The organism is Bacteroides sp. AM37-9, from assembly GCF_003603455.1.
GTDB classification, from domain to species: domain Bacteria; phylum Bacteroidota; class Bacteroidia; order Bacteroidales; family Bacteroidaceae; genus Bacteroides; species Bacteroides xylanisolvens.
In genome coordinates this window covers 1-51,348 of sequence record NZ_QTNF01000039.1, presented here as the reverse complement: position 1 = coordinate 51,348, position 51,348 = coordinate 1, and the positions used below count along the sequence as shown (strand labels likewise).

At 39.0% G+C, this 51,348-nt stretch carries 63 protein-coding genes; 39 read left to right on the top strand and 24 right to left on the bottom strand.

Annotated elements, in window-relative coordinates:
* The first annotated feature begins 71 nt into the window (after nucleotides 1-71).
* The gene (locus DW862_RS21680) at nucleotides 72-581 is read left to right on the top strand and encodes an HXXEE domain-containing protein (RefSeq protein ID WP_118195222.1); all 510 of its coding nucleotides are present in this window, start codon (nucleotides 72-74) and stop codon (nucleotides 579-581) included.
* A gap of 65 nt (nucleotides 582-646) precedes the next feature.
* Here DW862_RS21680 and uxaC read toward each other — a convergent pair whose 3' ends face one another.
* Nucleotides 647-2,053 (bottom strand): glucuronate isomerase, encoded by a 1,407-nt coding sequence (uxaC, locus tag DW862_RS21675; protein ID WP_120070374.1) that lies wholly within the window; start codon nucleotides 2,051-2,053, stop codon nucleotides 647-649.
* Between the two features lie 198 nt (nucleotides 2,054-2,251).
* Between uxaC and DW862_RS21670 the strand changes: the two genes are divergently transcribed.
* From DW862_RS21670 to DW862_RS21635, 8 genes are all read left to right on the top strand, one after another.
* Complete coding sequence (locus DW862_RS21670; RefSeq protein ID WP_004316195.1) at nucleotides 2,252-3,319, top strand: substrate-binding domain-containing protein; 1,068 nt, start codon at nucleotides 2,252-2,254, stop codon at nucleotides 3,317-3,319.
* 26 nt (nucleotides 3,320-3,345) lie between these two features.
* Nucleotides 3,346-4,785, top strand: a complete 1,440-nt coding sequence (locus DW862_RS21665) for a tagaturonate reductase (protein WP_118219888.1) — start codon at nucleotides 3,346-3,348, stop codon at nucleotides 4,783-4,785.
* Nucleotides 4,786-5,238: 453 nt separating this feature from the next.
* On the top strand, nucleotides 5,239-5,724 hold the full coding sequence (locus tag DW862_RS21660; RefSeq protein ID WP_004316197.1) for an HU family DNA-binding protein: 486 nt from the start codon (nucleotides 5,239-5,241) through the stop codon (nucleotides 5,722-5,724).
* Nucleotides 5,725-6,512: 788 nt separating this feature from the next.
* The gene (locus DW862_RS21655; protein ID WP_243636519.1) at nucleotides 6,513-9,467 is read left to right on the top strand and encodes a PL29 family lyase N-terminal domain-containing protein; all 2,955 of its coding nucleotides are present in this window, start codon (nucleotides 6,513-6,515) and stop codon (nucleotides 9,465-9,467) included.
* A gap of 11 nt (nucleotides 9,468-9,478) precedes the next feature.
* Entirely contained in the window at nucleotides 9,479-10,165 is a 687-nt protein-coding gene (locus DW862_RS21650; RefSeq protein ID WP_120070370.1) for a hypothetical protein, read from the top strand.
* Nucleotides 10,166-10,388: 223 nt separating this feature from the next.
* Nucleotides 10,389-10,628, top strand: coding sequence for a DUF3791 domain-containing protein (locus DW862_RS21645; protein WP_117809808.1), 240 nt, complete (start codon nucleotides 10,389-10,391; stop codon nucleotides 10,626-10,628).
* Nucleotides 10,598-11,116 carry a DUF3990 domain-containing protein gene (locus DW862_RS21640; protein ID WP_120070367.1) on the top strand — a complete coding sequence of 173 codons (519 nt, stop codon included), beginning with the start codon at nucleotides 10,598-10,600 and terminating at the stop codon, nucleotides 11,114-11,116. Before DW862_RS21645 ends, DW862_RS21640 begins: the two co-directional genes overlap by 31 nt.
* Entirely contained in the window at nucleotides 11,091-11,342 is a 252-nt protein-coding gene (locus DW862_RS21635) for a hypothetical protein (protein WP_118219891.1), read from the top strand. Before DW862_RS21640 ends, DW862_RS21635 begins: the two co-directional genes overlap by 26 nt.
* A 2-nt stretch (nucleotides 11,343-11,344) precedes the next feature.
* Here DW862_RS21635 and DW862_RS21630 read toward each other — a convergent pair whose 3' ends face one another.
* Together DW862_RS21630 and DW862_RS21625 are read right to left on the bottom strand one after the other, a co-directional pair.
* Nucleotides 11,345-11,872, bottom strand: coding sequence for an FHA domain-containing protein (locus tag DW862_RS21630; RefSeq protein ID WP_120070364.1), 528 nt, complete (start codon nucleotides 11,870-11,872; stop codon nucleotides 11,345-11,347).
* A gap of 18 nt (nucleotides 11,873-11,890) precedes the next feature.
* Entirely contained in the window at nucleotides 11,891-12,979 is a 1,089-nt protein-coding gene (locus tag DW862_RS21625; protein WP_074704625.1) for an SPOR domain-containing protein, read from the bottom strand.
* 90 nt (nucleotides 12,980-13,069) lie between these two features.
* On the opposite strand from DW862_RS21625, the gene rfbC reads away from it, so the two are divergent.
* From rfbC to DW862_RS21610, 3 genes are read left to right on the top strand one after another with little or no spacing between them, the layout of a single operon-like run.
* On the top strand, nucleotides 13,070-13,618 hold the full coding sequence (rfbC, locus tag DW862_RS21620; RefSeq protein WP_004315343.1) for a dTDP-4-dehydrorhamnose 3,5-epimerase: 549 nt from the start codon (nucleotides 13,070-13,072) through the stop codon (nucleotides 13,616-13,618).
* A gap of 26 nt (nucleotides 13,619-13,644) precedes the next feature.
* Nucleotides 13,645-14,958, top strand: a complete 1,314-nt coding sequence (locus tag DW862_RS21615) for a UDP-glucose/GDP-mannose dehydrogenase family protein (protein ID WP_004315344.1) — start codon at nucleotides 13,645-13,647, stop codon at nucleotides 14,956-14,958.
* Between the two features lie 35 nt (nucleotides 14,959-14,993).
* Nucleotides 14,994-15,791, top strand: coding sequence for a DUF4738 domain-containing protein (locus tag DW862_RS21610; protein WP_009041063.1), 798 nt, complete (start codon nucleotides 14,994-14,996; stop codon nucleotides 15,789-15,791).
* A gap of 82 nt (nucleotides 15,792-15,873) precedes the next feature.
* Here DW862_RS21610 and DW862_RS21605 read toward each other — a convergent pair whose 3' ends face one another.
* Together DW862_RS21605 and serB are read right to left on the bottom strand one after the other, a co-directional pair.
* Complete coding sequence (locus DW862_RS21605; protein WP_008022427.1) at nucleotides 15,874-17,136, bottom strand: DEAD/DEAH box helicase; 1,263 nt, start codon at nucleotides 17,134-17,136, stop codon at nucleotides 15,874-15,876.
* Between the two features lie 46 nt (nucleotides 17,137-17,182).
* A complete protein-coding gene (gene serB / locus DW862_RS21600) occupies nucleotides 17,183-18,412 on the bottom strand; it encodes a phosphoserine phosphatase SerB (protein WP_008017556.1) in 1,230 nt (409 codons plus the stop codon).
* A gap of 266 nt (nucleotides 18,413-18,678) precedes the next feature.
* Between serB and DW862_RS21590 the strand changes: the two genes are divergently transcribed.
* On the top strand, nucleotides 18,679-19,182 hold the full coding sequence (locus DW862_RS21590) for a thioredoxin family protein (protein ID WP_004315348.1): 504 nt from the start codon (nucleotides 18,679-18,681) through the stop codon (nucleotides 19,180-19,182).
* A gap of 250 nt (nucleotides 19,183-19,432) precedes the next feature.
* On the opposite strand, the gene DW862_RS21585 is transcribed toward DW862_RS21590, so the two are convergent.
* Genes DW862_RS21585 through lon form a run of 3 tightly spaced genes read right to left on the bottom strand, consistent with a single transcriptional unit; the run spans nucleotide 19,433 to nucleotide 24,126 of the window.
* Nucleotides 19,433-20,530 (bottom strand): LptF/LptG family permease, encoded by a 1,098-nt coding sequence (locus DW862_RS21585; protein WP_004315349.1) that lies wholly within the window; start codon nucleotides 20,528-20,530, stop codon nucleotides 19,433-19,435.
* A 3-nt stretch (nucleotides 20,531-20,533) separates the two neighbouring features.
* Nucleotides 20,534-21,664 carry a tRNA guanosine(34) transglycosylase Tgt gene (gene tgt, locus DW862_RS21580; RefSeq protein WP_004315350.1) on the bottom strand — a complete coding sequence of 377 codons (1,131 nt, stop codon included), beginning with the start codon at nucleotides 21,662-21,664 and terminating at the stop codon, nucleotides 20,534-20,536.
* Nucleotides 21,661-24,126, bottom strand: coding sequence for an endopeptidase La (lon, locus tag DW862_RS21575; RefSeq protein WP_008640181.1), 2,466 nt, complete (start codon nucleotides 24,124-24,126; stop codon nucleotides 21,661-21,663). Before lon ends, tgt begins: the two co-directional genes overlap by 4 nt.
* A 215-nt stretch (nucleotides 24,127-24,341) precedes the next feature.
* Here lon and DW862_RS21570 point away from each other — a divergent pair, with 215 nt between their 5' ends.
* The gene (locus tag DW862_RS21570) at nucleotides 24,342-25,052 is read left to right on the top strand and encodes a tRNA1(Val) (adenine(37)-N6)-methyltransferase (RefSeq protein WP_008640182.1); all 711 of its coding nucleotides are present in this window, start codon (nucleotides 24,342-24,344) and stop codon (nucleotides 25,050-25,052) included.
* 65 nt (nucleotides 25,053-25,117) lie between these two features.
* On the opposite strand, the gene DW862_RS21565 is transcribed toward DW862_RS21570, so the two are convergent.
* The 8 genes from DW862_RS21565 to DW862_RS21520 form a co-directional block, all read right to left on the bottom strand.
* The gene (locus tag DW862_RS21565) at nucleotides 25,118-25,486 is read right to left on the bottom strand and encodes a hypothetical protein (RefSeq protein WP_008640183.1); all 369 of its coding nucleotides are present in this window, start codon (nucleotides 25,484-25,486) and stop codon (nucleotides 25,118-25,120) included.
* A gap of 259 nt (nucleotides 25,487-25,745) precedes the next feature.
* The gene (locus DW862_RS21555) at nucleotides 25,746-26,108 is read right to left on the bottom strand and encodes a membrane lipoprotein lipid attachment site-containing protein (protein WP_008022411.1); all 363 of its coding nucleotides are present in this window, start codon (nucleotides 26,106-26,108) and stop codon (nucleotides 25,746-25,748) included.
* 258 nt (nucleotides 26,109-26,366) lie between these two features.
* Complete coding sequence (locus DW862_RS26070; protein WP_165861958.1) at nucleotides 26,367-26,504, bottom strand: hypothetical protein; 138 nt, start codon at nucleotides 26,502-26,504, stop codon at nucleotides 26,367-26,369.
* Nucleotides 26,505-26,520: 16 nt separating this feature from the next.
* Complete coding sequence (locus DW862_RS21550) at nucleotides 26,521-26,931, bottom strand: hypothetical protein (protein ID WP_049702751.1); 411 nt, start codon at nucleotides 26,929-26,931, stop codon at nucleotides 26,521-26,523.
* Between the two features lie 267 nt (nucleotides 26,932-27,198).
* Nucleotides 27,199-27,501: a nucleotidyltransferase domain-containing protein gene (locus tag DW862_RS21540; RefSeq protein ID WP_117980188.1), complete on the bottom strand. Its 303-nt coding sequence runs from the start codon at nucleotides 27,499-27,501 to the stop codon at nucleotides 27,199-27,201.
* Between the two features lies 1 nt (nucleotide 27,502).
* On the bottom strand, nucleotides 27,503-27,937 hold the full coding sequence (locus DW862_RS21535; RefSeq protein ID WP_117980195.1) for a nucleotidyltransferase substrate binding protein: 435 nt from the start codon (nucleotides 27,935-27,937) through the stop codon (nucleotides 27,503-27,505).
* Between the two features lie 10 nt (nucleotides 27,938-27,947).
* Nucleotides 27,948-28,403, bottom strand: coding sequence for a hypothetical protein (locus tag DW862_RS21530; protein WP_117980187.1), 456 nt, complete (start codon nucleotides 28,401-28,403; stop codon nucleotides 27,948-27,950).
* Nucleotides 28,404-28,828: 425 nt separating this feature from the next.
* Nucleotides 28,829-29,500, bottom strand: coding sequence for a LexA family transcriptional regulator (locus DW862_RS21520; protein ID WP_120070361.1), 672 nt, complete (start codon nucleotides 29,498-29,500; stop codon nucleotides 28,829-28,831).
* Nucleotides 29,501-29,672: 172 nt separating this feature from the next.
* Here DW862_RS21520 and DW862_RS21515 point away from each other — a divergent pair, with 172 nt between their 5' ends.
* The 23 genes from DW862_RS21515 (at nucleotide 29,673) to DW862_RS21410 (ending at nucleotide 43,204) form a co-directional block, all read left to right on the top strand.
* The gene (locus tag DW862_RS21515) at nucleotides 29,673-29,927 is read left to right on the top strand and encodes a hypothetical protein (RefSeq protein WP_008998702.1); all 255 of its coding nucleotides are present in this window, start codon (nucleotides 29,673-29,675) and stop codon (nucleotides 29,925-29,927) included.
* Between the two features lie 9 nt (nucleotides 29,928-29,936).
* Entirely contained in the window at nucleotides 29,937-30,185 is a 249-nt protein-coding gene (locus DW862_RS21510) for a hypothetical protein (RefSeq protein WP_008998701.1), read from the top strand.
* 67 nt (nucleotides 30,186-30,252) lie between these two features.
* Nucleotides 30,253-30,507 (top strand): hypothetical protein, encoded by a 255-nt coding sequence (locus DW862_RS21505; protein ID WP_005681107.1) that lies wholly within the window; start codon nucleotides 30,253-30,255, stop codon nucleotides 30,505-30,507.
* Nucleotides 30,491-30,856 (top strand): helix-turn-helix transcriptional regulator, encoded by a 366-nt coding sequence (locus tag DW862_RS21500; protein WP_008998700.1) that lies wholly within the window; start codon nucleotides 30,491-30,493, stop codon nucleotides 30,854-30,856. Before DW862_RS21505 ends, DW862_RS21500 begins: the two co-directional genes overlap by 17 nt.
* 103 nt (nucleotides 30,857-30,959) lie before the next feature.
* Nucleotides 30,960-31,262 carry a hypothetical protein gene (locus DW862_RS21495; RefSeq protein WP_005681105.1) on the top strand — a complete coding sequence of 101 codons (303 nt, stop codon included), beginning with the start codon at nucleotides 30,960-30,962 and terminating at the stop codon, nucleotides 31,260-31,262.
* Entirely contained in the window at nucleotides 31,259-31,468 is a 210-nt protein-coding gene (locus DW862_RS21490) for a hypothetical protein (protein ID WP_117980185.1), read from the top strand. The genes DW862_RS21495 and DW862_RS21490 overlap by 4 nt, the downstream gene beginning before the upstream one ends.
* 24 nt (nucleotides 31,469-31,492) lie before the next feature.
* Nucleotides 31,493-32,467 (top strand): recombinase RecT, encoded by a 975-nt coding sequence (locus DW862_RS21485; protein WP_117980184.1) that lies wholly within the window; start codon nucleotides 31,493-31,495, stop codon nucleotides 32,465-32,467.
* Nucleotides 32,468-32,495: 28 nt separating this feature from the next.
* Nucleotides 32,496-33,695 (top strand): hypothetical protein, encoded by a 1,200-nt coding sequence (locus DW862_RS21480; RefSeq protein ID WP_120070358.1) that lies wholly within the window; start codon nucleotides 32,496-32,498, stop codon nucleotides 33,693-33,695.
* Between the two features lie 2 nt (nucleotides 33,696-33,697).
* Nucleotides 33,698-34,357 carry a PD-(D/E)XK nuclease-like domain-containing protein gene (locus DW862_RS21475; RefSeq protein ID WP_120070355.1) on the top strand — a complete coding sequence of 220 codons (660 nt, stop codon included), beginning with the start codon at nucleotides 33,698-33,700 and terminating at the stop codon, nucleotides 34,355-34,357.
* Between the two features lie 22 nt (nucleotides 34,358-34,379).
* Entirely contained in the window at nucleotides 34,380-34,793 is a 414-nt protein-coding gene (locus DW862_RS21470; protein ID WP_008998696.1) for a hypothetical protein, read from the top strand.
* Nucleotides 34,794-34,798: 5 nt separating this feature from the next.
* Entirely contained in the window at nucleotides 34,799-34,984 is a 186-nt protein-coding gene (locus DW862_RS21465) for a hypothetical protein (protein ID WP_005681099.1), read from the top strand.
* The gene (locus DW862_RS21460) at nucleotides 34,965-35,564 is read left to right on the top strand and encodes a hypothetical protein (protein WP_117980182.1); all 600 of its coding nucleotides are present in this window, start codon (nucleotides 34,965-34,967) and stop codon (nucleotides 35,562-35,564) included. The genes DW862_RS21465 and DW862_RS21460 overlap by 20 nt, the downstream gene beginning before the upstream one ends.
* A gap of 48 nt (nucleotides 35,565-35,612) precedes the next feature.
* The gene (locus DW862_RS21455) at nucleotides 35,613-37,286 is read left to right on the top strand and encodes a DEAD/DEAH box helicase (protein WP_118029609.1); all 1,674 of its coding nucleotides are present in this window, start codon (nucleotides 35,613-35,615) and stop codon (nucleotides 37,284-37,286) included.
* 156 nt (nucleotides 37,287-37,442) lie between these two features.
* Entirely contained in the window at nucleotides 37,443-38,090 is a 648-nt protein-coding gene (locus tag DW862_RS21450) for a DUF3560 domain-containing protein (protein WP_117980180.1), read from the top strand.
* A 190-nt stretch (nucleotides 38,091-38,280) separates the two neighbouring features.
* Entirely contained in the window at nucleotides 38,281-38,703 is a 423-nt protein-coding gene (locus DW862_RS21445) for a hypothetical protein (protein ID WP_120070351.1), read from the top strand.
* Between the two features lie 21 nt (nucleotides 38,704-38,724).
* Entirely contained in the window at nucleotides 38,725-39,207 is a 483-nt protein-coding gene (locus DW862_RS21440; protein ID WP_120070348.1) for a DNA N-6-adenine-methyltransferase, read from the top strand.
* Between the two features lie 18 nt (nucleotides 39,208-39,225).
* Complete coding sequence (locus DW862_RS25720; RefSeq protein WP_133304337.1) at nucleotides 39,226-39,417, top strand: hypothetical protein; 192 nt, start codon at nucleotides 39,226-39,228, stop codon at nucleotides 39,415-39,417.
* Nucleotides 39,418-39,434: 17 nt separating this feature from the next.
* Nucleotides 39,435-39,869, top strand: a complete 435-nt coding sequence (locus DW862_RS21435) for a zinc-finger-containing protein (protein ID WP_120070345.1) — start codon at nucleotides 39,435-39,437, stop codon at nucleotides 39,867-39,869.
* A gap of 61 nt (nucleotides 39,870-39,930) precedes the next feature.
* Nucleotides 39,931-40,335, top strand: coding sequence for a VRR-NUC domain-containing protein (locus tag DW862_RS21430; RefSeq protein WP_117980194.1), 405 nt, complete (start codon nucleotides 39,931-39,933; stop codon nucleotides 40,333-40,335).
* Between the two features lie 127 nt (nucleotides 40,336-40,462).
* Complete coding sequence (locus DW862_RS21425; protein ID WP_120070342.1) at nucleotides 40,463-40,750, top strand: hypothetical protein; 288 nt, start codon at nucleotides 40,463-40,465, stop codon at nucleotides 40,748-40,750.
* A 63-nt stretch (nucleotides 40,751-40,813) separates the two neighbouring features.
* A complete protein-coding gene (locus tag DW862_RS21420) occupies nucleotides 40,814-41,254 on the top strand; it encodes a LexA family transcriptional regulator (RefSeq protein WP_165861957.1) in 441 nt (146 codons plus the stop codon).
* A gap of 11 nt (nucleotides 41,255-41,265) precedes the next feature.
* The gene (locus DW862_RS21415) at nucleotides 41,266-42,504 is read left to right on the top strand and encodes a Y-family DNA polymerase (protein ID WP_207895180.1); all 1,239 of its coding nucleotides are present in this window, start codon (nucleotides 41,266-41,268) and stop codon (nucleotides 42,502-42,504) included.
* A gap of 1 nt (nucleotide 42,505) precedes the next feature.
* A complete protein-coding gene (locus DW862_RS21410) occupies nucleotides 42,506-43,204 on the top strand; it encodes an SOS response-associated peptidase (RefSeq protein ID WP_120070331.1) in 699 nt (232 codons plus the stop codon).
* 25 nt (nucleotides 43,205-43,229) lie between these two features.
* Here DW862_RS21410 and DW862_RS21405 read toward each other — a convergent pair whose 3' ends face one another.
* The 8 genes from DW862_RS21405 to DW862_RS21370 all read right to left on the bottom strand — a co-directional run bounded on the left by DW862_RS21405 (nucleotide 43,230) and on the right by DW862_RS21370 (nucleotide 50,315).
* Nucleotides 43,230-43,847 (bottom strand): hypothetical protein, encoded by a 618-nt coding sequence (locus tag DW862_RS21405; RefSeq protein ID WP_120070328.1) that lies wholly within the window; start codon nucleotides 43,845-43,847, stop codon nucleotides 43,230-43,232.
* A 31-nt stretch (nucleotides 43,848-43,878) separates the two neighbouring features.
* On the bottom strand, nucleotides 43,879-44,127 hold the full coding sequence (locus DW862_RS21400) for a hypothetical protein (RefSeq protein WP_120070325.1): 249 nt from the start codon (nucleotides 44,125-44,127) through the stop codon (nucleotides 43,879-43,881).
* A gap of 120 nt (nucleotides 44,128-44,247) precedes the next feature.
* Complete coding sequence (locus DW862_RS21395) at nucleotides 44,248-44,757, bottom strand: histidine kinase (protein ID WP_120070322.1); 510 nt, start codon at nucleotides 44,755-44,757, stop codon at nucleotides 44,248-44,250.
* A complete protein-coding gene (locus DW862_RS21390; protein WP_120070319.1) occupies nucleotides 44,754-45,248 on the bottom strand; it encodes an N-acetylmuramoyl-L-alanine amidase in 495 nt (164 codons plus the stop codon). The genes DW862_RS21395 and DW862_RS21390 overlap by 4 nt, the downstream gene beginning before the upstream one ends.
* Entirely contained in the window at nucleotides 45,245-45,703 is a 459-nt protein-coding gene (locus DW862_RS21385) for a phage holin family protein (protein WP_120070315.1), read from the bottom strand. The genes DW862_RS21390 and DW862_RS21385 overlap by 4 nt, the downstream gene beginning before the upstream one ends.
* 27 nt (nucleotides 45,704-45,730) lie before the next feature.
* Nucleotides 45,731-45,928 carry a hypothetical protein gene (locus DW862_RS21380; protein WP_229120485.1) on the bottom strand — a complete coding sequence of 66 codons (198 nt, stop codon included), beginning with the start codon at nucleotides 45,926-45,928 and terminating at the stop codon, nucleotides 45,731-45,733.
* Between the two features lie 65 nt (nucleotides 45,929-45,993).
* On the bottom strand, nucleotides 45,994-46,317 hold the full coding sequence (locus DW862_RS21375) for a hypothetical protein (RefSeq protein ID WP_117611185.1): 324 nt from the start codon (nucleotides 46,315-46,317) through the stop codon (nucleotides 45,994-45,996).
* A gap of 5 nt (nucleotides 46,318-46,322) precedes the next feature.
* Complete coding sequence (locus DW862_RS21370; RefSeq protein WP_120070377.1) at nucleotides 46,323-50,315, bottom strand: hypothetical protein; 3,993 nt, start codon at nucleotides 50,313-50,315, stop codon at nucleotides 46,323-46,325.
* A 152-nt stretch (nucleotides 50,316-50,467) separates the two neighbouring features.
* Between DW862_RS21370 and DW862_RS26795 the strand changes: the two genes are divergently transcribed.
* Entirely contained in the window at nucleotides 50,468-50,854 is a 387-nt protein-coding gene (locus tag DW862_RS26795; RefSeq protein ID WP_371414136.1) for a hypothetical protein, read from the top strand.
* An 11-nt stretch (nucleotides 50,855-50,865) separates the two neighbouring features.
* On the top strand, nucleotides 50,866-51,258 hold the full coding sequence (locus DW862_RS21365) for a hypothetical protein (RefSeq protein ID WP_120070311.1): 393 nt from the start codon (nucleotides 50,866-50,868) through the stop codon (nucleotides 51,256-51,258).
* Nucleotides 51,259-51,348 lie beyond the last annotated feature (90 nt).

The following is a 51,348-nucleotide window of genomic DNA, read 5'->3' as shown; positions in this document are numbered from 1 at the left end:
ATGCATGAAGGGAATTGACTAAACTTAATCCCCCAAGAATTACAACTGAGCCATAATAAGGAATAAAAACGATGGAATACCTATATTTATTGCCCATAGTATTCATGATTCATGAATTTGAAGAGATAATAATGCTTCCGACATGGTTGGATAAGAACAAGGCTATGTTGTACATGCGCTTCCCTTTTATGAAAGATAAAGTAGATTCTTTGAGTAATGCGCCGGTTTTTGCCTTGACGGTATTGGAAGAGTTTATAATTATATCAGCCTGTACGGTTATGTCAATCTGCATGAATGATTTGACGGCTTGGTATTGTTGTTTGATTGCCTTTGGTTTGCACCTGATAGTGCATATCATTCAGTTTTTGGTGATAAGAAAGTATATACCTGTTATTGTTACGTCGGTATTATGTTTACCGTATTGTATTTGGGTGTTTATTCAGGTTAAAGACTATTATACGCTGAATGAAACATTGCTTTGGGGATTTGTCGGCGTTGTGGTTTGTGTTGTGAATCTACTGTTAATGCATAAGATAAGCCCTAAGTTGTGGAGTTGGATGAATGGTAATAATAGAACATAAAAATACCGCTACTCAAAGCATATTCGATTTGGTAGCGGCTTTTTTATAGTGTAACTACTAATCCGTTAGAACTTGAAGAAGTTCTTAGCATTGTTGTAGCTGATATCTTCAATCATTTGGTTTACGCGTTCCATTTCAGATGCAGGGATTTCTCCGTTCTCTACGTCGCGTCCTACCAAGTTACATAATGTACGGCGGAAATATTCATGACGCGGGTAGGACAGGAAAGAACGAGAGTCTGTCAACATACCTACAAAGCGGCTTAGGAGACCAAGCACAGACAAGGCGTTCATTTGTTTTTCCATACCATCCTTTTGATCGAGGAACCACCATCCCGAACCAAACTGAATTTTTCCCGGGATAGAACCATCTTGGAAGTTGCCCAACATAGTTGCAATCACTTCATTTGCGCATGGGTTCAGGTTATAAAGGATTGTTTTAGTCAATTTGCCATTGGTATTCAGGCGGTCAAGGAATTTAGCCATTGCTTTGGCTGTGGTGAATTCACCGATAGAGTCGAAACCGGTGTCAGCGCCCAGTAATTTGAACATCTTGGTGTTGTTATTGCGGATAGCGCCGTAGTGGAACTGTTGAGTCCATCCTTTTTCCCAGTCCATTTCACCGAAGATAACAAGCATGGCTGATTTGAATTTCAGAATTTCTTCTTTGGTCAATTCTGTACCGCCATATACCTTATTAAATATAGCCTTGATTTCAGCATCGGTATAATCTTCTGCGTAGAATTCTTCAATACCGTGGTCAGACAAACGGCAACCTTGTTCTGCGAAGAAGTTGTGACGTTTGCGTAAAGCAGCGATCATATCATCAAAATTGGAGATAGTAACACCGCTAACTTCTGCCAGCTTTTCTACATAACTACGGAAATCAGCAGGGACTTCTACAGCCATAGCTTTATCAGGACGCCAAGTTGGCAACATCTTGATTTCAAATCCGCTTTCACGTGTTTTGATGTGATATTCCAGTGAATCGATAGGATCATCCGTAGTACAAACTACCGCTACGTGATAGCGACGCATCATTCCACGAGCTGAATATTCAGGTTGAGACAGCTTTTCGTTACATTCATCGTAAATTTCGCGTGCTGTTTGTGGGTTCAATATTTTATTGATACCAAATGCAGTTTTCAATTCGAGGTGAGTCCAGTGGTACAGTGGATTACGGAAAGTATAAGGAACTGTTTCCGCCCATTTTTCGAATTTTTCCCAGTCTGTGGTATCTTTTCCTGTGCAGAAACGTTCATCTACGCCGTTTGTACGCATTGCACGCCATTTGTAGTGGTCACCGCCCAACCAGATTTCAGTCAGTGATTTAAACTTGTAGTCGTCAGCTACCATTTGGGGGATGAGATGACAGTGATAGTCGATGATCGGCATTTTAGCCGCATGCTCGTGATACAACTTTTGCGCGGTTTCTGTTTGCAGCAAGAAGTTTTCGTCCATGAAGTTCTTCATTATTACTGTGTTTTAAGTATATAAAATTATTACTTTCTGTATTTATACCTATATCGTATTGATTTTAAAGCTAATAGGCGTAAATCTCGTTTTAGTTTTATTAACCGTTATCGAACACAAAAATAGAAAATTTACTTGGAGTAACAAAATAATTCGTATATTTGCAGCGATTATTTATAATATTTAAGTTTTAGCACTATGGAGGACCAGAACTATACCATTAAAGACATAGCCCGTATGGCCGGTGTTTCCGCCGGAACGGTGGATAGGGTGTTGCACAATCGTGGCGACGTGTCTCCCAAAAGCAAAGCTAAAGTACAAAAGGTACTGGATGAGATTCATTATCAACCCAATGTGTTTGCTATCGGTTTGGCTGCTAAAAAGAAATATTCTTTCCTCTGCCTGATACCTTATTATATAGAACATGACTATTGGCATTCGGTAGTCGGGGGGATTGAGCGTGCCCGGCAAGAGTTGCGTCCTTTTAATGTGGGTATAGATTATCTGTGTTACCATCATGGAGATGAGAAAAGTTATCAGGAAGCCTGCCTTGCTATAAAAGAAAAGAATGTGGACGCAGTGTTGATTTCTCCGAATTTCCGGGAAGAGACGCTGGCGCTGACAGCTTATCTACAGGAAAATAAGATAGCTTATGCTTTTGTTGATTTCAATATGGAAGAAGCGAGAGCCTTGACGTATATTGGGCAGGATTCCTATAAGAGCGGATATATTGCAGCAAAAATATTGATGCGCAACTATTCGGCGGGAGAAGGTCAGGAGTTAGTCTTGTTCTTAAGTAATAACAAAGATAATCCGGCTGAAATACAGATGCAACGTCGTTTGGACGGTTTTATGAGTTACATAGCCGAGGAATATAACAACCTGGTAATCCATGAGGTTATACTCAATAAATCTGATCAGGAAAGCAATCAACAGACATTAGATGAGTTTTTCCGGGCACATCCGAAGGCTGCGCTGGGAGTTGTATTTAATTCCAGGGTGTATCAGTTAGGAGAGTATCTCCGTCATGCGGGACGTAGCATGAAAGGGCTGATAGGATATGACCTTCTGAAAGCAAATGTAGAGTTGCTAAAATCAGGTGATGTGCATTATTTAATCGGGCAACGTCCGGGATTGCAAGGGTATTGCGGGGTGAAGGCTCTGTGCGACCATGTTGTGTTTAAGAAGTCTGTTGAACCTGTAAAGTATATGCCTATCGACATCCTGATTAAGGAGAATATTGATTTTTATTTTGAATTTGTATAATATCAACTTTATAAATTACAACTAACATGAAAGCATTAAACAAAGAAACTGCTCCTAAAACACAACGTCCGGAGCGTATTATCCAATTTGGCGAAGGTAACTTCTTGCGTGCATTTGTTGATTGGATTATTTACAACATGAACCAGAAAACCGACTTCAATAGCAGTGTAGTAGTGGTTCAGCCCATTGATAAAGGTATGGTCGATATGCTGAATGCACAAGACGATCTTTATCATGTTAATCTTCAAGGATTGGATAAAGGCGAAGTTGTTAACAGCTTGACAATGATCGATGTAATCAGTCGTGCATTGAATCCATATTCTCAAAATGACGAGTTCATGAAGTTGGCAGAGCAACCTGAAATGCGTTTTGTTATTTCAAACACTACAGAGGCTGGTATTGCTTTTGATCCGTCTTGCAAACTTGAAGATGCTCCTGCTTCATCTTATCCAGGTAAACTGACTCAATTGCTGTATCATCGTTTCAAAACATTCAATGGTGATAAGACAAAAGGTTTGATTATTTTCCCTTGCGAACTTATTTTCCTGAATGGACATAAGTTGAAAGAAACTATTTATCAATATATTGAATTGTGGAACCTGGGTAATGAGTTTAAAACATGGTTTGAAGAAGCTTGTGGCGTATATGCAACATTGGTAGACCGTATCGTTCCGGGATTCCCGCGCAAAGATATTGCTGCTATCAAAGAAAAACTGCAATACGATGATAACTTGGTTGTTCAGGCTGAAATCTTCCATCTGTGGGTGATTGAAGCTCCGCAGGAAATTGCTAAAGAGTTCCCGGCTGATAAGGCAGGATTGAATGTGTTGTTTGTTCCTTCGGAAGCTCCTTACCACGAACGTAAGGTAACTCTGTTGAATGGCCCGCACACAGTTCTTTCTCCGGTTGCTTATCTTTCTGGTGTGAATATTGTGCGTGAAGCTTGTGAACATGAGGTTATTGGTAAATATATCCACAAGGTAATGTTCGATGAATTGATGGAAACATTGAATTTACCGAAAGATGAGTTGGAGAAATTCGCCAACGACGTATTGGAACGTTTCAACAATCCATTCGTAGATCACGCAGTGACAAGCATTATGCTGAATTCTTTCCCAAAATATGAAACTCGTGATTTACCGGGATTGAAGACTTATCTCGAACGTAAGGGCGAACTTCCTAAAGGCCTGGTACTTGGTTTGGCCGCTATCATTACTTATTATAAAGGTGGTGTACGTGCTGACGGCGCTGAAATTGTACCAAATGATGCTCCTGAAATCATGAACCTGCTGAAAGAACTTTGGGCAACCGGTTGTACAAAGAAAGTAACCGAAGGTGTACTGGCTGCTGACTTTATCTGGGGAGAAGATTTGAATAAGATCCCGGGATTGGCAGAAGCTGTAAAAGCAAACTTGGATTCTATCCAGGAAAAAGGAATGCTTGAAACTGTGAAAGGTATTCTGTAAGATATAAGATATAACCTAAGGTTGATAAAAGTAGAGGGCATTTTGGTAGAGTATACAACTATCAAAATGCCCTTAACTGTTAGATAATTAAGAGACGGTAAGTTATTAATTGTTAAAGATCAAATTTGCATTCTTCGTATTTTTTATTTCCATAACCTTCTTTTTCTTCATTTTCACGGTTTGAAAGGACTCAAATCCTTAATGACCAATTTTGTCTCTTTTTGTATGAATTATTATTCTACTTTTTTGTTTTATAAATGCTTGGTTTATAAGGAGAAAACGAATTTGACATGATGAATATTGCATAAAAAAGTCATCTGTAAAATACAATGAATCAAGACCTTTTTTACCATGGTAATCTTGCTTGTAAATCTCGTAATGTGTTCATACCTTTGTTGCGAAGTCAATAGTGTGGCTTCCTAATATTGTTTAACTTTTTAATCTTAGGCGTATATGGCTATCAGATATAAAAAGAAAAAAATTACCTTATGTTTCGATAAGGAAAATAAGGTAGAAAAGTATGTTGCAGCAAACGTTCTAGTTGGGAGCATCAACTATAACAAGTTATGTGATGAAGTAAATCAGCGGACAGGTGTTCATCGGGCTATGGTGGATGTGGTACTGAAAGGAGTGCAAGATACTATGGTGTCATTTTTAGAAGAAGGATTCTCTGTAAAGTTGGGAGAGTTCGGTTCATTTCGTCCAGCTATTAATGCCGAGAGCCAAGATAAAGCTGAAGACGTGAGTGTTAATACTATTATTAGGAGGAAGATAGTCTTTACTCCGGGAGGTGCATTCAAGGAAATGCTTGGATCAGCTAGTATAGAACTGTTTGGAGATAACGTAACCAATCCTAACGGGGATAACGGTGGAGAACCTAGCGAAGGAGGTGGCTCTTCTGGAGGAGATTCAGGAGAAGCTCCGGATCCGGCAGCTTAATTCTTACTAAAAAATAACTTTAGACAGGGAAAGTTCTTTCAGGAGCTTTCCCTATTTTTTTGATATTTCGGGTAGAAATGCTCTAATTCGCCGTTGGGCAATGGTGAATTTGTGGTTGCCTAACGACATTTTTGCCGTTGCCCAACGGTGAATTTACTGTTAGGTGCAAAATTTTAGTAAGATTTGTATGCGGAAAGTAGGATTTCTACTGGATTTATAATTTGTTTTCCTATCTCTTTTTATCACCTATTTTATCAAAAAGTAAGAAGTATCTTGATTTTTCTTCTGTTAGCTTCTTCTAGAAAATTTATTTGTGAAAATATTTTCAATCTTTGCCGCGTTATAGCAGTAGATTGTTCAAACGCGTATTATCCTCAAGATACAATGAAGATAATTAATCTTCAATATTGCTTTTCATCTCATTTTATCCCAAATTTGCAGTCTCAATACCCCAAGAGTGTTGTTTATGCGAAATATTTTCTATCTTTGTAGCGTTGCAGCAATAGTGTTTGTATGTGCAACATTACATATTAATAGATGAAAGTGTTTAGCTTTTATCCTTGTTAGGAAATCTGGTAAATTTCAATTGACATAAGGATAGCAATAACACTCATCACTTGTATAGTCGTGTGTAATTTTATATTACATATATATACGAGTGTGGGGTATTGTTTATTTATGTCAAGGTTTTACCAGAACCTCCTAACAGATAAACTAACGACTCCACACTTTTTTTATAGACTTACCACTGCTAAGGAGTTGAGGTGGCGACAAAAACTCTAATAATTATGATGAAAAAGACAGTATTCTTTTTCTTAATGATTGCAGCTTTAAGTACTTCATTCTATAGCTGCAAAACAAACACTGATGATTTATGGGATAGTATTCATCAATTGGATGGCAGGGTAACTTCACTTGAAGAACTCTGTAAACAGATGAATGGAAACATTGGAGCGTTGCAAACGTTACTACAAGCTTTGCAAAGTAATGTAAGCATCACAAAAGTAAATCCTGTTACAGAAGGTGGTAAGACGGTTGGTTACACTATTTCTTTTTCAAAGGGAGATCCCATTACTATTTATCATGGAGAAAAGGGGGATAAAGGTGATACGGGTATTGCCGGTAAGGATGGAGTAACGCCGGTGGTTGGCGTGAGACGAGATGCGGATAATGTTTATTATTGGACGTTAAACGGAGAATGGTTAATTGATGATGCCGGGAATAAAGTAAAGGCAGTAGGTGAAAATGGAAAAGATGGAGAAAATGGTATAGATGGTAAACCTGGTATGGATGGCATTACTCCACAATTGAAAATAGAAAATGGTCGTTGGTGGCTGTCGATGAATAATGGCAGTACGTGGTCGAATATAGGGCAGGCTACAGGTGATACTGGTAAAGATGGAGTGGATGGTGACGATATGTTTAGTGATATAGATTATACTTCCAGTCAGGACTTTGTTACTTTCACCTTGTCGAATGGAACTGTTATAAAACTGCCGACTTGGTATGCTTTTGGCGAGTTGCAAAGCTTGTGTGAACAGATGAATACTGATATTTCGTCTATACAATCAATCATTGAAGCACTACAACAAAAAGATGGTATAACTAATGTGGTACCTTTGAATGATAATGGGAAGGTGATTGGTTATAAACTTTATTTTGAAAAACGTGAACCGATAACCATATATCATGGTAAAGATGGGGCAGATGGTAATGATGGTCAAGACGGTTCGGATGGCAAGGATGGGGTGACACCTGTTGTCGGAGTGAAACAAGATACCGACGGTATCTATTATTGGACGTTGAATAGCGATTGGATGAAAGATGATAATGGTAATAAGATAAAGGCGCAAGGTGTTGATGGTTCGGATGGACAAGACGGCACGGATGGTACTAATGGTGTCACTCCACAGTTGAAGATAGAAGAAGACGGCTATTGGTATATATCTTATGACAATGGTTCGAACTGGACAAAACTAGGAAAAGCGACTGGTGCGGATGGAACAAGTGGAGACGCTTTCTTCAAGAATGTGACGGAGGATGATGATTATGTTTATTTGGAGATGCAAGCCGGAAACATTATCTCCGTACCCAAACACAAAAAGCTGTCTATCACTTTCAATGAAACGGAGGATATACGGGTATTAGCCAATCAGACTTATCCCATTCAATATACTATTACGGGGGCTACGGATAAGACTGTATTGAAAGCTTTGGCGCAAGATGGTTTCCGTGCTGTGGTAAAATCTTTGGGTAATGCTTCCGGAGTAATTGAAGTGACTACACCGGGAACGATACTTAGCAGTGAGGTATTGGTTTTCGTTTCCGATGGCGAAGAACGTACTATCATGCGTTCCATCAATTTTGTGGAAGGAGTGATTAATATCACCGACCGTTCTTATACGGTTCCTTATACCGGTGGTACGGTGAGTGTGCAGCTTTCCACTAATATTGATTATACCATAGAAATTCCGGAAGCGGATAAAACATGGATTTCTATCGCTCCGACATCACGTGCCATAATGCGGGATGAAACGATTACATTTAATGTCCAACAGAATAATAATACTCAATTGCGTTATTCGATTATTAAATTAGTTGACAAATTGGGAGTTACTTCTGAAACAATACAGATTACTCAGCGTGGAGGAAGTTCACAGGATATTTACGTGGCAACAGCAGGAACTTTGGAACAACAAATCAATAGTGAAGACGCTAAAATTTTAGAAGAATTGAAAATCACAGGACATCTGAATACCTTTGATTACGAGTTTTTAAAGACTATGCCTAACTTGAAAACGGTAGATCTTTCAGAATTGAGTGATACAAGTATACCGGCTAGTGCCTTTAATAATTCTCTGGTATCTACAGTGTTATTGCCACTGAATTTAAAAACAATTTCAGATAGAGCGTTTTATAATAGTTCTATTACTTCCATTTATATACCTCAGACAGTAGAAAGTATTGGTCAATATGCTTTTGCAAACATTCTTAAATTAACAGGGAATATTGTGATTCCTTCAAAAACTGCAACTATTGGAGAACGCGCTTTTGAATATTCTGCTTTTAACGGGACTTTGATATTAGAAGAGGGAGTGCAGAGTATTGGAACAGCAGCATTTGCTGGTTGTAGCAAAGTAACAGGAGACTTAGTGATACCGAATAGTGTAACAAGTATGAAAGGGTCTGCATTTCAATCTTCTACTTTTACAGGTTCATTGAGTATAGGAAATGCGTTAACGGATATTCCGGCTTATGCTTTTCATGGTTGTAGCTCTTTTAAAGGAAAAATTACTATTGGAGAAAATGTTAAGAGTATTGACGATCATGCTTTTGAAGGATGTGCAGGACTTACTGGTAATTTAATTATTCCTGACAAGGTAGAGACTATTGGCAATTGGGCTTTTAATGGATGTATCGGATTTACCGGATATTTAACAATTGGAACAGATGTGAAAGAATTAGGTTATTTTGCATTTACGGATTATATGACATCTGACAATTTTCCACGAGACATATTAAGATTTTCGAAAGTCTTTTGTAAAGCTTTGACCTGTCCATTGTTGAGAGTATATGAGATTAAGAATCATTATTTTGCGACGGCTTTTGGTAGGTACTCTGATTATTACTCAGGTGAGACACGGTATCCTCGTTATTTAGGAGTTTCAATAGGCTTGAAAGCCAAGTACTCAACTAATCCACAATGGAAATATTTTACTTTAATTGAGGAAATCGAATTTTAAACTATATAATTATGTGTAACTCAAATTTAAGTTCAAATCCTTGCGACCAAATCTGTAAAAAACAAGTCGCATACGACAAGGCTGTTGAAGCCTATCAGTTCCATGTACAGCGTTATCATACATGGGTTAACTATTACGCCATTTTTGTTGGCGCTTTGTTTGTGGCATTTTATACCATTATACCGCAATCAGAAAATGTTCAATGCACTCCTTGCAGTGGAACTATTTTTTCATTTTTAGATAGTATATGGCTACCACTTTTGATTATTACTTTAGGATGGTTTGCTTCTATGTGTTGGCTGGCTAGTATTATCGGACATTATGAATGGATGAAGAGTTGGATACGAATCGTGAAAAAGAGAGAGGTCGATTTCTTTGAAACAACTTCAAGTCAACCATCCAATATCTCACCGGTTTCATCTGAAATATTTGTATATGGAAAAGTAATGAGAGAACCGGATAGAAGTGTACCTAATAATATGCTGCCTAAGTTTATCTCAACTCAAAAAGTAACTCAATGGTTTGTATGGAGTGTTATTTTAATGTGGATAGCAAGCTCTGTTTTTCTTTGGAGATTTGTAGACTATTATTGGTGGATTCCCTCTTTCGGTTATTCACTTCTTACGGCTATAATTGGATATTGTCTTTATGGGAAAGCTCATAAATTGTATTCTTCGGAACATCTGGATATAGCTTGAACATAAAACAATGAAAAAAAGGATAGGAATATTACCAATATATAGATTCCTATCCTTTTTTATTTCTGTTCATATTAGTAATGCCATTTAATATGAACTAGAATTGTGCTTCCTACGGATCGAATGATTCAAAAACAATAAAAAGAAGATTAAACTTTATCTGTTTCCAGATATATTCATTAACTTTGTAATTAGCTCAAATTAGCTTTATACAGAATTTAATATGGGAAATCTGATTGAATTATCACATACTGAAGTGACATTAGCATTTGTAGCGTCCTGCATTGAAAGTACGGCACGCCGATTAGGTAAATCATATCAAGAGGTTTTTACCCGCATGAAGCGTGTAGGTATGATTGAGAATTACATCTTGCCTTGCTATGATGTATTACATACTGAGAGTCGCGAGCATGTGACTGATAATATGATAGAATGTCTGACAACTTGGGAGGCAAAACGATGAAAATAACAGTATATCATGGAGGAACGGAACGAGTTGATGTTCCTATTTGTCGTTTAGGAAGGGAGAATCTTGATTTTGGTCGTGGATTTTATGTTACAGATATCAAAGAGCAGGCTTGTCGTTGGGCTATTGCAACGGCTAAGCGACGCAATACCCAAGCCATTATTAATATTTACCAACTTGATAGAGAACTTGTTTTGGAAAAGGCTCGTTGTAAGGTGTTCAAAGCTTACGATTCGGAATGGTTGGAATTTATTGTAGCCAGTCGTCATGGACTGAATCCGGCGGCAATTTATGATTATATAGAGGGAGGTGTTGCTGATGACCGGGTAATTGATACAGTAAATCTGTATATGTCTGGTTTGATGAGTACTGATGTAGCATTGCAACGTCTAGCTCAACACCAACCGAATAACCAGATTTGTTTGTTAAACCAAGATATAACGGATAAATACCTTACCTATGATGGAACAGAATTGGCTAGGTGACCCTGTGAAGTCTCCTGAAATCCAAGAGATAATATTAAGTAATCGTATCGGTAGTATTGCTGCCGAACTTGCGAAGCGTTTGGAAATAGCTCCGATCAGAGCATTACAATTGTTTTATGAAAGCAAGACTTGTGCTGACTTGCATGACAAGGAGACAGGGCTTTATCTCTATGGCAATCTCTATATCGCTGATGAATTTATGCGAGAATATCAAAATAAACTATAAATTCATTCAGCCGCATGCAAAATAAATGTAGTAGCTCCGATAGTCACAATAGCGCCATCTTCAATGCGTACACGGTCTTTATCTCCCAGAATCTCATTCATGAGGAAAGTACCTGTCAGGCTGGGAGCATCCCGTAATGTATAAACAAGTTTTCCTTGCTTATTGCGTTTGATATTGATGATGCAATGGCGTCGATCCATGCTCATATCACCGCTTTCAATGGGCGTATTGATAGAAGTTCCCACACAACGGCGGCCTATGACATTGTCACCTTCTTGTAAGGGCAATATCTGTTTATAACCGAATACATTTTCGATAACAGTGATATATCCGAATTCTTCTTTATGGGATTCAGCTTCTTCTTCCAGATTTTCTTCCTTTCTAAGAGCCTTTACTTTGCTCTTTCCAAGCCGGATGCTGAATTGCTTGCCGCAATGCTCACATTCAAATACCAGTGATTGGCCTTCGCTATACTTGGTTTCATCAAAAAAAAGGTAATTCTCACATTTAGGACAAAGAATTCGTTTCATGCTTTTAAAAAGGGATTTTTATTTAGCCAGTAACCAGGCATTCTTATAAGTTTCGTTTTTTCTTAGCTCAAGTAATTGCTTGGTCGCTTCATTGCGGTTGTCGAATGAATTGATGCTGACACGTACTTTTCCATCCATGTTCAGCGCTTTTGCATTAGCAAACCCTTTTGATTTTAATTGAGTTGCTATGGCTTCTGCATCTTTCAGGCTGATTCCTCCTGCCACTATGATATGGAAAGGATGATTGGCACTTTCTGGAGATTTAACCGCAGGGGCAGTAGCTGCCGTTTCCTGTTTGGCCACTTTCACTTCTCTAACTGCGATTGGCTTGGAAGTCTTATCCGCTGTATTCTTTTTAGTGGATGAAGTCTTCGTTGAAGAAGAAGTTGAAGCAGTAGCGGAAAGCTTCTTAGCCTGTTGCATTGCATCACTCTTAACATACACAGGAGTTACTACAACCGATTGCTTTTCTATTTGCTCAAAAAGCTCACTGGGTAATAATTGTGCATAATTGTTTTTTTGAACGTCTGTATTCTCTACCGGAGTTGAAAAGGCAAAGAACAATACGATGGCAGCAATCATTGCTGCAGCATTGCGAAGATATGCACGATTGATACTAATTTCAAAAGTCTTCTTTTCCTTCTCCGGATGAGCCGGTATCCATACTTTTTCTTTCTGTTGCAGAACGGAAAGCTCATGCATTTCAAAAGAGTCGAGACCGTATAATGAAGGAGTCGTTATCTTATAGTCATAAGGAACAAACTCATAGTTACCATAAATGTTATAGTGAATCTCGCCTATATTATCCAAATGGGCTTTTCCTTCTTCATGAAGGAGACCGATGAATTCGTTTACTTCCTTTTCTACTATGCGGCTGGCGTCAGCAAAACTCGTGTCATACGCTGACATATAAGATTGCACCAATACGCCGTCATTCAGTTTTAATTGAGGATTAAAGCCGATTGTGCGGGTAGGAGGTAAAAATATATTTTCTTCTTTTACGCGGGTTGCAGGCGAGTAATGCGCTACAAAACCGCCAAACCCCGGAACAATGACGCAATCGTTTTCCAGTAGTAAAGTCTCTATATGTTGTGCCAATTCAATCATGTCTGCAAAATTACGAGATAAATTGAATATATCCCAGAAAACTTCGAAAAATTCACTACTTTTGCATCGTTTTATTTATCACTATCAATAATGAACTATATACAGACGGAAATAGACGGAGTATGGCTGATAGAGCCTAAAGTTTTCTCCGATGAACGGGGCTATTTTATGGAAGCCTATAAGAAAGAAGAGTTTGATGCCAATATTGGTCCCGTAGATTTTATACAGGACAACGAGTCGAAATCATCTTTTGGCGTGTTACGCGGATTGCACTATCAGAAAGGAGAATACAGTCAGGCGAAACTGGTTCGTGTTCTTAAAGGAAAAGTGCTGGACGTTGCCGTTGATTTGCGTAAATCATCGCCTACGTTTGGAAAGCACGTCTGCGTGTTGCTTAGTGAGGAAAACAAGAGACAATTTTTCATTCCCCGTGGTTTTGCTCATGGCTTTGCAGTCTTGAGCGAAGAAGCCGTTTTTACGTATAAGGTAGATAACAAGTATGCTCCGCAGGCGGAAGCTTCTATTTTGTATAATGATGAAACGTTGGGGATAGACTGGCCGTTGGCAGATTCGCAAATGGTATTATCGGCGAAAGACAGAGAGGGAACTGCCTTTAAAGATGCCGCTTATTTTGAATGAATTTCTAAACAAACAATAGATTAAGTATGAAAATTGCAATCGTGGGAACAGGGTATGTGGGTCTGGTATCAGGTACATGCTTTGCCGAAATTGGCGTGAATGTAACGTGCGTAGACACGAATAAAGAGAAAATCGAATCTTTGCAAAAGGGGAATATTCCGATTTATGAGAATGGATTGGAAGAGATGGTGCTCCGTAATATGAAAGCAAAGCGATTGAAGTTTACAACCTCATTAGAAAGTTGTCTGGACGACGTGGAAGTTATATTCAGTGCGGTTGGCACCCCTCCGGATGAAGACGGCAGCGCTGATTTGAAATACGTGTTGGAGGTGGCCCGTACCATTGGTCGCAATATGAAACAATATAAACTGGTAGTTACCAAAAGTACCGTTCCGGTGGGTACTGCCAGTAAAGTTCGCGCGGTTATTCAGGAAGAATTGGATAAGAGAGGCGTGAAAGTTGATTTTGACGTGGCTTCTAATCCGGAATTCCTGAAAGAAGGAAATGCGATCAGTGACTTTATGAGCCCGGACCGTGTGGTAGTGGGAGTGGAGTCGGCACGTGCGGAAAAATTGATGTCCAAACTATACAAGCCATTCTTATTGAATAATTTCCGTGTGATTTTCATGGATATTCCATCTGCAGAAATGACTAAATATGCGGCAAACTCGATGTTGGCAACCCGTATCAGCTTTATGAATGATATTGCAAACTTATGCGAAATCGTTGGCGCGGATGTGAACATGGTACGTAGCGGAATAGGTTCGGACACCCGTATTGGACGTAAGTTCCTGTATCCGGGCATCGGATATGGTGGTTCCTGTTTTCCTAAAGACGTGAAAGCATTGATTAAGACTGCGGAACAGAACGGTTATAGTATGCGGGTGCTTAGTGCTGTGGAAGAAGTGAACGAACAACAGAAAAGCGTCCTGTTTGAGAAGCTAAAGAAACAGTTTAATGGTGATTTGCAAGGTAAGACTGTTGCTTTGTGGGGGCTGGCATTTAAACCGGAAACGGATGACATGCGTGAGGCTCCGGCATTAGTCCTGATCGATAAATTGCTGGAAGCTGGTTGTCGGGTGCGTGCATACGATCCGGCTGCTGTGCAAGAGTGCAAGCGTAGAATTGGAGAAAAAATCTATTATGCTTGTGATATGTACGATGCAGTGCTGGATGCTGATGTATTGATGCTGGTTACCGAATGGAAAGAATTCCGTCTGCCCTCATGGGCCGTTATCAAGAAGACGATGGCCCAGCAGATTGTGTTGGACGGACGTAATATATATGATAAAAAAGAGATGGAAGAGCTCGGATTTGTTTACCATTGTATTGGTAAATAAAAAAATAGGAGTATCTTTATACAAAACTAAGATAGATGATGAAAAATGTGGCTGTATCGTTAATGGCAATCCTTTTCGCGGCATGTAGCGGCAATAAGAGTCCCCATTCTCTTCAACAGGAGAAAGAGGATCTTAGCGCAAAAGAGTTACTGCAGGGAATTTGGCTGGACGATGAAACGGAGAGCCCGTTGATGCGTGTGGAAGGAGATACCATCTACTATGCAGACGCACAAAGTACTCCCATTGCATTTAAAATAATGCGGGACATTCTTTACACTTATGGAAATGATACCACTTATTACAAGATTGATAAGCAGGGAGAACATATATTTTGGTTTCATTCCATTACGGATAATGTAATAAAACTGCATAAATCCGAAGACCTCAATGATTCTATCTATTTTGTCCGTCAGGAACTTGTGGTTCCGACTTATACGGAAGTAACCAAACGCGATAGTGTAGTGACTTACAACGGCACTCGCTATCGTGCATACGTATATATCAATCCATCTAAAATGAGAGTCATCAAGACGACTTATTCCGAAGACGGGATTAGTATGGATAATGTGTACTATGATAATGTGATGCACATCTGTGTGTACGAAGGTAAAAAGAGCCTGTTTGCCAGCGATATAACCAAACAGATGTTCGACAAAGTGGTTCCTGCGGATTTCCTGGCGCAATCAATTTTGTCAGATACAAAGTTTGTGAAAGTAAACCGGAATGGTTTTCATTATCAAGCTGTATTAGCCATTCCGGAAACTTCCATATATAGCATTGTAAATATGGAAGTGAGCTTTAAAGGCGATTTGGAGATTACCTCATCCAAATAAGGTCTCTACATTCTATCCAAATAGGAATCAGGTTTCTCAAAATAAGAAATACAGATTCTATCCAAACAAGGAAATACAGATTTTATTTCTGTCTGGGCGCAGGGTAGTTGCTTTTCTTCCCTCCGTTGTTTCTTTTTCCCCGGAAATCTTTTCTTTTAGAGAAATTCCCGTTCCTGTTTTTGTTGAACGAACGCGGTTTGTATTCCGGAGCCTCTCCCAATCCTTCAGGGATAGGAATCTTATAAATCTCTTTCTCCAGAAAATTCTCAATGCTTTTGAAGTTACTCTGTTCCTTTTCGTTGATAAACGTAAGTGCCACCCCGTCATTGTTGGCACGTGCCGTACGGCCGATGCGGTGCACGTAGTCCTCGCTGTCGTGAGGCACGTCGAAGTTGATAACCAGGCGGATATCATCGATGTCGATACCACGTGCAACGATGTCCGTAGCTACCAATATATTGATTCGTCCGGCTTTAAACTCGTGCATGACCGTTTCCCGTTGAGCCTGTTCCAAGTCCGAATGCATTTCACCTACGTTCAGCTTCATTGATTTCAACGCCTTGGCAACTTCTTTAACCTTGATTTTGGAAGAAGCAAAGACAATCACACGTTCCGGAACCTCATCCATAAAAAGACTGCGTATGATGCCCAACTTTTGATTTTCATAGCAGACGTATGCCGCCTGAATAATCTTTTCCGCAGGTTTGGAAACAGCGAGCTTTATTTCTGACGGATCGTTTAAGATCGTATTTGCCAATTGCTGTATCTTTGCCGGCATTGTGGCTGAAAACATGATAGTCTGTCGTTCCTTCGGCAGATATTTAGCTATTTGCATGATATCTTCGTAGAATCCCATGTCGAGCATCCGGTCTGCTTCATCCAGAATAAAATAAGAAACCTTGGAAAGATCGACATATCCAAGGCTCAAATGGGCGATCAGACGTCCGGGAGTAGCAATGACAACATCAGCTCCCAATGTGAGTCCCTTTTTCTGTTGTTCGAACAATATTCCGTCATTTCCGCCATATACAGCAACGCTCGATACCGGCATGAAATAGGAAAATCCTTCCATTTGCTGGTCAATCTGTTGAGCCAATTCCCGGGTAGGAGACATGATGACACAATTAATCGCATCCTCCGGATGTTTACCTTCAGATAATTTGTTCAATACAGGAAGCAGAAACGCTGCTGTTTTACCTGTCCCTGTCTGTGCTACTGCGATCAAATCTTTACCCTCAAGTATGATTGGAATTGCTTGTTCTTGTATAGGCGTACATTCGTCAAATCGCATGGCATCAAGCGCCTCAAGCACATTTGCATTTAATTGTAGTTCGGAAAACTTCATTCTTTTATTTTATTTGTCAGCAAAGATAATCTATTTTTTGGTCTAATTACATATTCAAGTAAGAATCTTTGAACCCGAGGAAATAGAGCACTCCATCCAGTCCGATAGTGTTGATTGATTGCTTGGCATTTGCCACCACTTTGGGCTTGGCGTGGAAGGCGATTCCTAGTCCGGCAACCCCCAGCATAGGAAGGTCGTTGGCTCCGTCTCCTACGGCGATGGTCTGTGCTATATCCACCTTTTCCACTTGTGCAATGAGGCGGAGCAGTTCGGCTTTTCGTTTTCCGTCTACTACATCCCCCAGATAACGTCCGGTCAGTTTGCCGTCGATGATTTCCAGTTCGTTGGCATAAACATAATCTATACCGTATTTCTTTTGTAGGTACTGGCCGAAATAAGTGAATCCTCCCGAAAGGATGGCGATCTTGTAACCGTACTTCTTCAATACATACATCAGTCGCTCTACACCCTCTGTGATAGGCAAGTTCTCGGCTATTTCCTGCATTACCGATTCGTCTAACCCCTTCAATAAGGCTACGCGACGAGTAAAGCTCTCTGTAAAGTCTATTTCTCCACGCATGGCGCTTTCCGTAATGGCTTTCACCTCGTCGCCTACACCGGCACGGATGGCCAGTTCGTCAATCACTTCTGTCTCGATTAAGGTAGAGTCCATATCAAAACAAATCAGGCGGCGCATACGGCGGTACATATTATCCTGTTGGAAAGAAAAGTCCATTTCCAGTTCGCTGGCCAGCTTCATCAGCTTCTCCTGCATGGCAATGCGGTCTTTCGGAGTACCTCTTACTGAAAATTCGATGCAAGCCCGGGTGCGTGTATCAGTCTGACATTCGTCCAACGGGATGCGACCTGTCAGACGCTTGATAGCGTCTATATTCATGCCCTGTTCGGCTAATATGCTTGTAGCGGCAGAAATCTGGCGGGCGGAAAGTTTGCGTCCCAATACTGTCAGGATATAGCGGTTTTTTCCTTGCATGCCTACCCAGTTGTCATATTGTTCGGTGGTGATAGGTTCAAACCGGATGGTCACTCCCAATGAAGAAGCTTTGAACAGGAGTTCCTTCATAATGAATCCGGAGTGTCTTTCTTCACTCTTGAACAGAATTCCCAGCGATAATGTATTATGAATATCTGCCTGGCCGATGTCAAGGATCGTAGCATCATATTTGGCAAGGATTTCAGTCACAGAAGCAGTCAGTCCCGGACGATCTTCGCCGGTAACTCGAATCAGAATCAATTCAGTATTTGATGGTTGCATAAAAAATAGACTTTAACTCTGCAAAAGTAGAGAAAAAAGTTCGTTTTTATGCTAAATAACATAAAAAGTTATACCCAAAAAGTGAGATTTTTGCTTATTTGCTTGGAAGTTAATTTAATATTTACTTACCTTTGCACCCGGTTTCAAAAATAAAGGCTCTGATAATCAGCGGATTCCTCTTCGCCTGATGCCTGAAAAGACAACGTTTCGGGAAGAAACCACTGTTTAAGGACAGTCCCGGATAGTATTAACTAAAACCGAATTACATGAAGCATGTAAAATGGATTTTTGTTGTATTACTAATTTGTTCCTTGACCGCTTTCGTTGAGAAAGACAAACCTACCGGAGGTTTGAGTGAGGGCGACGTAGCCCCTGATTTTAAGATCGAATCTACGTCAAATGAGCAACCCGCCTTTAAGTTGGGAAATTTGAAAGGCAAATATGTGTTGCTAAGTTTCTGGGCAAGTTATGACGCGCAGTCCCGGATGCAAAACGTAAGTTTAAGCAATGCGCTTCGTTCTTCTCATAATGTGGAAATGGTTTCTGTTTCATTTGACGAATATCAGTCAATATTTAAGGAAACCGTTCGTAAGGATCAAATAGTTACGCCCACTTGTTTCGTGGAAACAGAAGGCGAGGATTCCGGATTATTTAAGAAATACCGTTTAAATCGGGGATTCACTAACTATTTATTGGATGGAAATGGTGTAATTATAGCCAAAAACATCTCTGCTGCAGATCTTTCTGCTTATGTAAAAGAAATCGGTTAACGATTTTAGGAATGTAAGGAGAAAGAGGGATTTTCCGGATCACCGTCAGGTGAAAACAATGGAGAATAGACAAAAGAGGAAATGGATACAACAAAAAAGTTCCGCCTACACTTGCATTAGCAGGAATAGGCGGAACTTCTTATTTTTATATCTTTCTTTCTGCGGTATATCCGAAACCTTGGGACAGTCTGCGGATCGAGTTCCTGAAGACTGCGGAAGGCTTGCAATCCTTTTATTTGTTGCTTTCTGGTTATTTGGGTGCTTTCTGATACAGGAAGAATGCGATACCTGCATAAAGGATATTGGGAATCCAGACTGCAATGGCAGGAGGCACATTTCCGTTCACGGCAAAGGTGGAGGTAATCGTTTGGAACAGGATATAAGAAAAACTTAACCCTAATCCGATACCCAAGTGGAGCCCCATACCACCTTTTGTTTTCCGGGATGAAAGCGATACACCGATGATGGTAAGGATGAAAGAAGCGAACGACATGGCAATGCGTTTGTGATATTCAATCTCAAACTCCTTGATGTTGGCAAATCCTCTTCGCTTTTGTTTTTCTATATAGTCACTTAGTTCGGGGCTGGTCAACATCTCCTGCTGATTTTTCATGATGAGAAAGTCAGAAGGTTCCATATTGATAATAGAGTCGATTCGATCTCCCTTAGTGATTTTTTCTTTTAAACCATCTAATTCGCGTACCATATAGTCGTGAATTGTCCATTTATGAACAGTTGCAGTGTCATAAGTGATACGGCGTGCAGTTAAATGCGAGACCAGCTTCTTGTCAACGAATTTATCCAATGAAAAACGGTTACCGGTTTTCATGGCGTTGTTATAGTTGTCAATGTAGGCTATAACCCCGCTGTCTACCTCTAACTGTACATTGCTTACCGAATTTTGTTTCTTGGGTTTGATATACCGGTCTTCAAAGTTCAGACGCGTCACGCTTCCTTTAGGAATCACGTACGAACTTAGCGTGAAGGTGGTCAGCGCAATGATAGCGGCCGAAATCATATAAGGACGCATCATCCTCTTAAAACTCATGCCGGTGGAGAACATAGCGATGATTTCAGAGTTCTCTGCCAACTTGGAGGTAAAGAAAATAACAGCAATGAATACGAACAGCGGACTGAACAGATTGGAGAAATAGGGGATAAAGTTCATGTAGTATTCAAAGATGATCTTATCCCAGGGAGCTTCATGCTCCATCAATTTGTCCATCTTTTCGTTGAAATCGAATACCACTGCAATAGAAATGATCAATGCAATAGCAAATACGTATGTCCCCAAGAACTTCTTGATGATATACCAGTCCAGCCGTTTTATAAATCGATTGCTTTTCATTTCTTATAATCTAGTTGATACTCTTTTGACCATCATCGGCTTCCAGGTCGAGAAATCTCCGGCAATAATATGTTTTCTTGCTTCTCCTGCCAGCCACAGATAGAATGCCAGGTTGTGTATCGAGGCAATTTGCATGGCCAGTAGCTCTTGCGCATGGAAAAGATGGCGCAAATAAGCCTTGCTGTACAACGTATCTACGCTGGAAGCTCCGTCGGCTTCGATGGGAGAGAAGTCGGTTTCCCATTTCTTGTTTCGCATATTGATAATGCCATCTTTGGTGAACAACATGCCATTTCGTCCGTTTCGTGTAGGCATAACGCAGTCAAACATATCCACGCCACGCTCTATTCCTTCAAGAATATTGACAGGAGTTCCGACGCCCATCAGGTAACGAGGTTTGTCTTTGGGAAGTATTTCATTAACAATCTCGATCATTTCATACATCTTGTCTACCGGTTCGCCTACTGCCAAACCGCCAATAGCGTTCCCGTCGGCCCCTTTGGACGCGATAAACTCTGCTGATTGTTTGCGCAGGTCGGGATAGACACAACCTTGCACGATAGGAAAGAGAGCCTGATTGTAACCATATTTAGGTTCCGTCTCATTAAAACGTTGTATACAACGGTCGAGCCATCTGTGCGTCAAACCTAATGACTTTTTGGCATACTCATAATCCGAGTCACCGGGAGGACATTCGTCAAAAGCCATCATAATGTCTGCGCCGATGGTGCGTTCTATGTCCATCACCTTTTCCGGAGTGAAGACGTGCTTGCTTCCGTCGATATGCGAACGAAATTCGGCTCCTTCTTCCCGCAGCTTTCTGATTCCGGCCAAAGAGAATACCTGGAAACCACCGCTGTCAGTTAGCATCGGGCGGTCGAAACCGTTAAAACGGTGCAGTCCGCCTGCTTTCTCGATCACGTCCAGTCCCGGACGCAAATAGAGGTGATAGGTATTACCCAGAATAATCTGCGCCTGAATATCCTCTTTCAATTCGGTCAGATGTACTCCCTTAACCGTGCCCAGTGTGCCCACCGGCATAAAGATCGGTGTTTGTATCTGCCCGTGGTCTGTGGTAATCAGACCCGCACGGGCATTACTTTTAGTATCTGTATATTGTAACTCAAATGTCATTCCTGGCTGGGTTTCTTAACGGATAAATCAATAGCATCCGACACTTTCTCATTGGTCAGCGCAATGGCAAATACCTCTTTTATATCGTTTACATAGTGGAAAGTCAGTCCTTTCAGATAAATCTCCTGAATCTCATCTATGTTCTTTTTGTTCTCGGCACTCATGATGATTTCCTTGATTCCGGCACGCTTGGCTGCCAATATCTTCTCTTTGATGCCACCCACGGGAAGCACTTTGCCGCGAAGGGTAATTTCGCCCGTCATGGCAATGTTGGCTTTCACTTTTCTTTGCGTCAGGGCAGAAGCCAGGGAGGTGGCCATCGTAATACCTGCCGACGGACCGTCTTTCGGAATTGCGCCTTCGGGAACGTGGATATGAATATTCCAGTTGTCAAAGATCTCTTCGTCCAGATTCAGGATAGAAGCGTGTGCCTTGATATATTCAAGTGCCAGCATGGCAGATTCTTTCATCACATCTCCCAGGTTACCGGTCAGTGTGAGACGTCCGCCTTTGCCACGGCTCAAGCTCGTTTCTACAAATAAGATTTCGCCTCCGACGGCTGTCCATGCCAATCCGGTGACTACGCCTGCGTAATCATTTCCCTGATACTTGTCACGTGTATATTCCGGTGCTCCCAGGAAGTCATACAAATCCGACGGTTTGATTTCTGTCTTGGCGAAATAACCGTCCGTAGCATATTGACGGGCTGATTTACGAAGGATTTTACCAATCTTCTTTTCCAGCTCACGAACGCCGCTCTCACGGGTATATGACTCGATGATAGCTTCCAACGTTTCTTTGGGAAGCTTGATAGCTGTCTTTTTAAGTCCGTTGGCTTCCAGCTCTTTGGGAAGCAGATGCTTACGGGCTATCTCTACTTTCTCTTCCGTGATATATCCGCTTACCTCAATCAATTCCATACGGTCGAGCAATGGGCCGGGGATTGTGTTCAGGTTGTTGGCTGTTGCTATAAACAATACCTTTGAGAGGTCGTAGTCTACATCCAGGAAGTTATCGTGGAAAGCAGTATTTTGTTCCGGATCAAGCACTTCCAGTAATGCGGAAGAGGGGTCGCCTTGACGGTCGGCGCTGACCTTGTCTATTTCATCCAGGATAAAGACAGGATTGGATGCACCGGCTTTAATCAAGCTCTTGATGATTCGTCCGGGCATGGCGCCGATATAAGTTTTCCGATGTCCGCGGATTTCAGCTTCGTCATGTACGCCGCCCAAAGACATACGTACATACTTCCGTTTGAGCGCAGATGCAATGGATTTTCCAAGAGATGTTTTACCTACTCCCGGAGGGCCATATAAGCAGATAATCGGTGATTTCATATCACCTTTCAGCTTTAATACAGCCAAATGCTCCAAAATGCGTTCTTTCACTTTTTCCAGTCCGTAATGGTCTTTGTTCAACGTCTTTTCTGCGTTTTTAAGGTTCAGATTGTCAGTTGTATACGTACCCCACGGAAGATTGAGCATGGTTTGCAGATAGTTAAGCTGTACGCTGTAATCCGGAGATTGTGGATGGGTGCGTTCCAGTTTAGCCAGTTCTTTCATAAATGTTTCCCTGACTTCTGCGTTCCAACGCATTCTTTCTGCTTTTTGGCGCATTTCTTCTATTTCCTGCTCCTGGCCGCCGCCACCTAGTTCATCTTGGATAGTCTTGATTTGCTGTTGCAGGAAGTATTCGCGTTGCTGCTGGTCAATATCTTCGCGGGCACGCATTTGGATGGATGCCTTGATTTCTGCCAGTTGCACTTCGCGGTTCAGGATTTCCAGTAAGTGATATGTGCGTTCACGTAATGAGTGGATGCTTAACAAGTCCATCTTCTCGTCTTTCTTGAACGGCAGGTTCGAGCAGATGAAATTGACTAGGAACATCGGACTGTTGATATTCTTAATAGCAAATGCCGAATCCTGATGCATCACATCTGACGATTTGATATATCTCATTGTCAAGTCCTTGCAGGTTTCCACCAAGGCTTGAAACTCTTTATCGTCTTTGCTTGGAATGTCTTCTTCCAAAAGTTCTATTTCACCTTTCAGATACGGATGGGTTTCGATAATGTTTATCAGGTTCAGACGTTTCATTCCTTGAAGGATGACAGTCGTTGTCTGATCGGGCATTTCCAATATCCGCACAATTCGTCCTACGGTACCGATATTGTGTAAATCTTCCAACTTCGGGTCCTCTGTATGTGCCGATCTCTGACATACTACGGCAATATCTTTATGCTTCTTGTCAGCGTCTCGTATGAGTTTCAGAGAAGACTTACGGCCCACTGTGATCGGCAGGAATACTCCAGGAAACAACACCATGTTACGTAGAGGGAGTACCGGAAGAATTTCACCAGATTTCACATTTACATCAAATGCCTGTTCATCGTTCCCATCATAGTCAGTGATTAGCGAGAAGCCGTTATCGCTTCCATCTTCCAATAAATATCTTTCTTTCATCTTTTCGTTTTAATTTAGTTTATGTCATACTGATATGCATAAATCGTTTGCAAAGTTAATTGATTCTCTCTAATAATAAAGCACTGCGCAGAATAAAAACACAAAAACAATGCCAAAATATCGGCTTGTAGAGGGAGTATTCCATAATTATTATTTATTTTTGGCGATTTGCAATAAAATAGTAGAATAAAACAGCTTTAAGACAAACGGATAAAATGTCGAATCCTTATTTTCAATTTAAGCAATTTACAGTGTGGCACGACCAATGTGCTATGAAAGTTGGTACGGATGGGGTGCTTTTGGGAGCTTGGGCTTCGGTTGAGCGCGCGCGCCGGATATTGGATATTGGTACGGGGACGGGCTTGGTGGCTTTAATGTTGGCTCAACGCAGTTTGCCAGACGCAAAGATTGTGGCATTGGAGATAGACGAGGCGGCGGCCGGACAGGCCAGGGAAAATGTGGCTCGTTCTCCTTGGCAGGAGCGGATAGAAGTGGTGCAGGCTGACTTTAAGAAATACCGGTCTTCGGATAAATTTGATGTGATTGTTTCAAATCCCCCTTATTTTGTCGATTCGTTGGAGTGTCCGGATCGGCAGAGGGCTGCTGCCCGTCACAATGATTCTCTAACCTACGAAGAATTGCTGGAAGGGGTAAATAGGTTATTGGCAGCAGACGGACTTTTTACGGTCGTGATTCCGACGGATGTGGTTGATCGGGTAAAGGCGATAGCTTCTATGAATAAGTTGTATGCGATTCGTCAGCTCAATGTAATTACTAAGCCCGGCGGTATTCCAAAACGTACGCTGATTGCTTTTTCTTTTTCCAATCGGGAGTGTGTGATAGAAGAACTGTTGACGGAATTGGCGCGTCATCAGTATAGTGAGGAGTATATAGCGTTGACGAGGGAGTATTATTTGAATATGTGATATGGATATATGTAAAAAAATAAGGCTTATACTTGTTATGTCAGCCTTATTTTTTTCTCTATTGCTTAAAGTAGATACATCTTCGGTTCTTTGTATTTATTAAAGTCAGGAGCTGGCTTATCTATTTTCTTGAAGATACGGGTATATTTTTCTTTTATTTTTATATAATTATCGATCCAATCTTCATAAGATTCAGATGATTTAGAAAGCAAAGCTACTTCCTGCAGAAAAGCTTCATTTGCCAACCTTTCAGTTTCTTCCAAGTTGCCTTTTATATAAGAAACACAAGCATCGGAAAGAAAGTCTTTATTATCTATTTTCTTCCAAATGCGTTTGACGTTATTAGTCATTCCCCAAATTTTAAAGAAAAGGATGATTTGCAGTATTCCAAATGCAATCATCACTATACCTGTAAATTGTATTAATCCTTCCATGATTTATTATTTTGTTTTTGGTAAGCGATCATAAAGCAAATGAAAATCAAAGTCCATGCTATGAAGATGATAATGGATTGGATGTAATATGTCGGATACAAATAATCGGGGCGATTCATGATGATCATTTGGACAAACGAATAAAGGTGGCATAATAGAATTAGTCCTGATCCTATGCTGCCCAATAAAAAAGCTGTTTTCATAAATATTATTTTTTTGTTATACGATCAATTCTAAGCATTTTTAAGTTTGGAAGTTGTTAGTATTCTAATTTTTCGTAAGTACCAGATTCCTCACCATTTTCAATTTTGAGTTTATTATTTGATATTTTACAGTCCAAATAATATGGTGACTTACCTTTTGGGAATACATCATAGATGTAAATCTTACTATCTTCGACTTTGTATTTGAACGTTTGGAAAGAAATGGGATCTGCATTGCTATAAATTCCAAAAGAGCCTTTGTCATCGTCTCCGAAATTTAAAAACTTATGCGAGCCTTTAATGCCTGTCGACCAATTACCCACGATATTGTTTTCGTTAAGCTCGATCCAGTTATCATCATCTTTACTACAGCTAGTTAAGATCAGAATAGCAAAAAGTGTAAATAAAATGTTTTTCATAATAATAATTTATAAGTTGTTTTGTTTTAGCTTGTTTAGTTGTTTCTTCGATGGCTTTTGGAGTTTTTGAGTAAAAAAGAAAACGCTGATAGCCAAGTTTGCAACTTAATTATCAGCGTTTTCTTTTTCGTCGGGGTAGCGGGATTCGAACCCACGACCCCCTGCTCCCAAAGCGGCGTGATAATAAAGGATATTCAGCTACATATCAGTTAATTATAATGATGCGAGCTAACCATTTCAAAGATAGTTCAAAGAACGCTATTTTGAGGGCTTTATTTTAGCCCTTTCTAACTCATGATTCAATAAAGCAATTTCTTGCTTTTGGGCGCTGTTTTCTCGCAGTACTTTCCGGAGCTGTTGCCGGAGAGCAACGATTGTTTTGTCTTTATCTTCCATATATTTATTTGTTGGTTTATCCGGTTATTTTTTGTCGTCCGGCTACTTGCACTTTCTTGTTTTCTTTATTATCTATACAAGGAAAAACAATAGGTATACTAAATCTTATATTTGTAGCTGACTTAGCTTGTCCTTCAATTTTGGTATTACTACCGAATCCCCAAGCACCAAAAGTAACTCCAAAGCCAACTTTTCCACCTTCACCGGACATATTAGCCAATGATACCTCGAATTCAATATTCTGAACACTGTATAATTTTCCTTCTATTTCTACATTGTTCTTACTGTTACTTTTCCGAGGACTTACAATAGCCCCACTGGTTTCAACTCTTTTTTGAGCAGCTGTTATACCATCAACGATTTGGGAAATTGCTTCCTCTACAAACTCCTTGAGTTCTATTACCTTTGGGGTATTCTCTGGTTCCATTTATATTTTAAATTAAAAGTTATGTTTAAAAAGTTACTTTACAATTATCGTATGCGTAAACTACGCAAATATTATATTGATTATACAATGAAACATTCATCTAATTCCATTAATGCATTTTGCTATGAACGAGATGACGGTGGGCTAGATGAGGTTGCCATTAGGTATATTGAAAATATATGTAATTATATTGTAAAAGGTATCCAATAGGATGCCTTTTAGTGTATTCTACATTTTCAATTAACTGGACTTCATGATGTTATATGATCATTGTTTCTCATAGAATAGCAGTCCGACACGATCTATATGCTCGCCAAAAGGAGTACCTATATTCTTACTGTAATCAACTATATCTACTTTGTATAGTAATCCCAAGTCCTCTATTTGAATATTTATATCCAACAGTTCATTGAAAGATATATTTTGCCCTATAAGGGCCAAATCAATATCTGATCCTTCGGTATAGTTGCCTTTAGCTCTAGAGCCAAATATTAATACCTTGTCAATATTGGGATGTTTTTTTAATACATCACTAATATCTTTTATAACTTCATTACTTAAACCAAACATATTATGCGAATAATCCTGTGATTTCACTTCTTTCATAACCAAGCCGAACAGCTAATTGTTTTAGCAGTATAGAATACTCAGTGTAAATCTTTTCGACTATCTCACTTGCTTTGCCATCATTGTATGTATGCGATGTTATATTTCTAGCCTTCGACATTCTACGCCAAGCATCATGATCTGATATTAAACCATCTTCAAATGATTTCTGTAATACAGGATTTGGACCTGTTATATCCTTATATCCTTTATACTCTAAGAAATCCTGCAAAACTTTCCAAGCCAACTCGAAAGTATATTCAAATCTTTGTACAAGACCTTCCATTTCCAGTTCGGTTAACTCATAGGGTTTTCTTTCGGATTCCGTAACCAGTAATACTCTTTTGCATGCCTTGCAATAACTATCATATCTTTGTAACCAACGTATATCTTGTTCCATAGTTGCTAAATTATAGATCAATTATTTGAGTTTGATTTCTCCCTTTTTTAAAATCATCATCCCATTCTATTTTTATTGTAAAATGTGGCCTTCTTCGAAACAATATGTATCGCACTTCAAAAGATTGTTGGGGAAGGAGTATTGGATAAGGTAAATAATTGTCTGGCATATTTAATGATATGTTCTCCTCAGGATCATCAAGAATTGCAAAATTTACATTATATGCCTTCGCTTGTCCTTTGTTGTAAATTTTTAAAATATTCATTTCTCCTTTGCTGGTTTTAATAACATTGCACTCAATAGAAGCTTTTTGACTTTCTTCTTCTTCTGTTCTTCTTTTTTCTATTTCTTTTTTCTTTATAATCAAATCCAATTTATGGATTTTCCTACCTGTATACCAAGAATAAATAAGTGCTAATGCTGCAATTATAAAACTGCCTAATGAAATCCAATCTGAAATTTCCATCTTGATTATATTTTATATAAAACTTAATATTATGAATATTTTAATTTGCATATTTTCTGTTTCCATTTCCATTGGATCAGTGTTTATTAATCTAAAAAATATCAATCGTTTAAATAATCTTGAAAAAGAGATAGCTAAGCTTTTAAATAAAAAGTAATCACTTTCTTTTGAATATAGAAATGAGTTGATTCCGTATATCAGATGTTATTTCCTCTTTAATAGTATCTATTTCTTGGGTGATATAAGCTTGATTGAGTTCTACTAGTTCATCATAGCCACCAAAATATTCACGATTACATTTGGTACATTTGATATAACTTTTATTATCATTGCATTCAAATGAAGAGTCGTCACCACAAGTTATGCAATGTAATTTTATTGATTTATTATAATTCTTATCCATGGCTAATTTTATGTTTGTAATACTATAGAATTTTATTTGTTATGACCCCTTTTACAAGGAATACTCGAAGAACTTTAGTCTTGTCTATTATCATCTCGTCAAATTCTTCCAAGTTCTTTGGAACTAAACGCCATTTATTAGGATTGTCCTTGCAGTTACGGATATATTTCACAGTTCTGTATTCGTCTGTTATAATAAGGTATGCCTCTCCAGGAAGAACACTATCTAAACTGACTTCCTTAATAGCTATAATAGAACCATCATTTATGTCTGGAATCATAGAACGTCCATAAGCTGGTACCGCACAATCACAATTCTGAAATGCAGGTATATGCAAATAGTAATTAGGAATATTAGTCTGATCGTTGGGAAGTTCATCATATCCCATAGTAACATCAACGTCAAAATAAGGTATTCCTTTGGATGATTGTTTGCTTGGTGCAGGCATTTCAGAGGAAATAGAAGTGATAGATTTCGCAGAAGAATTTAGTTTATTTCCGTCTCCAGTCAATAGCCAGGTTGTATTCAAATCCGGGTAGATTGTAGATATTTTCTCTAAATTATTCCGTCTTATAGACTCTCCTGTGTTTCGGACAAATCCATTGCTTAAACCACAATTCTGCTCGAACATTCTTGTGCTTATGCCTAATTCGTTTATGAATTGGAGTAGCCTATCTCTAACTGTTTCTTTCATTAAATCCTAAATTTTCTTAATATATAGATTATTTCTCTATGCAAATATCTACATGTGTAGATTTTAATTCTATATTTGCACTATAAAGTTAACGCAAAACAATGATAACGCCAAAATAAAAGGGCAATAAAGTTAACAAAATAGATTATTTACTCTAAATCGATATATAGATATGGTAAAGACAGAAAAAATAAAATTAGTGGTTTACAAAGAACATACGCTTGGGTATATTCTACCAGAATTGCCTGATTCAGTTCAAATACTACATTCTTCACCTCTGAAAGGAGCTATTGGTACAACCAATTTGCAGAACAATTTCCAGATCAACAATCCGAATGAAATCAGACTAGCAAGCGAGAGTGATTTTGATGCGTTTGGAATTTCGTTTGATGGATATAAAAATTCACCTGATTACATTTATAAATAAAATAAGAAAATGAAGACAATTCTAGAAGTTTCATTACAGGAAGCAAGTAAGGCAAAGGATGCAATTAGATATAGTTTGCTGCGTACAGAACTGAACCAAACAAGTACCAATGTTTGGGAACTACCAACTTATGATATGAATGATGGATATGAGTGTGATGGTGACGAAGAACTGAAAGATGAAATTCGTGAACTGTTTTCTTCTTTCGGAATTGCAGAAGAAGAGTATTCATTCACTGACAAAGAAACGGAAGAATAAGCTATATAATCCCGGACGGGTTTGACCGCCTTTCCGGGAACTAGAAACTATAAATATAATAATGTATATGGAAAATCAATTAGAAACTATCAAAGCAAATCTGCCTTACGGATACGAAAAGCAGATAGCGAAAGAAGTAGGATGCTCACAGGGTACAGTGCACAATATCCTTAATAATAAGCCGGCTTCTGCTCGCTCAACCTACAAAGCAAAAGTATTGAATGTCGCTGTAAGAATGGCTAATGAAGCCTTGGAAGCTACTAAAGGAGTCTCCAAAGCTGCCGCCGAACTAGAGACTTTGCATCATGGAACTGCAAGCTGACGCTAAACTAACGAAGCGCGAAAATCAGATTGCTGGCCTCGCTTTTTGTGGTAAAGCAAAGAAAGAGATTGCGGATCTCTTGAATATTGCATACGGGACGGTAAACGTAATACTGGATAGAGCTTACAAAAAGACAGGAACAAGTAAACTGAATGAATTAGGCAGTTGGTGGGCTAATAGAGCATTTGCTCTAAATATTGATTTCCAGCAATTGCAGAAAACGATCGTAGCTCTTTCGTTTCTTGGAATTATTGCCTTTCAGATTGCATTTGACTGCAACAACGATCTTAACCGGAGTCGACGGGCAAGAATACGAAGAAATAAAATAGAAGAAGTATATGAACTCTAATCAATATTAATCAGGCAGCATAGCATAGAGATGCAGATGTGTTTCAGTAATAAAATCAGCTCAACACCATTCAAAAGTATAGGAAACAGCCTAATTAGAGATTATGGAAAATTGCTTCGAAATGATGGTCGCCCGATGCATTAAAATTGGGACGGTGCAAACGCTAACGATGCTGGGACTACTCCCCGAAGTAGTAACGATATCACAAGCGGAAGAAATATACGGAAAACGCCTAATAAAAGAGTGGCGCGAAAAAGCCTGGATTAAGTTTTATCCGGCAAATAATAAGGAAAGAGGAAAATATTATGTGAAACGATCCGAATTGGAAACAGCCAGTGCAATGATGGATTTGCATAATAAAGTTCCGGATAACATTATCAAACAATTAATGCAGATCGCTGTATGAGATATATACCGAAATCATCAGAAGTGTTACAGGCTCTGCAAGACAGTATCGGAAAGCAGATTGCAGAAAGAGAAGAACAGAAAAAGAATTATGTTCCTACTCCTGTAGAGATTAAACCTGATAAAAAAGATATAAGCATAGAGCCCACGGCCGAAGATATTCTTTTAATGGAGGAATATAGACGTGGAGTATATCAAGGAGATTAATAAAATGCTAATATTTAAACAATTATGAGTAAAATTATTGAAGTAAAAGTGGAAGAGCTAAATGCGCTTCCAGCAACGAAAATTGTCGAAAGTGAAAATGTACAGGCAAAATTCGTTCAAATGTACAATGCTATCTGGGGAACAGATAAAGGTGAGCAAATGTATCATAAAGAAGTATTCAACTTTCAAAAACTTCTCCGTGATAATCCTGATTTGGCAGATTCGACAAAGATGTCTCTATATGGCTGTTTTCTTGATATAGCAGTCAACGGTCTTACATTAGATCAAACAGGACATCCACTTTGCTATATACTTAGCAGAAGCAGTAAAACCGGACACAAGAACGCACAAGGATATGATATTTATGAAAAACGTGCCTATGTTTCAGTTACAGGGTATGGCGAACTGACAATGCGTATGCGTGCCGGGCAAATCAAGTATGCGGATAATCCAGTCGTTGTATATGAGGGAGATCATTTTAAAGCATCCTTAGTTAATGGTATAAAGAATATCGAGTATGAAGCACAATGCCCCCGTACTTCAACCAAAGTTATTGCTGCATTCATTCGTATTGTACGAAATGACAACTCGGTAGATTATCAATGGTTAATGGAGGGTGATATCGAACGATTGAAACATTATAGTGAAAAAGCAAATTCGAAGTGGAACGATCAAACTAAAAGACGTGAATTGGGTAAAGCCAATGCACTTTATACTTCGAATAATGGAAGCATTGACCCTGGGTTCCTTGAGAATAAGATGATCAAACATGCGTTTGATGCTTATCCTAAGGTGCGTACAGGTAAGTTTACTATAATGGCTTCTGATCAAGAAGAGGAAGAAATTATCGACTATGGCTTGGTGGATGAAGACAAGGTTAATGAACCCGTTCAGGCTGTGGATAATCCTAATATTCCTTTCGGTGAAGAAAAACAACTGGAAGCTCCAGAACCTGTACAGGTGCCAGTCTCCGATGATGATGAAGACGGTGGATTCTAATACTTACTAACCGATTAAAATAAATAATATGGCAACAGAGTTAATCAAAATAGACGAAGCAAAAAATATTCTGTCATCTTTTCCAGATATAATGGGGAAGAATACAAATTCTGTCAAAAAGTGTAATGAAGCTGGGCAAGCTCTCCTTGACACTATCGAAGGAGAAGGTATGAATGAAACAATAGATCAGGCTACAGCCGACTACTTGAAAAAGGTTAGCGTAACACTCAAAAATATGGATGAACGTCGTAAACCTATTACGCAGATATTTGATAGAATACGTTCCTTTTTCACCTCCCAAGAAAAACAAATTGATCCTAAGGATCCTTCAACAATTCCCGGAAAGCTTGTGATAAAGCGCAATGAGTATGCCAAGTTTAAATACGAAGAAGAACAGAAAAGAAAGAGAGAAGCGGAACAGAGAGCTAGAATTGAAACAGAGAAAGCGAACTATCGACAGATAATAGGGGATAGCCTTCTTTCTTATTTCAATCAATATCTTTCAAGTAAAGTTTCTGAATTGCAGGGAATATTTTCCAACTTGACTTATGAAAACTTCGATCGTGAAGTTATAGGAATCACAGTTTTTCAGACCGATTATCCCAAATCTCATTTTGATAAGTTTAGTGCGGATTCTGCAACTTACTATATTAGTCAAGAAACAAAACAGGAGATTCGCCGAGAAGTTCTAGAGGGCAAATATGAGCAATACGCTCAACAGTATAAGGCAAAGATTGTAAGCGTTAAGCAAGACCTTACCGACCGTGTTCCCTCTAAACGCAAGGAACTTGCAGAACTGGAACAACTTCGTCTCGCTAATGCAGAGGAAGCTGCCAAAGCGGAAGAATTGCGTAAACAACGTGAAAAAGAAGCTGCAGCCAAAAGAATGGAAGAGTTGAAAAAGGAGGAAGAAGCAGCAAAACAAGAGGCTGCACTGAAGGCACAACAAAGCTCTATTGGTAGTCTTTTTATGGAAGCTGCCGCTTCTATTGCTCCTCCACCGACTAACGCCAAGGTGAAAGAAAAGATTGTTGTACTTCATCAGCAGGGATATTTAGAAATATTCCAGATGTGGTGGATAAACGAAGGTCAAACGTTGCCTGTTGAAGAACTGGAGAAAATCTTTAAAAAGATGATTACTTATTGCGAGAAGCAGGCGAACGGTAAAGATCAAAAGCATATCGAATCAAAATACATCCGATATGAAGCAGATGTAAAAGCCAAATAGCCATGTCAAATCCTGATTCATATTACTCTCGTCCGGAGGTCAGCAATTCAGATCTGACAGAGCTTAAGAACTATCTTTATCCCCGTGCTCAATACGGGGATAAAGAGAAGGCATTCAAGTTTGGAACTCTTGTAGATGCTCTTATTACAGAAAACGAGCGTGTAAGATATGATAAGTTAATGGTAGACGATTATGTGTATACGAAAGACGAATTTGAACTAGGGCTTGAAATGCGTAAGGCTCTCCGGAAGGAAGCAGAAAAGGATCAATTTCTTGCTGTCGTTTTGGCACAGTCCGATACACAAAAGTTTATGGTTAACAAACAACAAGAGTTCTTTTATGGGGACTTCGTTTATCATCTCGATACACGGTGTAAATGGGACTGGTGGTTGTCTTCTTTCAACTTTGGGGGGGATTTAAAAACGACCTTCGCAGAATCTCAGGCACAATTCGATGAAGCGATAGATTTCTTTGACTGGGACCGCTCCCGGGCATGGTATATGGATATAGCCGGTAGCAAACAAGATTTTATTTATGCTATCAGCAAGAAGAATTGTAGAATCTTCAAGCATTTTATCACCGACCGGAAACACCCTTCATACATCAGAGGAAAAGAGAAATACGAGGACCTTGCTTTTAAGTGGTGGCAATTAATGGTCTGATTATATTTTACCATAAAACAATATGAATTTACTTATTACATCAAAAGAACAAATATTGGCCGAATTAACCAATATAGATTCATTCCTTAATATAACTATGAGCGAAGATGTAGCAGAAGCTGTACAACGCGGTAATGATTTAGCTGTATATGTTGCCCGCTCCGGAAAATTGCTCGCAGATTCAAAATATTGGCTCAATGAGGCAATGAAATCCGAGGTCATGCAGACGCTTGTAGACACGGCAAAAAGTGCGAAAGCAACAGCGACAGCGATAAATGCTCTAGTCAATTCTTTATGTCGGGAAGAGAGATACTTAGTTGATTGGTGCGAACGTTGCAATCGGACGGCAACACATCAATTATCGTGGTGTGTAACTGTAATAAGTAAAGCTAAGGCAGAAATGCAAATGTCCGGAATGTTTAACAACAAAAAGTAATTATCATGAAAAATCTAAGAAGAGTCACAATCGGAATATCCGTTATCGGCCTGTTTACGGCATTATCTTTCTCTCAAAGAGAAGATGCTACAACTAGAGAAATAACTACGGCTGCCGTAATGGGAGTTGTATCAACGTTTAGTATTATCACTTTATCAACTAAAGAAGATTATGGAACAAGCAAAAAATGAAATCAAGAAAGCGATTATTAAAAAGGACCGCTTGAATGTAGTGTACAATGAACGTTTTTCGGAAGCAAACTACACGAATGTAATTAGCAAGAACTGCGATCAGATCATTCATAGTGACTTAAGAGAGACATTTAATCGTCTTAAATTACATCTTGTCGTATTATGCGAACAGCCGGAAGCTGCCAATATTAATAAGGATAGTTTTACGTCTCCTGGTTATTCAGAGATTCTTGAAAATTACATCATAACCGGCTATGCAAACGATAGCGTCGATGGTGTGTCTGGAATTACTATTATGGGGGCTAAATTACTTCAGTCCGGCAAAGTTGTTGATCTGAAAATCTTCGTTCCTCTCCTTGATGCAGACTATCCTTACTATGAAGAATTGAGCATTGATGCGGCAGCTTGTGACGCAGAAGTTGAGAGTTATCTGTTTGAAGAGAAATGGGGAGTCAGACAGGAACGTCTTGATTTTGATACAGACGAACCGGAAGAAGCCGTTATAATTGAAGATAAACCTAAAAAAAGAGGGCGAAAGAAGCAAATAGAAGCTCCAGCTCCTTTAGATGCAACTGCATAACACCAATCACTATAGGGGGATAATTCCCCCTACAAAATACTCTAAATCATGAATATCGAATTAAAAGGAGATAATTTTGAATTATCTTTCAAGTATAAACCTTCTATCGTAGATCGGATCAGGCAGATTCCTGGAAGACGTTTTGACGGTACCCGAAAAGTTTGGATTATTCCGACTAGGAGTAGAGTTGATCTTGAAAGGATGATTTATCAAATACAGCAATTTGAGAATATAAACTGGCTTAGTGGCAATGAAAAAAGGGAAGAAGAAGCTGTTTACGATATTCCGGAACTTCCGGAGCTGGTCATTCCTCATAATCTTAAAATTCAACCTTATCCTTATCAACTTAAAGGCATTGCTCGAGGATTAGAATTAAAACGGTTTATGAACTGTGATGAACCGGGACTCGGTAAGACATTGCAGAGTATTGCAACAATTAATATCGCTGGTGCTTTTCCTTGTCTTGTTATTTGTCCTTCTTCATTAAAAATAAACTGGATGCGTGAATGGGAGAAGTTTACGGACAAAAAAGCAATGATCTTAACTGATAAAGTACGTGATACTTGGACTTTTTTCTTTCAAACAGGAATGCATCAGGTATTTATAGTCAATTATGAGTCTTTAAAAAAGTACTTTGTACAACGTATAAAGAAGTCCGAAGGCTGGACGCTACGAGATGTAGAATTTAGAAACTCAATCAACTTATTCAAATCAGTTATCATTGATGAGAGTCATCGTTGTAAATCTGCATCTACCCAGCAGGCTAAATTCTGTAAAGGGATATGCACCGGCAAAGAATGGATTATCGAATTGACTGGAACCCCAGTTGTCAACAGGCCAAAAGACCTGATTCCACAGCTAGCAATATTGAATCGTATGGAAGATTTTGGAGGTTATAAGCCTTTTGTTAACCGATACTGTTCAGGTCAAAGAGAAGCGTCAAATTTGAAAGAATTAAATTTCAACCTATGGAAATACTGTATGTTTCGACGTGAAAAGTCACTAGTTCTTACAGATCTTCCGGATAAAATACGTCAAGTAAACACATGTGAAATTACTAATCGTAAGGAGTACGTAGATGCCGAACGTGACCTTATTATGTATCTACAGAAATATAAGGATGCCGACGATGAAAAGATTGAAAAGGCTTTGCGTGGTGAAGTCATGGTACGTATCAATATTCTTCGGCAGATCTCCGCACGTGGAAAAGTACGCGATGTTATTGAATTTGTGAAAGACTTCCGGGAGAATGGAAAGAAAATAATCCTCTTTTGTTCTCTTCATGAGGTTGTAGACCAACTGAAACGTTACTTTCCCACTGCTGTGTCAGTTACCGGAAGAGATTCCCAAGATGTAAAGCAAAGAGCTGTTGATGCCTTCCAGAATAATCCTAAGACAGATATTATTATTTGCTCTATTAAAGCGGCTGGAGTTGGCTTAACGCTTACTGCATCAAGTAATGTCGCTTTTGTTGAGTTCCCTTGGACATACGCCGATTGTTGTCAGTGCGAAGACCGGGCACACCGTATCGGGCAAAAGGACTCTGTTACCTGTTACTACTTTCTTGGTCGGCGAACTATTGATGAAAAAGTTTATCGCATAATTCAAGAGAAGAAAAATATCGCTAATGCAGTAACCGGATCTACGGAAGACATTGAGGAAAATATCGTCGATATGGTTGCACGAATATTTGATACAGATTATGATGATGAGGGGTTTTAAAATGGAGCCACAACAGAAAATAGATCGGCTAAAAAAAGCGGGCTACCAAGTTCAAGAGAAAGGTAACAAGATTCGTGTTACCAAAGGATCATTAATAATCAATGGAACAATTAACCAAGTACACAAAGAAGTTTTTAATCAATAATTATAGGCACTATGAATACGTATAGTAAATATGTACCAAATGTTTTTCTTGCAAAATGTAGTGAAAAACATGAAAAAGGAGAAGTAATCGAGGTTACAACCAAGTATGGAAAAGAAAATGAATGTATTGTTTTCAACCTCATTTACGAACGTGATGGATTCTATTATTACTCAATCGTACGGGCTGATGGCTTTAATGTGCAAGAGTGGGCTAAACAAAGGGCTGAACGTCGTCATGAATGGGCTATATCTGCTGTACAGAAAAGTAGTGAATATTACAACAAGTCCAATAAAGATAAGGATTTTCTTTCTCTAGGTGAACCTATCAAAGTGGGACATCATAGCGAGAAGCGACACAGAAAAGCGATAGATGATGCATGGAACAATATGGGTAAAAGTGTTCAGTTTGACGAAAAAGCAGCCGAGCACGAAAGGATAGCTAAATATTGGGAACAACGTGCAAATACAATCAATTTATCCATGCCGGAGAGTATTGATTTCTACGAGCATAAACTTGAAGTTGCTCAAAAATATCACGAAGCCGTTAAATCGGGAAAGTGCCCGCGTAGTCATTCTTATGCTCTTACTTATGCAAAGAAAGAAGTAAATGAATTACAAAAGAAATACGAACTCGCAAAGACACTGTGGGGAGATGTTTAATCTAGTAGCCTTCGGGCTACTATAATTCAAGCCAAGATAGTAATGAAAGATATAGGTATCGCATTGATTTATGTTGCTTTTTTCTCTCTAATAGGATTTTCCTTGTGGGTGACAAAAAGTGTATGGGTATTATTGGCATTGATATTTACCCCTGAGTATCACAGTAAGAAAGATTAATAACAATTTAGAAATGAATAAGAATGAGATTAAACTTCAAAAGAATAATTCTAATCGTGATTGGAGCGATTTAGAATGGATTCAAGAGTTTCATTCCTTTTTGCAGGGTGATATTCCAGAAGGAATTTCTTTAGGTGATGAGTATAAAGTTAAACTTACTCCAGAGCAATCAAGTACTGTTATTTGGTATCTACAAGAACACTTCCCCATACTACCAGATTCGATAGAAATGTGTGACGTGTGTAAGAGATTGTATGATAGTTATTCCGAAGGTTGTTATTACGAGATTGAGGGAAAGAACTTTTGTGGAGCATGTGAAGACGAAAGCGAGGCTACATATTGTGATAATTGTATGTCTGATATGTGGAAATCAGAGGGTAGAGATGAAGATGCAGGGCTTTATCTCTGCAAGAAATGCAAGGAGAATAGGGAGTAATTAACGTAAAACAAAAGAGAAATGAATACATCTTTTGAGAAGTCGGTTAATACCACCGATGAATGGTACACGCCAAAGGAAATTATAGACGCATTGGGAAAGTTCGATTTAGATCCATGCGCTCCGGTTAAACCGCTTTGGCAAACGGCAGAAACCATGTACAACAAAAAACATGACGGATTAACTAAAGAATGGGCAGGTCGTGTTTGGCTAAATCCACCTTACTCCCGTCCACTTATTGAACAATTTGTCCGTAAACTGGCACAACATGGCAATGGCATTGCGCTGTTGTTCAACCGCTGTGATAGTAAGATGTTCCAGGATGTCATATTTGAGAAAGCAACGGCAATGAAGTTTCTACGAAATCGAATTCGCTTCTTTCGACCGGATGGAACCCGTGGGGATTCTCCCGGTTGCGGTAGTATCCTAATCGCTTTCGGTGAAGATAATGCCGAGATATTAAGAACTTGCGATATTGCAGGTAAGTATATACGAATCAATTAGCGTAAATCAAATATAGATATGAATACATATAGATACGAAAACAGACCTTATGATATTCCCCATAGGGAACTGAAAATGGTAGATGAAGAAAAGTCTACTCCTTGGAAAACCGTCCCACCTTCTTGGAAAAATTCCTCTTCGAAAGGTGGACGTACTGCGAATCAAATCAAAAAAGACCGGAAGCGGAAGAAAATGAATAAAAGGAAATAATCATAACCGCTTCAGAAATGAACAAACTCACCAATAGACAGAAACTTATTATACAAGGCAAAATTTGTCCGTATTGTGGAAAAGATACAGAATTTATGGATAGTTCCATTGTATATGGCAAATCTTACGGTATGATTTATATCTGCCGTACCTGCAATGCTTATGTTGGTGTACATAAAGGAACCGATCAGGCTTTAGGCAGATTAGCCAACAAACAGCTCCGAGTGCTCAAACATGAAGCACACGAATATTTCGATAAGATATGGCGATTCAAGTTAATGAAGCGAACAGAAGCTTATACATGGCTCTCGTCTGTATTAGAACTTCCAGAAGAATATACACATATCGGAATGTTCTCTGAAAAAACCTGTAGACAGGTTATATATGTTAGTAAACAGTTACTGCAAAAATATGGAATCGAATCTAAGACACCTTATTGCGAAAATGACTAAAGAAAAGTGCATTTTATGCGGAAAAGAAACGGTATCGGTTATTAAAACCGGTACCGACTTTATGTGTTATAATTGTTATGCAGATCAGCGTAATCCTACGCGCTCTAAAGAAGTACATAATAACGAGGAAGCTCGAATACAAACAGAGTTCTTTAAACTTATTCCTCTATATTTCCCTAATATACCTGACAAACTTATATTTGCCGTTCCGAACGGTGGAAGCCGTCATATACGTGAAGCTGCTAACCTGAAACGTCAAGGAGTAAAGCCTGGTGTTTCTGATGTGATCGTACTTATTCCCAAAAAGGGTTTTGCTTCTCTCTGTATAGAGTTTAAAACGAAGGTGGGGAAACAATCAGAATATCAAAAAGAGTTTCAAAAACAGGCTGAAAGTTGCCGAAATAAATACGTTATAGTCCGAAGTGCATTACAGGCAATCGAAGAACTACGAAAATATCTTTCTTAATGGAACTGAAATATATGATACGGGAATTACATTTTGAGATACTAAAATTCTCTAGTTTGAAATAGCTTTTATGTGATTAAGCAAATTCTGCACTTGTTTTATATATCTTTGCTCTAAAATTACAAGAATGACATTTGAAGAAGCTGTTTCATTAGTTGACCGGATAAAAGACCAGGTTGTCGGTGTTCCCGTTAAAGGTCGGTTTATTGAATCTCTATTCATCGGACCAGCCAATTGGGATGAAATGCATGTCTTTATGAATATTTGTTTTCAAAAAGGGGAAGATGAAGCTATCGATGAGTTTATTGGAAAAAGTTTCTCCGTGTATGGCAGGTCTGTTAGCTATATTAAGCCGGATCTTCCTCGGTGGGATGTAATAGTATTAGATGACTGGGAAAAAACTATTTATAATTAAAAACGAGTATTTTCCATGAGCAAACCTTGACTTCTTTTGTTTTTAATGAAAAGAAGTAGAGTTATGAAGAAGCAAATAGAAATACATAAGATAGATATATCAAGCAATCTTCCTTTGCAATACGCTGATGAAGGTATAAAGGCCGGATTCCCTTCTCCTGCGCAGGATTATTTAGAACAAGCGATTGATTTGAATAAGGAACTTATTCGCCATCCGTCAAGCACATTTTACGGACGTGTAGTCGGAGACTCAATGAAGGATGAGGGAATAGAAGAAGGTGATATACTTGTAATTGACAAGTCACTTGAATTGCTGAATGATGATTTGGCAGTATGTTTCATTGATGGAGAATTTACTGTAAAGCGTGTAAGGCTAGAACCTGATGCAGCCTGGTTAGTCCCATCCAACAGCAATTATCCACCTATAAAGGTAACAAAAGATAATGAATTTATGGTGTGGGGGATAGTAACCTATACAATTAAAAAGAACCGGAGGAAAAGATAATGTTCGGATTGATGGACTGCAATAATTTCTACGCTTCCTGTGAACGGGTATTCAATCCAGCACTTAACGGGAAACCTGTCGTTGTATTGTCAAACAATGACGGGTGTGTTATTGCACGATCCAATGAAGCCAAGGAACTAGGTATAAAGATGGGAGTACCTGCTTATCAGATTAAGGATTTGGTGAGTAGTCACGGAGTTGCTGTATTCAGCAGCAATTATACGCTGTATGGAGATATGTCCGGTCGCGTAATGTCTATTTTGGCAGGATTAGCACCCGAACTGGAAGTTTATTCTATTGACGAAGCATTTATCAACCTTGATGGCATTCAGGATATTCAATCGCTTGGAACAAGAATAGTAAACCAGGTAACACGTGGTACCGGTATTCCTGTTAGTTTAGGTATTGCACATACAAAGACGCTTGCAAAGGTAGCAAATAAGTTTGCAAAGAAGTATCCAGCTTACAACCGTCTTTGTATCATTGATACAGAGGAGAAACGAATCAAGGCCCTACAACTGACGAATATCGGTGATGTGTGGGGAATCGGACGTAGACAAGCAGCAAAGCTCGAAAAGCAAGGAGTGAAAACAGCATACGACTTTACGCAGCTTTCCGGTGCATGGGTACGCAAGAATATGACGGTAGTAGGTGAACGTACGTGGAAAGAACTTCGTGGTATCTCATGTATTGATATGGAATCAGCTCCACCGGCCAAAAAGCAAATTTGTACTTCTCGCTCATTTGGCAAGATGCTCACTGATATAGACACAATGGCTGAAGCTATTGCCACTCATGCTTCCACTTGTGCAAGAAAACTCCGGAAACAAAAATCTTATGCAATATCCCTGATGGTGTTTATCCACACGAATAACTTTCGGGAAGATCTTCCTCAATATTGGAAAAATACCGTTTTACATCTTCCGGTACCAACAAACGACATGCAAGAAATAGTACATTATGCGCTGATTGGACTAAAAACAATATTCATGAATGGGTATCAGTATAAGAAAGCCGGGGTTATCATCACCGAAATAACTGAAGGTGCCCAGCTTGGACTTTTTGATTCAGTGGATCGTGAAAAGCGGGAAAGACTTCAACAGGCAATAGACAAGATTAACGGAGAATATAACCAACTCGTTAAATTGGCTATTCAAGGAACAGGGAGAGACTGGAAACTTAAACAAGAACAACTCTCTGGGTGTTATACTACTGATATTAATCAGATTATAGACATTAATTGTAGATAGTATGTGTTTCCATAATTCCATGTCAGCGAAAGCAATAAAACTTGTCGCCCGATACGGTCGTAAATCGGATATTGTTGAAATATACCAAGATATGCTAAACGAGCAGTATCACGTGAATGCATTCAACTTTCCGAAATATCCTATTATCACAACCGCGGATGAGATACAAGTGTTCAACTGGGGATTAATACCATTCTGGGTAAGAACCGAAGAAGATGCGCAGGAAATCCGAAAAATGACTCTCAATGCACGTTCGGATACTATTTTTGAGAAGCCTTCTTTCCGGGAACCAATTATGAAGAAGCGATGTATTGTGCCGTCAACCGGGTATTTTGAATGGAGGCATGAGGGAGCAAAGAAGATTCCCTATTACATACATCTGAAAGATGAACCTATCTTCTCGATGGCAGGTATTTACGATCGTTGGCTAGACAAAGAGACAGGAGAAGAATATGATACATTCTCTATTATCACCACTGATACCAACCCTTTGACTGATTATATCCATAATTCAAAACATCGGATGCCGGCTATCCTATCTAAAGAGGACGAAGAAAAATGGCTGGATTCTGACTTACAGAAAGCGGATGTTACTTCTTTACTTAAACCGTTTGATACTAATAAAATGGACGCTTATATAATAGAGAGCGATTTTATTAAGAAGATTTCAACTGACCCAACCATTTTACAAAGAGCATAAAAGGTAGCCGAATAAGCTACCTCACCTATATCTTTAAATCTTTCAAGAACGCTCTCAAATTACGAACGTCCTTTTTAATTAGCATTTCATTCACTGTATTACCATTATAAGTATCATATATAGAAATACGTAATATTGGAACTTTTCTTATAACTGAATTCAAATCTTTTATGAAATCATAAAAAGCCCTTTGCCTCCATCTAGAACTGCCATTTTCTGATAAATCACCATAATCTCCACTAATAACAAAATTTTTATCAGAAGAGTTTGTCTTCCAATTATTTCCCCAACTTGCAGCTCTTAAACATTGTTCTTCCTTTGTTAAACAATATGTTTTATAATTAGAAACTGAAAAAAAAGGGAAATCATTGTAGATAGAAGAAGCCAATGTCTCAAGTCGGTATCGATTGAAATGTCTTTCTTCGTCAAGCTCAATACAAAAATCTTTCAATGAAATATCCCAGGGACCATAGTTTATGGGGATTTGTTCAGAAGTTCCTCCTAATGCTGAATAAACTCTTTCCACCTCATTTATTAGCCCAGAATATTCAATCTCAAAGATTGATAACTTTGGAGATTTTATCAATGAACCACTGTATATATCCTCTGTAATTGATTTTAATAAGGTTTGTCTTTCTCCCATATCTTGTTGTATTATAAATATATTGCATTAATTAATGCATCTCTGTTATTTTCATCCTAAATTCCCGCAGCTGGTCGATAGTAGGATAGAATGTAGGATTCTCCCAGTTCCTTGATATCATTTGTATCATTGATGACAGAAAAGAAGCACAGTCTAGTACTGTAGTTGCTTTATTGATTTGAAATTTGCCATCAGGATATGATTTATTACTAAGCGTTTCTTTCGCCCATGCTAGCAACTCCTGCACGGAATCGTGGTCGTATTTATTTTCTTCTGCCATATCGTTTTTATTTTAGGCAAAAGTAGAGAAAGTTATTCAAATAAAAAAGCCCCGACTATTCAGTCAGGGCAAAATTCCGCCGTCGCGGATTTGGAATTATGGGATTCCACGACAAAGGTACTACTTATTCCTTACCTTATGTACTATCAACACAATTATTATTAAAACTATGATACCTACGTAAACCTTATCTTTATGCAAGTCCCACCAAGATAATTCGATGACTTTTTCTTTCTGATTCATTAAGGCATTCATTTTGTTACTTATCGTATCCAATCGATTAGAAAATTGCTGCAAAGTAATAGATAATGTTTCATAGACTTCGGTCCGTTCTTGCTCCTGTTTGGAAGCGGTGGTAGTACTTTCTTTGACCGGGTATTGTTTTCCGGTTGAATCCGGAAGCGATAAGTAAACTGTTTTATTCTCAATTTTCAGATCACTCAACTTGTCAGTAGTAATCTTCGTTTGCTTACTTACATCCAGCCGTAGTGATTCTATTAAGTTCTGCAGATACAAGAAATCCCCTGAATAGTCAATCTGTTTCTCTGTCTCCATGTTCCGGGAAGCCTTGCAGGAAGTAAACCATGTTCCCGACATCAGGAATATGGTTATATAGATTAGCGCTTTCATGGTCGGATCACTGTATTACGAAGAAAATTAGAAAATTCACTCCTGACATCGAAGCAGGGGCACGCCTTAATATATTCTTTGGGCTCTACCTCTCCGCTGCCGTCCAGATCCGGAGAAGTATCACGGTGTCCGAGTACTTCAATTATAGGGTATTCCTTACAGAGCTTCGCGACCAATTCGCGTAGTGCTGTCCTTTGAGCTGGAGTACGTGTATCTGCAGGTTTTCCAGATGCGTCCAAGCCTCCGATATAACAGATGCCAACACTATGCTTATTATACGAAGACTTTGAAAATCCTTTGGTATTACAATGCGCTCCGTCAATGCTTAACGGTCGCCCATTCTCAACCATTCCGTCAAGGTCAATAATGAAGTTATAACCGATTTGATTGAATCCCCGAGCCCGGTGCATCCGGTCAATATCTTTGGCTCGTAAATCTTGTCCGGCACGCGTGGCCGAACAATGGATGATAATTGCATCAATAGTTTTCATTTTGCGTCTCCTTTTTGTAAGTAGTTCGTTAAATAGGGGATGTTCTTTATAAACTCAACGCTTAATACATAATGCAGGAAAGCTACTACCTTGTAACCATTGCTAGAGTTGGGTAGAATTTCTTTGATATTCCTTAGAATGTTCACCCCGTAGAAATAGAAAACGCTATACGTAATAAATGAAACACATTGTAGCGCACCTTCCGGATTTCCTTTGTGTTCACCAATAAAGTAGATACAGCTAACCAAGGTAAAGAAAATAGTTGCTTCTACGATACACCTCCAAGCCTTTTTAAAAGAAAAACTCTCATGATTGATAAGGAGTGCAGTAAGTAACCCGCAAATGAAATTGAGGGCAAATACAGCAATAAGACTTTTGATCTCCCCAGAAATAGGATTGAGATAAGCAGCTATGCCGGTAACCAATCCAATAAGTAAGTTTTTGAAATAATCCATATCATTTTTATCTAAAATATTAATACTTTATTTTAATACCTCGCTACAATCATCAATAGCTGTCTGAAATACTTGTTTCACTTCGCCAGAGGTTAGCCCATGATCCTCATGTAGCGAGAATCCAGTTACTCCATTTCGAGAAATATTGAAGAAGCCGACAGTCGTTTCATCTTTGACAATCTCGGCAGTAATATCTTTCACCGCTTCGGTACCACGGGTTGACATTCTGTATTTAACTCTGATAGTGTCTGTAACCTTAGTTGTTGCAGTACTGTTAGTTGCTGTGATGTTCATTCCTTGTTTCCTCCTTCTATTAAATCATAAATTTGTCCGTACGTACCTGCAGTAAGATACTCTCCACAAATTTCTTTTAATAGAGCAGCATCTTCCGTTTCAATATCAAGTACTCCACGATTGTTAATAATCTGTTGTAGCATTTTATATGCTCGTAATTTCTTGGAAGTTTCCATATTCTTCTGTGGATTAGAGCCTGCTGCAAATAATGCCTCTGCCACCAAATCACGAAGAGATTTCTTACTTTCCTTACCATTCACCAATTCGACAAACTCCCGACCTCTAAAGTCGAGTAAGTTTCTGTTTAGATTTACTTTCATAATTTTTATTTTATTTCAACGATTAACCCTTTTACTATATGCAAAGTCTTTCCTCGTGTAGAAGGATCTAAAAGTGTAATTGTGCTATCTGAAATAACAGACCAATAACTCCCATTGCCATCACTCGGAAAGAATCCATTTGCCGTTACATCTCCTAGTACCCTTACGTTGCCATCGAAGAAACCCGCATAAATGTAATTATCGGGATATTTAGGAGTCTTAAGATTGATAGAACCATAAATAGCAGCACCTCCTCCAAAACCAGCCCCAATAGCGGAAATACCGAAATTACCATCCGTGGCTGGATTGAAAGTAACATGCACTACACCTTCTTTCGAGGTGGTACTATATCCCAATTTCAGACTGCGGGAAATATCCCCGAAATAATCACCCGCTTTCCAGACTAACCGACCGTTATCAATAGTGAATCCTCCAACCTTTGCGCCGTCCGCATCAATACGTTTCACACGGATATAGTCAGTATTCAAATACCCACCTACAACAATGGTAGTACCAAGTTTTGCATATTCGACTGCATCCTCAAATGCTAATTTACCCAATCCGTCTCGATCAATCTTGGAGTTAATCATTATCTGCAGATCACTATGCAGTGCGGTGATTGTAACAGCACCTTCCAAATTAATTTTAGATGAATGAATCGTCGTTTCACCTGCTGCCTGGTTAATATAAGATATAAGCGTATTGCCGTTTTCCAGTTCTTTAGAAGCATATATCTTATTACCGTCGGAAGTCGTTATCCAACCTGCAGTATCTATCCGCTGCGTCAGGCTGTCAACTCGAGTTACTTGTGCGGAGATTTGAGTATTGAGTACTTTCAAATCGGCTGTACACTCATCGGAATAGCTTTTCAGTTTGTCGTGAATAGCTTTGTTTGCTTCTTCAACAGCTGTATTAAAACTAGCTAAAGCAGAGTTGAATAGAGTAAACTTATCATCTACATTCTTTTTTTCCTCAATAGTCGTTTGTCCATCTGCAATAGCCGTATTTATTGCAGCAATAAGATTATCAATAGCACCAAATAAGGAAACCTTGGCATTAAATAAGGCTGTTTTTGCAGAACCTTCCAAATAGGTGTTTACATATAGTTTGCTATATGTCGCTTCAACGGCAGATTTCGTATTTTTGACTGTATTCAAATACTTCTCTATCGCTTTCGCTTCCGCCCCGTCAATGATACCGTCCGCAAATGCGCCATCCACATAATCATGTAAGCCATCGACTGAATCGGCAGCGTCCTGCGCAGCTTTAGCAGCGTTCGCTGCATCCTCTAAAGCTTGTATTGCTTGTTGCAGTGCCTCGTCAGAATATTCCTTTAGTTTATCCTGTATTGCCTTATTTGCTTCTTCAACAGCTGTATTGAAAGTTGCTAAGGCTGAATTAAACAGAGTAAACTTATTATCTACATCTCTTTTTTCCTCTACAGTGGTCTGTCCGTCAGCGATGGCTGTATTGATAGCATTTATAAGGTTCTCAATACTTCCCATCAATGTAACCTTAGCATTGAGCAAACCAACCTTTGCAGAGCCGGATAAATAAATATTCGTGTAGAGTTTATTATAAGTTGCTTCGATAGATTGTTTAGTGTTGTTGATCGTATTGATATACTTTTCAATAGCTTTTGCCTCTGCTTCGTCTATAAGACCGTCAGCGAAGGCTCCATCTACATAGTTATGAAGTCCTTCCACTGAATCGGCAGCATCTTTGGCCGCTTTAGCTGCATCCTTTATTTCCTGATGAGCAGCTTCCCATTCAGACAGATTTTCCAATCCGGAAGAACCTGCTTTTATTTGAATGTTACCGCCTATCTCACTTTTTACCAGATCGAAATATGTATCACCGTCTGGCGAAAGGATTCTTTCTGTTGTTACGCGGCCCGGCAGAATTTCAGTAAATCCGTATAGCTGAACAAAACTTCTACTACCTTCATACTCGCTGTTAAGCACTCCGGTGAGTAAATGATAATATCCAGTTATCTGTTCCATTTTAATAGCTGTTTCACTCAAGAGGAATGTTCCGGCTTGATTCTCCTTGCCAACTTTAGCATATAGATAATATTTCTTTTCCGGGTCAATTAGTGCCGGAGAATTGTATTCAGCCATATCCCAGTACTTATATTCGTCTGCCTTATGTGAAGAAGAAAGAGAACTAATGCCGAGTGTTAAATGCTGAAGGATTCCTGCCGGAGCGTTCAGTATTCTTGTGCTGGCATTATAAGTAATATTGTGAGATACCTGAACTGGATTCGTTTTTGAATTGACAAAACGAAATTGCAGGCTTTCATCACCTACAAGCAGTTGCATGGTTGAAACGGTTATTGGATTGACAGAGCCGGAGAAGTTCAGCAGTGCATCTTCAAGCATGGACATCGTTTCCTTTGCATCCCGGAACCGACGCTTAGTAAACTGCAGGGCGTCCTTATGCTTGATATCTACCTCTACTTTGTTCGTCTCAATCTTATTCAGATCACTTGAAACAGATATACTGACAGGTTCGTTTGACAACTCTATTTCCGGAGAATATGGATTATTAATATAGCGCTTGATTCCGATCATGCGAATAAGAGAACCTTCCGGATGAAATTGCGTATCATAGAAATCAACATACCCTCCGAGTACTATTTTACCGCCTATCTCCAACCAGCGTTTTTTAGCCCAAATGCCGTCCAATGTCCCGGTAAATATGAATGCTTTATCTTCATGTTCATACAAGTATTTTGCTGCTTCCTTGAAAGCTTCCCAGCTCGCACCTGTTTGTGTGCTGTCATTACAGATATAAGCCTTCGGCAATTGCATTCCGAACACTGCGTATGTATCACCAACCTTCGGGCGCCAGACTTCCGGTTCCGGCATTGTTATCCCATCGATTTCTTGCGGAACAATTTCAAATCGACGTGCCTCTTTCTTGTCTTTCGCTTCATGGATATACTTTACTTCGAACTCCTTGCCTGTAAGCATGCCGGTTTGGAAAATGACAGTCATACTTTCTCCAGCTATGAGACAATCTTCGAAATTCAACTCTTCCGGGATGTCTTTATCTACAAAGTCAAAGAAGTTATTCTTCTTGTTCACTTCAATAACAGCACTGACAGTACCGACACGGGAAGGATAAATAGCTGTACAGTCCAGACTATCTTCCTTTGCTGTTGTAAGTTCTTTATCGGCACGCATGACACAAGTTCCATCCGCATCGGTCTTATAGATACGCGCCTTAGTAGAATCGAAGCCCTCTTCATTCTCAAATTTGATTCCATCAAATCGGATAGTCTTATTCTTTGGAAGTAACAGGTACTTAGATCCGTATGTAGAATAATCAATATTGCGATCTGTAGTTTCTACCAAAATTATTTCGGGTGGTATCTCCCCGGATTCGCGACCAACACCGACCTTAAAACCGTGTCCTTTACCATACGACAGTTTCAAAGGGTTCTCCTTGTTATACTCAACTTTACGCAGATGGATAGTCTTAATTTGTTTTCCTTCAACCGTTTCTTCAATGATCTGCCATTCTGTTTCATATAGTTCTGCAAGTTGATTGAAAGCATCAAGAATATAGGTGTGATTGTAGTTGATTACTTTTTCCGTTCCTTCAATGCAATCACCGACTTTCCAACCGGTACTCCGACGGTTCAGGTTTTCAACGAGTAGACGTAGGTGTTCATGTGGCTTGGCTGTATATGAGAATTTAATACTTCTGTCAACGGTATGACGTACTTTCCACAGCATAGCATCAGCCTCCCCAGTTTCCAGAATCAGAGTATATTCGAAGTTACGTTCACCGTTCTTCTTGAAATTGCTATCCCTCTTCAAAGAATAACGCTTCCCGTAGAAGTCACACCAGGAACCAACCGGAATTTCAAGATATCCGGGATAATCGAAATATAAAGTTAATGAGCACTCCTCCATGATAGCTTCATAAGAGTAGCTTTCATCCTTTACTTCGATTTTTATTTCCTTATCATCATTATATAAAGTTACCATGTCCTTAGAATTATATCCTAAAATATAAATGTCAAATAGAAATGTATTGAATAATAGGCATAAAAGTAAGGAAATGATAGACGAATCATTGATAAAATAATATATTACACACAACATCAACTGCATTGTCACGAAATAAATCCAAATGAAAAATATTTAAAAGAAATCACTCAAAATGTAGTTTAATTCACCTAAGTTCTCTCGGAACAAAATCTGCGCAAATTAGTGCGCAAAATCTTGGACAAAATGGCTATCGTAAATACGAAGATGGACTACTGGTTCAATGGGGATATTTAACTAATTCATCAGCGGGAAGTGCAACTATATATTTTCCTCTTTCATTTTATGATACGACCTATCGTTTTATAACAACAATGGAAACAGTATCTAGCGATCAAGCATTATATACTGCTTTACCTTATAATAAAACAGTTACTTTCGTGTCTGTAATGAGAAAATATGTAAATGCTACAACTACAATAACTATTGGTAGTTCTATTCGTAATTTTGATTGGGTAGCAATTGGCAGATGGAAATAAATTATTGTAACATGAAAATAAGGACTATTAATTTTAGTAGAAATATAGTACTGATTTTTGCCGTAATTATTTGGCAAAGTTCTCTCGGGACGAACGCCGCATTGAAAGATTTTTCCAATGTAACAACAAAAAGCCTATCCCAGAACGGATATTATAAGCTACCGGATGGGTTATTGATTCAGTGGGGAACTGGAGGAAATGGCGTAAATCAAATAGTTTACTTTCCTACTAGTTTTTATAATACCTCATATGTTGTAGTAACTACTGCTATTTCTTCTGTTATGAATTCGATAGTAAAAATGATAAATGGGAAAAATATATCTTATTTCAAAGTCTATTCGGTAGGTCCAACAATTGAAGCTGGGGAGATATTCGGATGGATCGCAATAGGAAGATGGAAGTAGAAAATATTATAACATCAATTTGATTATGAATTGTTTTAGTAGAAAAATAGTATTGATTTTTGCCACAATTATTTGGCAAAGTTCTCTCGG

Excerpts from the sequence above, each read along its gene's own strand:
- DW862_RS25720 (WP_133304337.1), top strand. The coding sequence starts at position 39,226 with ATGAATACATATAGATACGAAAACAGACCTTATGATATTCCCCATAGG.
- DW862_RS21645 (WP_117809808.1), top strand. The coding sequence starts at position 10,389 with ATGGGAAATCTGATTGAATTATCACATACTGAAGTGACATTAGCATTT.
- DW862_RS21630 (WP_120070364.1), bottom strand. The coding sequence starts at position 11,872 with ATGAAACGAATTCTTTGTCCTAAATGTGAGAATTACCTTTTTTTTGAT.
- DW862_RS21535 (WP_117980195.1), bottom strand. The coding sequence starts at position 27,937 with ATGGAACAAGATATACGTTGGTTACAAAGATATGATAGTTATTGCAAG.
- DW862_RS21430 (WP_117980194.1), top strand. The coding sequence starts at position 39,931 with ATGTGTTATAATTGTTATGCAGATCAGCGTAATCCTACGCGCTCTAAA.
- DW862_RS21530 (WP_117980187.1), bottom strand. The coding sequence starts at position 28,403 with ATGGAAATTTCAGATTGGATTTCATTAGGCAGTTTTATAATTGCAGCA.
- DW862_RS21400 (WP_120070325.1), bottom strand. The coding sequence starts at position 44,127 with ATGGCAGAAGAAAATAAATACGACCACGATTCCGTGCAGGAGTTGCTA.
- rfbC (WP_004315343.1), top strand. The coding sequence starts at position 13,070 with ATGAACTATATACAGACGGAAATAGACGGAGTATGGCTGATAGAGCCT.
- DW862_RS21470 (WP_008998696.1), top strand. The coding sequence starts at position 34,380 with ATGAATTTACTTATTACATCAAAAGAACAAATATTGGCCGAATTAACC.
- DW862_RS21605 (WP_008022427.1), bottom strand. The coding sequence starts at position 17,136 with ATGAAGTTTTCCGAACTACAATTAAATGCAAATGTGCTTGAGGCGCTT.
- tgt (WP_004315350.1), bottom strand. The coding sequence starts at position 21,664 with ATGACATTTGAGTTACAATATACAGATACTAAAAGTAATGCCCGTGCG.
- DW862_RS21565 (WP_008640183.1), bottom strand. The coding sequence starts at position 25,486 with ATGGAAGGATTAATACAATTTACAGGTATAGTGATGATTGCATTTGGA.
- DW862_RS21440 (WP_120070348.1), top strand. The coding sequence starts at position 38,725 with ATGAATACATCTTTTGAGAAGTCGGTTAATACCACCGATGAATGGTAC.
- DW862_RS21540 (WP_117980188.1), bottom strand. The coding sequence starts at position 27,501 with ATGTTTGGTTTAAGTAATGAAGTTATAAAAGATATTAGTGATGTATTA.
- DW862_RS21460 (WP_117980182.1), top strand. The coding sequence starts at position 34,965 with ATGGAACAAGCAAAAAATGAAATCAAGAAAGCGATTATTAAAAAGGAC.
- DW862_RS21660 (WP_004316197.1), top strand. The coding sequence starts at position 5,239 with ATGGCTATCAGATATAAAAAGAAAAAAATTACCTTATGTTTCGATAAG.
- DW862_RS26070 (WP_165861958.1), bottom strand. The coding sequence starts at position 26,504 with ATGGAAGATAAAGACAAAACAATCGTTGCTCTCCGGCAACAGCTCCGG.
- DW862_RS21500 (WP_008998700.1), top strand. The coding sequence starts at position 30,491 with ATGGAACTGCAAGCTGACGCTAAACTAACGAAGCGCGAAAATCAGATT.
- DW862_RS21455 (WP_118029609.1), top strand. The coding sequence starts at position 35,613 with ATGAATATCGAATTAAAAGGAGATAATTTTGAATTATCTTTCAAGTAT.
- DW862_RS21515 (WP_008998702.1), top strand. The coding sequence starts at position 29,673 with ATGGTAAAGACAGAAAAAATAAAATTAGTGGTTTACAAAGAACATACG.
- DW862_RS21445 (WP_120070351.1), top strand. The coding sequence starts at position 38,281 with ATGAATAAGAATGAGATTAAACTTCAAAAGAATAATTCTAATCGTGAT.
- DW862_RS21495 (WP_005681105.1), top strand. The coding sequence starts at position 30,960 with ATGGAAAATTGCTTCGAAATGATGGTCGCCCGATGCATTAAAATTGGG.
- DW862_RS21680 (WP_118195222.1), top strand. The coding sequence starts at position 72 with ATGGAATACCTATATTTATTGCCCATAGTATTCATGATTCATGAATTT.
- DW862_RS21425 (WP_120070342.1), top strand. The coding sequence starts at position 40,463 with ATGACATTTGAAGAAGCTGTTTCATTAGTTGACCGGATAAAAGACCAG.
- DW862_RS21465 (WP_005681099.1), top strand. The coding sequence starts at position 34,799 with ATGAAAAATCTAAGAAGAGTCACAATCGGAATATCCGTTATCGGCCTG.
- DW862_RS21590 (WP_004315348.1), top strand. The coding sequence starts at position 18,679 with ATGAAGCATGTAAAATGGATTTTTGTTGTATTACTAATTTGTTCCTTG.
- serB (WP_008017556.1), bottom strand. The coding sequence starts at position 18,412 with ATGCAACCATCAAATACTGAATTGATTCTGATTCGAGTTACCGGCGAA.
- DW862_RS21555 (WP_008022411.1), bottom strand. The coding sequence starts at position 26,108 with ATGAAAAACATTTTATTTACACTTTTTGCTATTCTGATCTTAACTAGC.
- DW862_RS21510 (WP_008998701.1), top strand. The coding sequence starts at position 29,937 with ATGAAGACAATTCTAGAAGTTTCATTACAGGAAGCAAGTAAGGCAAAG.
- DW862_RS21395 (WP_120070322.1), bottom strand. The coding sequence starts at position 44,757 with ATGAAAGCGCTAATCTATATAACCATATTCCTGATGTCGGGAACATGG.
- DW862_RS21570 (WP_008640182.1), top strand. The coding sequence starts at position 24,342 with ATGTCGAATCCTTATTTTCAATTTAAGCAATTTACAGTGTGGCACGAC.
- DW862_RS21420 (WP_165861957.1), top strand. The coding sequence starts at position 40,814 with ATGAAGAAGCAAATAGAAATACATAAGATAGATATATCAAGCAATCTT.
- DW862_RS21610 (WP_009041063.1), top strand. The coding sequence starts at position 14,994 with ATGATGAAAAATGTGGCTGTATCGTTAATGGCAATCCTTTTCGCGGCA.
- DW862_RS21370 (WP_120070377.1), bottom strand. The coding sequence starts at position 50,315 with ATGGTAACTTTATATAATGATGATAAGGAAATAAAAATCGAAGTAAAG.
- DW862_RS21480 (WP_120070358.1), top strand. The coding sequence starts at position 32,496 with ATGGCAACAGAGTTAATCAAAATAGACGAAGCAAAAAATATTCTGTCA.
- DW862_RS21405 (WP_120070328.1), bottom strand. The coding sequence starts at position 43,847 with ATGGGAGAAAGACAAACCTTATTAAAATCAATTACAGAGGATATATAC.
- DW862_RS21485 (WP_117980184.1), top strand. The coding sequence starts at position 31,493 with ATGAGTAAAATTATTGAAGTAAAAGTGGAAGAGCTAAATGCGCTTCCA.
- DW862_RS21640 (WP_120070367.1), top strand. The coding sequence starts at position 10,598 with ATGTCTGACAACTTGGGAGGCAAAACGATGAAAATAACAGTATATCAT.
- DW862_RS21410 (WP_120070331.1), top strand. The coding sequence starts at position 42,506 with ATGTGTTTCCATAATTCCATGTCAGCGAAAGCAATAAAACTTGTCGCC.
- DW862_RS21450 (WP_117980180.1), top strand. The coding sequence starts at position 37,443 with ATGAATACGTATAGTAAATATGTACCAAATGTTTTTCTTGCAAAATGT.
- DW862_RS21670 (WP_004316195.1), top strand. The coding sequence starts at position 2,252 with ATGGAGGACCAGAACTATACCATTAAAGACATAGCCCGTATGGCCGGT.
- DW862_RS21505 (WP_005681107.1), top strand. The coding sequence starts at position 30,253 with ATGGAAAATCAATTAGAAACTATCAAAGCAAATCTGCCTTACGGATAC.
- DW862_RS21585 (WP_004315349.1), bottom strand. The coding sequence starts at position 20,530 with ATGAAAAGCAATCGATTTATAAAACGGCTGGACTGGTATATCATCAAG.
- DW862_RS21435 (WP_120070345.1), top strand. The coding sequence starts at position 39,435 with ATGAACAAACTCACCAATAGACAGAAACTTATTATACAAGGCAAAATT.
- DW862_RS21375 (WP_117611185.1), bottom strand. The coding sequence starts at position 46,317 with ATGAAAGTAAATCTAAACAGAAACTTACTCGACTTTAGAGGTCGGGAG.
- DW862_RS21625 (WP_074704625.1), bottom strand. The coding sequence starts at position 12,979 with ATGATTGAATTGGCACAACATATAGAGACTTTACTACTGGAAAACGAT.
- DW862_RS21550 (WP_049702751.1), bottom strand. The coding sequence starts at position 26,931 with ATGGAACCAGAGAATACCCCAAAGGTAATAGAACTCAAGGAGTTTGTA.
- DW862_RS21380 (WP_229120485.1), bottom strand. The coding sequence starts at position 45,928 with ATGTCAACCCGTGGTACCGAAGCGGTGAAAGATATTACTGCCGAGATT.
- DW862_RS21655 (WP_243636519.1), top strand. The coding sequence starts at position 6,513 with ATGATGAAAAAGACAGTATTCTTTTTCTTAATGATTGCAGCTTTAAGT.
- DW862_RS21490 (WP_117980185.1), top strand. The coding sequence starts at position 31,259 with ATGAGATATATACCGAAATCATCAGAAGTGTTACAGGCTCTGCAAGAC.
- DW862_RS21385 (WP_120070315.1), bottom strand. The coding sequence starts at position 45,703 with ATGGATTATTTCAAAAACTTACTTATTGGATTGGTTACCGGCATAGCT.
- DW862_RS21650 (WP_120070370.1), top strand. The coding sequence starts at position 9,479 with ATGTGTAACTCAAATTTAAGTTCAAATCCTTGCGACCAAATCTGTAAA.
- DW862_RS21365 (WP_120070311.1), top strand. The coding sequence starts at position 50,866 with ATGAAAATAAGGACTATTAATTTTAGTAGAAATATAGTACTGATTTTT.
- DW862_RS21390 (WP_120070319.1), bottom strand. The coding sequence starts at position 45,248 with ATGAAAACTATTGATGCAATTATCATCCATTGTTCGGCCACGCGTGCC.
- DW862_RS21520 (WP_120070361.1), bottom strand. The coding sequence starts at position 29,500 with ATGAAAGAAACAGTTAGAGATAGGCTACTCCAATTCATAAACGAATTA.
- DW862_RS21615 (WP_004315344.1), top strand. The coding sequence starts at position 13,645 with ATGAAAATTGCAATCGTGGGAACAGGGTATGTGGGTCTGGTATCAGGT.
- DW862_RS21475 (WP_120070355.1), top strand. The coding sequence starts at position 33,698 with ATGTCAAATCCTGATTCATATTACTCTCGTCCGGAGGTCAGCAATTCA.
- lon (WP_008640181.1), bottom strand. The coding sequence starts at position 24,126 with ATGAAAGAAAGATATTTATTGGAAGATGGAAGCGATAACGGCTTCTCG.
- DW862_RS21635 (WP_118219891.1), top strand. The coding sequence starts at position 11,091 with ATGATGGAACAGAATTGGCTAGGTGACCCTGTGAAGTCTCCTGAAATC.
- DW862_RS21415 (WP_207895180.1), top strand. The coding sequence starts at position 41,266 with ATGGACTGCAATAATTTCTACGCTTCCTGTGAACGGGTATTCAATCCA.
- DW862_RS21665 (WP_118219888.1), top strand. The coding sequence starts at position 3,346 with ATGAAAGCATTAAACAAAGAAACTGCTCCTAAAACACAACGTCCGGAG.
- uxaC (WP_120070374.1), bottom strand. The coding sequence starts at position 2,053 with ATGAAGAACTTCATGGACGAAAACTTCTTGCTGCAAACAGAAACCGCG.